Here is a 57,671-nt window from a genome sequence, read left to right on the forward strand (position 1 = left end):
TTATACTATAATTTGACAAAATTAAAACATAATTTTTACAAATTTTTGAAATCGCTTCCAATACTGTTACAACTATATTTTTGGCGTTTTTAAAAAACGTTGATTTTACAACATTTTAGCGTGCTAAAGAGTCAAAATATCCAAATAATTTTTTTGAAAGAAATTATACGTTTTTCAATTTTTCTTCTTCAATTTTGAATAGTTGGTCGCTTTTTTTAATGTTGTCTTACGAATATAAGTCAAAGTAGAAATTAGAATATGATATACTTTTGATAGATTATTTAAGGGAGCATATTTAAATGCAAAAGTTAGTAAAAAAGAGCGCCAAAATATCACTTATTTTTGGAGTGCTATTCTTCCTATTAAATTATTTTAGTGCGCATCATGATACTATTGGCCCATTATCAATTAGATCATTAATAGCTACTGTTGCTTTTTTTATACTTTATATAGTAGTATTTTCAATATTTAATTCTGATGAACGTAAACTTAAATTTGGTATTACGTTGCCCATCGCTTTAGTAGTCTTCTTAATTATTGGTGGATTATTTTTCACTGTGAAAATTAGTTTAATTAGCGGTCTAATCGTAGGTATCATAGCTGGTTTTATTTGGGAATGGATGGAAAAGCGAAATGGAGGTACTAAATAATGACCATTACTATTGGGATTATTTTAATTATCGTGTTATTATTTCTAAGTTTAATTCCAAACTATAGCGCTATGAAACAAAATAAAGCGCAAGGGCAAAAGGCTACTCGATATACAGTCATGGTTGGTATCGATTTAATTCTTATCGTATTATTAGTCGTAACAGTTATTTTAAAAATAATTATATAGAAAATGAGAATGGGAGATAATTCCCAAGATAATAGCGTAGAGGTGATTCATGATTGAATCATCTCTACGCTTTTTAAAATTCAAATATTCTATTCATGTTTTAAATTCTTCCTTGTAATAGTAGGAAGTATCCTATCATTGCCAAAATTAAATAAATAATGGTTCCAACTACAAATGAGCGTACTTGAACTCTAAAGGGAATGTGCTTTTTAAAAATGGGTCCGAGTACTAAATTACCAATACCTATAATAATTGGCCCAGCTAGAAAGAATATAATAATTTGCCAAGACATCTATACTACTCCTTATCTTTTTCAAAGAAACACGTAATAATTTCATTAAAGCTCATATCTCTACCAATATAAGAAATATTTGAAAAGTCTTGTTCTACAGTCATTTCATTCGTATTAACAATGACGTCTAATCCAGCATTCATTGCTGCTGTAGCCCCATTAACAGAATCTTCTATAGCTAAACAATGCGCTGGGGAATAATTCAAGCGTTGTACGGCTGTTAAATATAATTCTGGGTTAGGTTTAACCGCTTCTACATCCTCTCGCCCTACTATCACATCTATAAACTCATCTAGTCTAAGTGCGTTAAATGTAGGTAAAATTTCTTCTCGATAACTACTTGTTGCTATTGCCATTGGAATATGATGCTGTTTTAAATATTTCATCAGTGTATAGACTGTATCAATAATATCTAATTCATGACTCGTATTATTATGTTCATCATATATATTTTGTTTATTTTCAAGACCAAGTGCTTCTTCAAGATAATTATGTAAACCACGAGCATGTCCACCAATGTGGCTACGATAAAATTCTAAAGAAATAGGCGCTAATTGATGGTGCGTTAAATGTTTATTGATGATTTCGAATAGGTGTTTTTCTGTATCAATAATGGTACCATCGAAATCAAATACAACTGCTTTATACATTTGCTTACTCCTTTAATTTCTACAATTACAATTAAGTTTAACATATGTCATTAATGCTTTTCATGTTCATTTTCAAACATTAGTGTTTAGACCAGTACTTAGCTAAAATAGGACCAGAAACATTATGGACGAAGCTAAATATTGCTCCTGGCACGGCTGCTAACGGGCTGAAATGTACTGTAGCAAATTGACTAAACTTATTTAACATTTTTTCTGCCCCTTTTAAAAGAAATAATAATCAAAGATTATCATAGGTAAAATTATTCTCAATAACTTATCTGAAAATTTAAAATAATTAATATATAATTAATTCTCGAGTTTAAAATGAGTTAAGATTATATTACAAAATAATTAAATTAAAGCTCGTTCAAAAGTCCTAGTGATAATATTAAAAAAGAGTGATACAATCAGTGTGTATAAAAGAACGGTGCACGATTTTATGGGACAACATAGCTTATGCTGTAGATACGTTTAAAAAATAGGAGGTCATTGCATGTTGTTAGATAAATTTGAAACTTACATTTTAAATATTGTAGGTTTAAAATCCAGATCTACAAGAAAACATTTACTCAAAGTTTGCAAAGACGTTAAATTTTGCGACTCATTTCAATATTCAATAACAAAACACGATAATATTCCAGTCTTAGAAGTAAGCTTACCTAAACAACAGTTACCATACTTAATTAGCTTTCTAAGTTTTTATCAATTCTCGATTTATCAAATTCTTTCTCCAAAACGTTTAAATACTTTATTAGATACAGAACAATCATATCAATCTTCTAAGCGCTTTGACTTAGCGATTGATGGCCTCCAAGATGCTTTCATTAAAGATAAAGTGATTGATATTATGACATATTTCTCTAACCATTACGATATTAAATATACATTAAACAACAATTGTGCAAGCGTGTGCTGTGCACCTGCGGTATTTACACAATTACTACAAACAATCGCATGTCGTAATATTGATATCCTATCTGCATCATATAAAACACGTGTCATTCATAAAGCTCATATATCTTAATAAAATAACGATAATAATAAAAAACGGATAATCGAATAGTATTAATATATAAGGAGACGTAAAAGTGAATTTAATCAGAAATCACTTTTACGTCTCCTATAATTTTGGAATTTATTTATTAATCTTTACTATATTTGCTATTATGCTTTATCGTTCTCATCGTATACTAAATGTTCGAACGCTTCACGTACTTGAGGCACTGTCATACCTACAACTACTTGAACATTTTTACCACTTTTAACTAAACCGTGAGACATTTGCTCATGTGTAAAGTAACCACTGTCTTCTACTTTAGATTCATCATTGACCGTCAAACGTAAACGTGTTGTACAGTTTGTAACATCTTTGATATTCTCTTTTCCACCTAAACCTTCTAAGTAATATTGTGCTTTCGCTTCATATTCATTACTTGGTTTAAAGTCTGAAGCAGGTGTACCGTCTTCGCCTTTTTTCGCTTTGTAATCTTTTTTAGAGAATAGTTTCACTTCTTCTTCAGCACGACGTCCAGGTAAAGGAATATCGAATTTTAAAATCAAGTATCTAAATACTACAAAATAAATACCAGAGAAGATTAAACCAATCACTACTTGGGCAACATAAGTCAACCAGTGATTTTGACCTAATGGAATCCAGTTTGTCGCGATAAAGTCTAGTAAGCCACCGCCCATGTTACCTACTACGCCGAAACCATACATAATTGTATCCATTGTCGCTGCTAATAATGCATGTATAACGAATAAATACGGCGCTATAAATAAGAACGTAAATTCTAATGGTTCAGTAATACCAACAACAACTGCTGTTAATGTAGCTGGTACAAGTAACGCTGCTACTTTTTTACGATTTGCTTTTGGTGTAGTTGTATACATCGCTAAAGCGATACCAATTGCACCGAAGACTTTACCGTTTCCTTGTAACATGAATCCATAATGGAATTGATCTTTTAATGGTTTGCTACTTTCAGCAAATTGAGTTAAATGCTTGAACCATTCTGCTTTTAGACCGTCTTTTGCTACAACTGGTCCGACTTCGATTGGCGCATAAATAAAGTGATGTAAACCTGTTGGAATTAATACACGTTCTAAGAAATGATATAACCAAACTCCAATATAACCTGAAGCTATAATAAAGTGTTGCATTGATTCGATACCATTTTGAATTGTTGGCCATACCACACAAGTAATTGCGGCAATTGGTAACATTACGAAGAATGAAATAGTTACTACGAATGTTAATCCTTGGAACACACCTAACATTTCAGGTAATTTTTTACTGTAAAATCTATTATGTATCCAAGTCACTATAGCTGAAATAATGATACCGCCTAAAATATTAGTATCTAATGTTTCAATACCAGCAATGGCTTTTAAACCTGTAACATTTTCAACGCCTTTTTCTAAATTGGCGCCAAACGTATGTGGCCATTGCGTTAAGATAGCATTGATAAATGTGTTAAACATTAAGTAACCCATTAATGCAGCTAATGCAGCATGTCCGGGTGCTTTTTTAGCCAGGGATAATGGTAATCCTACTACAAAGACAATTTCCATATGATTAAAGATTACCCAACCACCTGATTCAATTACTGACCAGAACTTAAACCAAAACGTATGATCATCTGCTAGTCCGCCCATAATCGTTGGATTTTTAAATAATGTTGCAAATCCCAATACAATCCCAAAGAATGCAAACATTAATACAGGGACAATCATCGCACTCCCAAACCGTTTAATAGCGTTCATATATTTACCCCCATATTCTCTTTTCTATATTATTTAACAATGATTAATATATGAATTAATAATCGTTTAACTCTTTATATTTATTATAGTAAACGCTTTCATATATACAATGCCATTGACTGATTTTGAAATATTTTTGTATAATCGGTTTATGTTTTCTGTAAGTGAAAATTTTTTCAAGAAAAAAATATGAGGTGTTTTTGTGTTATTAGATGAACGAGTAAATGCCAACTTCAATAAATTAAACGATAACGATCTTCAAATAGCTCATTTCGTTAATACGAATGTAAGTAAATGTAAGACTTTAAAAATACATGAGCTTTCTGCTTATACCCACGCATCAAATGCTACAATTCATCGTTTCACTCGTAAGCTTGGTTTTGATGGGTATAGTGATTTCAAATCTTATCTCAAATTTGAAAGTGAAAATCTAAGTCAACTTCCTACTGACTCTATGGATGCTTTTAAACAAGAAATAGAAACAACATTTACATATTTAGACCGTATTGACTATAACTTAGTCACAGATAAAATTAATAATGCTTCTACTGTATATTTATATGGTACTGGACGCGCACAGAAAAATGTAGCTGAAGAAGCACAACGTATCTTACTTACGATGCATAAGAATATTATTGTGCTACATGATGTTCACGAACTTAAAATGGTACTTAATCGTTCGGTAGATGAGGATTTATTCTTCATCATTTCATTATCAGGTGAAACGTATCAACTTACAGAAGTAACCAATCTATTGCAGTTACGCCAAAAGTACTTTATTTCTGTGACAACTATGAAAGATAATACATTAGCTCAAAAAGCAAACTACAACATTTATGTCTCAAGTAATACTTTTTATCTCTACGACGGCACAGATTATTCAAGTTTCATTAATTATCATATTTTCTTTGAAACACTATTAAGAAAATACAATGAACGTAAAGAAAAAGGCGAACTATGCTAAACTAATATTTTTTAATTAAGTGAGTTATTCTACATGCTAACTTTTAAATTATAAAAGAAAAGCAACGTAGTATTGTAGGCGAGGCTCCTGAGGGAATAAGATGAGCGTCAAGACCGCGGCTCGACCTGGCAGTAGTTGTCTGAAATAAAGAGACGTTCGAACCTCACTTTCTTCATTCCTAGTCAACCTTGCCGGGGCGGGACGACGAAATCTTGGAAATTACATTAGATTTCTGTCGCCGCTCCCTAGATTTCTGTCGCCGCTCCCTAGGAAAGCAAGCCATCAATACGGAGTTTAAAAAAGGAGCGAAACAGAGACCTAATACATTAGATTTCTGTTCTCGCTCCTTATTTAATACATTATTTTAACAAATCATTATCTTCTACATATTGTTCTAATACTTGGTGCATTTTATCAAACATTAACTCTAAACCATGCACTGTAGAATCATGATACTCTTTTTTCTTTTGTTTATATTCTAATGTTGTTAAGCGTCGTTCTCTTTCAACTAATGATTGATAAAAGAAAAACATTTGTGTACCACCAGTCTCACGCTCTTCAAACTCAACTTCTATCACATCTTCATGGTTACTCAATTCAGGCATACCAATCGTCATCTTTATATACTCATTATCAACTAACTCTTCATAAGTTCCTTGAATGATATTTTGTTTACCATTTCGTGAGTCAACAATACGATAAACACCACCTTCATGCATGTCTACATCGAAGGTTTGATTGGTACGTTGCGACGTCATAAACCATTGTTTTAATAAATCAGCATCCGTCCACGCTTTATACACGAGTTCTGGTGAATATTTTAATAAACGCTCGATATGAATTTCTACATGTTCATTTTCCACATTATACTTTGCCACTTGTTTCACCTACTTTCGCTCTTACTTCTATTTTAACGCATTTATAAATAGTGCCAAACTTTCAACTATTAAAATCTTTAAATTATTTTTCTATTTTCAAAAATTAAGCTATTTTACCTATGCGTTGGTACTTTCTTTTGTAGTATTTTTAGGTTTTGCACGTGGGAAGCGGAAGACAATAGCTAAAATACCACATACACCTAATAATATTGAATAAATACAGTATGGCATAACACTAAATGGTGAAATACTAGCTACACCTGCTGCCGCAATCACTTGAGGACTATAAGGCAACAATCCTTGGAAACAACCAGCAAAAATATCTAATAGACTGGCTGACTTACGTGGATCTACATCATATTCATCTGCAATATTCTTAGCTAATGGTCCAGCCATAATAATCGATATAGTGTTATTCGCTGTCGAAATATCTGCTGCACTTACTAAACTAGCAATACCAAACTCAGCACCACGTTTAGATTTCACCCTTGCCCTCACAAAATTAAGTAACCATTCAATACCACCATTGTGCTGGATAATCCCGACTAGTCCGCCGATAAGTAATGCAATAATAGCGATATCTTCCATGCCAATAATACCTTCTGATATAGCTTTCAATAAACCTTTCCAATTAAATGAATGGTCGAATAAACCTATCATTCCAGAAAGAAATGTTCCACCAATTAATACAATAATAACATTTACGCCTATAAGCGCTAAAATTAATACTAATACATAAGGGATAACTTTAATTAAGTTATAGTCGTAACTTTTCGAATGATCAATGGTCACACCATTAGTTAGAAAGAATAGCACAATAATTGTTAAAATCGCACCTGGTAACACAATCCAAAAATTGACTTTAAACTTATCGCTCATTTTAGTTTTTTGAGTACGTACTGCTGCAATTGTAGTATCTGAAATCATAGATAAATTATCGCCAAACATAGCGCCACCTACTACAGTACCCATAGCTAAAGCTGCCGAGATATCCGTAGCTTGTGCGAAACCAAATCCTACAGGTGCGATAGCTGCTACGGTCCCAACCGATGTCCCCATAGAAATAGAGACAAACATACATATAATAAATAACCCTACAATAATTAAATTTTGAGGGATTAATGATAAACCAAGGTTTACAGTGGATTCTACTCCACCCATCTTCTCAGTAGTCGTTGAAAAGGCACCTGCTAAAATAAAAATAAATACCATTAAGATGATATTAGAATGCCCGGCCCCTTTCGTAAATACTTCAACTTTATCGGCAAATCTTTCTTTTCTATTCATCAATAAAGCTACAATAACGGTAACCGTAATTGCCACATTGAGGGGCATATTTGTGAAATCACCTGTAACTGCGCCGACGCCTAAAAATAGTGCAATAAATAACACTAAAGGAAGTAACGCCCAAGCATTGCCTTTCCTCTTTTCTTCCATACTTTACCTACTTTCCTAAAAAGTGAATTTATAATTAAAGTTACAAGATTCTTATATTGACGTCAACTAAATTATATGAAAACTACATTTATCTATGTTGAGCCATCTTTATATTCTACGATTCAGGACGTTGAATTGTAAATGTTTCTCCTAACTTAGCATAGTCATTCCCAGCCAAACGCGCGACAGGTTTAAGTTCATTTGGATTAATTTTACTATCTTCAAAGTAAGTTTCATCTTCGATATGATACATCACCACTTCACCTATTATTAAATCAGCACCGTTTTCTTCAGAACCTAATACGACAATTTGATTTAACTTACATTCAAAGCGAACTTTTGCTTCTCTTATAGCTGGAGTATCAACAATTTCAGAATTAATAAGGGTTAAAGCCGTGTGGTCTAATTCATTATCTCCCGCTTCAAGTGGTGCTGCTGTCTTATTAATTTCTTCCACATTCATTTCATCCGTGATATGTACTACAAATTCTTTCGTTTGTTCAATATTGACCGCTGTATCTTTTCGTTCTCCATCAGCACGTTGTGCAGCAATAGCAATCATTGGTGGCGCATTATTGACGACATTAAAGAAACTAAATGGTGCTGCATTTAATGTACCTTCATGGTCTTTAGACGTTACAAATGCAATAGGTCTTGGAATGACCGATCCACTTAATAATTTATAATTTTGAATATCTGATAACTGTTCTGGATTAAATTGTTTCATCTCATGCATCCTCCTTAATTAATGTAAAAACGCGAGAGCTTTTATCTTACCCTCGCGTTGGTTTAACTATTCAATTAATCAATTTGTGTACCGCCAGTGATACCGTATACTTGACCAGTTATATAGCTTGCATCTTCTGAAGCTAATAGTACATATGTGCCAGCTACTTCTACTGGTTGGCCTGCTCTACCTAATGGGGTATTTTGACCGAATTTTGGGAGTGCAGACTGTGGTTGTCCTCCAATAATTTGTAATGGTGCCCAGAATGGTCCTGGAGCTACACAATTTACTCGAATTCCTCTTTCACCGAGTTGTTCCGAGAAACTTTTCGTAAGTGAAATAATCGCTGCTTTTGAAGCTGCATAATCATGAAGAAGCGCATTTGGATTATAACCTTGTACAGATGAAGTCGTAGTAATAGACGCTCCTGGTTGTAAGTATTCTAATGCTTTTTGAACAGTCCAAAATACTGGATAAACGTTTGTTTCAAACGTTGTTTTAAAGGATTCAGTATCAAATTCTTCTAATTTCTCATGATATTGTTGATGACCTGCGACTAAAGTAACATTATCTAAGCCACCTAAATCACGGTAAGCTTGTTCAACTAAATCATAGTTAAATTGTTCATCTTTTACATCACCAGGAATTAATACTGCTTTGCGTCCTGCTTTCTCAATTACCGCTTTTACTTCCTGAGCATCTTGTTCTTCACTAGGAAGATAATTAAGTGCAACGTCCGCGCCTTCTTTCGCATAAGCAATTGCCGCTGCACGTCCAATTGCCGAATCGCCTCCAGTAACTAATATCTTATAATCTAGCAAGCGATTATGCCCTATATATGATTCTTCACCGCAATCAGGTTCGGGTGACATTTCTGATTGTAACCCTGGAAAAGCTTGTTCTTGTTTTTCAAAATCTGAAGTTTTAAATTTTGTTCTAGGATCTTGTGCGCCCATGTTAAATCATCTCCTAAAAATAATCTCTTCTAGTTTACCCATTTAGTAAAGTAGTTTAATCATTTTATGAAAATGCAGACCCTTATTTTAAATATTTAAGTAGTATAAAGTGTATAAAAGACAGACATCATGAATACTCATCAAGTAATTGTTGAATCAACGTAATAAAATACTCTGGGACCTTTTCCAAAATACGCTCATCAGGGTCATATTTAGGATGATGTAAATCATAAGCACTATTAGAACCTATAAATGCAAAGACACCAGGATGTTCCTCCAATAATCCAGAGAAATCTTCACCTATTGTTAATGGATTATCTAGCTCTATAACATTATAGCCTACTGTTTCGGCTGCTTGTTTCGCTTGTTGCGTTAAATAATCGTCATTTATCACAACACCTGGAAGATGTGTGTAAATCATTTCAATTTCTACATTGAATAATTGCTCAAGCCCTTTCGCAGTATCTCGTAAACGTTGTTCAATATAGGCTTGAACTTCTGGCTTAAACGAGCGAACTGTACCTTGGACATAAGCATTGTCTGCAATTACATTCCACGTGTTTCCAGAAGACACCTCTCCAATTGTCACTACCGCACTATCAAACGCTGAAATATTACGACTTACAATCGTTTGTAAACTAGTAATAAGTTGTCCTAAAACTATTACCGGGTCGTTACCTTGTTCTGGTTTAGCTGCATGTGCACCTTTACCATGAATTTTAAATTCAAAACGGTCTACTGCTGAGGTAATAGCCCCTGATTTAATTGCAAACTCTCCTATATTTAATATTGGATAATTATGAAATCCTAAGATGGCTTTCACATCATCAAGCACACCAGTATTAGCCATCGCTTTAGCACCACAACCTATCTCTTCGGCAGGTTGAAATAAAAACTTTACACGTCCATTTAATTTGTCTTCTTGTTCTTTTAACGTCGTCGCTACAGCTAAAATACTAGCCATATGAATATCGTGTCCACATGCATGCATCACGCCGGTATTCGTAGACGTAAATTCATGTTCTACTTGTTCACGAATAGGCAAAGCATCGATATCTGTACGGACTGCAATACATGTTTCACCATGGCCAATTTCGGCTACAAAGCCAGTTTCTAAAGGAATATCAATAATTTTAATCTGATACGCTTCTAATATGCGTTTTAAACGCTTTGTTGTTTCGAATTCGTTATTTGATACTTCAGGATATTGATGGAAAGTACGTCTCCAGTTGACGTAGTCGGTATAATTTGTCATACATTCTCATCCCCTTTTTCAATAAACAAAATATATTTCTTAAACTAAGAAATGATGGATTAAATTAGCAGCTAATTTAGATGTGTGATTATCAATATCGTAATGCGGATTAGTTTCTGCAATACTGATTGACGACACTTTTTCACTTAAAATAACGCGTTTACTAATATCAAACACATCGTGCGGATATAAACCTAATACACTTGGCGCGCTAACGCCTGGTGCAAAAGCACTATCAATAACGTCCATACATATCGTGAACATAATTGTGTCATGATCATGAATAAAACGTTCTACTTTGTCTTTAATCTTAGGAGAGACTTGTTGTAATAGCTCATCTGCATACACATAGATGATGCCCTTTTCATTTGCATAGTCATATAGTGAACGCGTATTTCCACCTTGTGCTAAGCCTAATACTAAATAATTGGTATTGTCATCATGGTCTAAAATTTGTCTAAACATTGTACCCGAAGTTGGTTTTGAATCTGGGCGGGTATCGAAATGCGCATCAATATTAATAATGCCAATCGAAGCATCTGGATAAACATGTCTTGTAGCTAAATATTGAGCATATGCAATATCATGTCCGCCTCCAATTGAAAACGTTTGATTATGTTGTTTAATCACTTGCGCTGACAATTTGGCCATTTCTTCTTGCGTACTACTCAGTTCGCCATCAGTATGTTCAACATTACCGTAATCAATTAACGATTCACATTCGCTTAAATCTGGAAGTTTAGCAAATTCTTGCTTAATAGCATCTGGCCCATTTTTAGCACCTATTCTCCCTTTATTTAATTCAATCCCTTTATCTACGGCGTAACCCAACATTCCCACACCTGTTTTATCACCGCTAACTTTCATTTTTTCTAAATTAGCAAACTCTACAGTTTGAAAATGCTTAAATTGTTTTGGATCTGTTTCACTATCTATTCTGCCAGTCCATAGTTTTGGATTACCTTGTGTATACATATCGTTGCCCCCTACTTCATATTAGTTGCAAACAGTCTCTTTATTCTTTAGGTTTACCTCTACACCTTAATCATACTACACATTAAAAGTTATTTTCGAAATATTCTTGTTATTCTTTTGATACCCTTTACGAATTAATTAAGACATTAAAAATTGTTTTCAATTACATGAAAATAATTCAAGACTATTACATTTTAATGATATTTAAAATGGACAATTTATTTATCCCCTTGTAATATGTATAATATTAAAGAAAGAGTTTTTACGGTCACCCTAATGGAGGTTACATAAATGAAGACTAATCGTATTTCAGGATTCCAATGGGCGCTAACAATATTTGTATTCTTTGTTGTTACAATGGCGTTATCATTAATCTTACGAGATTTTCAAGCTTCAGTCGGTATTAAAAGATTTGTATTTAATCTTACCAATTTAGCACCTTTTATTGCAGCAATTATTTGCATTGTTGCTTTTAAAGATAAACGTGCACAATTAGCTGGTTTAAAATTTTCAATCTCTATAAGAGTTATTGAACGTATGCTACTTGCATTAATTTTACCTTTACTTATTTTTATTGTAGGTATGTTTAGTTTTAATGCATTTGCTGATAGTTTTATTTTATTACAGGCTACTGACTTATCAGTATCAGTGCCAGCAATTATTCTTGGTCATATCTTAATGGCATTCTTTGCGGAATTTGGTTTCCGTTCATATTTGCAAAATATTGTTGAAAATAAAGTGAATGTATTCTTTGCTTCTATTATCGTTGGTTTAATCTATTCGATTTGGACAATTAATACAACATATGGCATGGAATATGCTGGATATCATTTCCTTTATACATTCATGTTCTCAATTGTTGTTGGTGAATTAATTCGAGCTACTAATGGTCGTACTATCTATATTGCAGTTATCTTCCATGCAGCTATGTCGTTCGCTCAAGTTTTCTTATTTAGTGAAGAAGTTGGCGATGTATTCTCTATGAAAGTAATTGCCTTAAGTACAACGATTATTGGTATTATCTACATCATTCTAAGCTTAATTATTCGCTTTATTATTTATAAAACAACTAATCGTTCCTTAGATGAAGTTGAACCTAATAATTACTTAGATCACATCAATGATGACGAAGATGAAAGTAGCGTTAATTCTCACGATAAAAATACTGAAGATACTAATCAACATCATACGCAAAATGATAAGAAGGCACCTTCAACCGAAGACCTTAAGCAAAATACTCCATATGAGAATGATAGACATTCTTCAGTAGTAGAGAATGTTAAAGATGAAATTAACGATGTAAGCAATGCATCTAATACAAAAAGCGATAAATAATTTAAATTAGGAACCACGGTATAAAACTTATCATATTAAGATTTATGCCCTGTCCTTATAGAAATATCCCAAAATGACGCGTTAAAGGTCTCGTCATTTTGGGATATTTATTTTAACCTTATTTATCGATTGTTCTAACACCTTGTTGTGTTCCAATAATAGCTTGTTTAGTAATATCTAAGAAATAGCCTGTTTCTAAAACTCCAGTAAGATGTATTAGAAATTCATGAAGGTTATAAGGGTCTAGTTGTTCATGTAACTTACAATCTAAAATATAATTTCCATTATCCGTAATAAATGGTACATCATCATTCATTCTACGTTCTGTTGAAATATTGAAGTTTGATTCAATATTTTTAGCGATATGTAGCCAATTAAATTTATCTACTTCCACTGGTAATTTAAAATTTTGTCCTAAATAGTCCACAAGTTTACTTTCATCAGCTAAAACAACAAATCGTGTGGCCATTTCATCGATGACTTTTTCTCTAAATAGAGCGCCGCCGCCACCTTTTATAAGATTTAGGTTAGGATCTACTTCATCCGCTCCATCTATTGCTAAATCTACATGGTCGACATCATTGATATCTACAACATGTATTTTTAACTGTTTAGCAATATAAGCACTTTTATTAGATGTACATACACCCGTAATATTTAAATCTTCAAGCTGAATACGTTCAGCAATTTTAGGAATAAGCAGTTCAATCGTACTTCCTGTGCCGATACCTATCACCATGTTGTTCTCTATTTGAGCAACAGCGTCATCTACTGTCATAAGTTTAAGTTCTTTCGAATCTTTCATGTTTACTGCGACCCCTTTTTATTTATACTTATCTCTTATTTTACATGACGAAAGTTAAAATACCTAGTTTCTATATGAATTTTATTTAATTATGTAGTAAACTTTTAATACTATAATATTAGGAGGTTAAACAATGATACCTATATATGCTATTTCTACGGGGAAGATTGAAAAATTAGACTATGGGCAAAAGCGCGAGATGCTTTCTGCCTTAAATAAAGTTCCTTTTTCAGGAAAAATGTGGTTATCAAACACGGGCTTTGTAGAAGATGAACAAGCATATAAAGATCATGGCGGCCTTCATAAAGCGCTGTGTAGTTTCAGTAAAGCGAACTATACTATGTATCAAGAAGATTTAGCTCATTTACCAGAGTATGCGATGTTTGGGGAAAATTTAACATTAGAAGACTTAGATGAATCTAGTGTTTATTATGGTAACCAATATCAGTTAGGCGAGGCAATAATTGAGGTTTCAGAAATGCGTGAACCGTGTTGGAAGATACAAACAAAATATGGTATTCCTGACTTAGTCAAGCGAATGAGCCGTTCAGGCAAGACAGGATTTTATTTTAGAGTCTTACAAGAAGGATATGTCAGCGCTAATGATAATCTCGAACTAATTCAAGAAGCTGAAGCCTCTACACGTCTGTCTGTTCAAGAATCAAACGATATTTACTATAATGATCGTAAGAACATCGAACGTTTAAATTATGCACTAAAAAATCCTTACTTATCTGAAAAACGTGTCGATAAGCTCCAAAAACTTAAAACTAATGCGTTAAAATTTTAAGTGACAGTATAAGTTGAGTCATGTTATAAATTACATTAGATTTCTGTTATGCCCCCTAGGTAAGGCGAGCCAAACAATACGAGGCATGGATAAAAAGAGAAGCGTAAAGATGATTAGCACTGCATCATCTCTACGCTATTATTTTAGGATTTATACGCTATTCTCGCGTTAGTATATAAATTGTTTAACTTTGGAAGTGTGGCTATGATGTCTTTAATATAACGTTAGATATCATTCTCACTTTCCTTTTCAGATATTTGATAAGTTGTTTTTGAATAAAATTCTTCATCAGCTTTTAAGATAGATCGTGCTTTATTATTATAAATATTAATATCATTCGGTAAACATTGCGTTTCCAAAGTTACGCCTGAATGCGCCTTATAAATATTAAAATCACTTTGCCACTTTGTCGTATCATTAAAAGTAAATATAACGACGTTAGGCATTGTCGTTTCTAAATGTAAGGCAAATTCGTTATTCTCCATCGTTAGCTCTTGATTCCCTATGTCAAATGGGTGATCTAAACCATTTAACGGTTCAATTTGTTGTTTAAGTTGCTCATTATCAGAATTAAAAATATCTTTAAAACATACGCTATCGCTATTCAATGTTTTCAATAAATCAATAGGTTGAGCATTGGCCACAAGATGTGTTTCATCTATTGGGTACATATTGAGCTTAGTACTCGTAATCTTATGGTTATCAATGACATTATTATCGCGATTTAAATTAAAGTACACATGATTCGTTGGGTTAAATACTGTGTCTTCAGTTGATTGTGCTTTATATTCAACTGTCCAACGATGTTCTACATCATATGTATGGATAACTTTTATCATCATGTCTCCCGGATAGCCATCCTCTTCAGACTTTAATTGAATGGTAAATGTAAGTTTGATGTTTGTAATATTATCTTGGATGTCATACTCAAACAATCTATTATCCAAACCATGACTGCCACCATGAAGCTGATGAGGGGTATCATTCGCTTCTAGTTTATAATCATGACCATTTAATTTAAATGTAGCATTCCCAATGCGTCCTGCGTAGCGACCGATTGTTGCACCAAAATGATATGGGTTAGAAGGATAAAATTCATCCGCTTCTACTTTATTTCCCAATATGATGTTATTATCATGATATTTCCATGATACAATTCGAGCGCCATAATTCGTGAATACAATATTTGTGTCGTTGTTGTCAATTTTAATTAAGTCAATACCATGTCTTTGCTTTTCTACTTCAACTATCATTACTTACGTCTCCCTCTTAACACGCTTAATCAGGTTCTGTTCGGTAAGATCATGACTAATACACCAATAATACAGATAAGTGCACCTAAGAGATCATACTTATCAGGTGCTTGTTTATCGACGACGTACGCCCATAATATACTCATGACTATAAAGACTCCGCCATATGCTGCGTAGACTCGACCGAATGTCGGAAATGACTGAAATGTTGCGATGATGCCATACATAATTAATACAGCCCCACCGATAAATCCTAACCAACTTGATTGTCCTTCCCTTAACCACAACCAAATTAGATAGCCACCACCAATCTCACAGAGACCTGCTAATAAAAAGATAAAGATTGAATAAAGCATTAAGATATCCTCCAACTTTTAGTTAAGTTAGCATTATTGTAACAACTCATAACTACCTTTATCTAATTAATTTTTTAAGCACTGACTTTTTCACATACATATTGTTACACTTTTTTTATTAATATTCCATAGATTTTATATAAATTAAAAAATGAAAACGCTATCTCTTAAAATTTTTAAAAGATAGCGTTTAATAATGCTCAATATTCTTTTAGTAAGGTCTTTAACTTCTTCGCGTTAGCCACATATATAACTAAAGTAATAACTAAAAAAGCCAATGTAATCATGCCGCCAATTGGTAATTGTTGCATCACTAATTCAACCACTAAATCTACAATAGTGATTATACTCAAACCGGCCATAATCCATTTAAAAACTGAAGCATAAGCTTTAGTAATCACCATCTTTTGTTGTTCATCGGCGTATCTGTAATTAGGGATTAGATTAACTATCCCTTTAGGATTGGCATCTCGCTCTTCAATACTTGGAAGAGGTGCGTCACTATATTTAATCCGTTTATCTTTAATAAAGATTAAGATAATGGCAAAAGCTGGAATGAAAATCATTGATGTAGGAGTAACCACCCACTCAAATTGGCCATGTTGATAGATCATAGGTGTAACAATATTTGTGATTACAATGATGTAGGTCATCCATATAAAGAAAAATATTATTCGTTTGATAATTGAGCGCCGATTAAGCGTTCTTTTATCCTTTTCATTATCAACATAAATAAATATGTTATCTGCTGTTTCAGAGCGAATCGTCAATTTACAAGCAATTATTATAATTAGTACGACACTCCCAATAAATAATGGCGATAAGAATTCATTTTGTATGTCGCTAAACATAGCAAAAAAAGTCATTGCACATAAAAAATTCAAACTTATAATTCCTAGTTCTGCTTTTAAAGTTTGAAACTGTTTATACAATAGCTCATCAGTCATTGATTTCGTGCCCCCTACTTTACTTTTGCAATTCAAAGTTGTGTATATGAAACTCAATTGATTAAACAAGTTTCTTAGGTTTATATGTTTAATAGTAGTTATCCGTCATCTTCCCAAAATAGATCATCTAGTGTTACGCCTAATGTTTTAGCAATGTTAATACATAATTTTAACGAAGGGTTATACTTATTATTTTCAATCATATTAATTGTCTGACGTGATACGCCAATTGCACGTGCAAGTTCTAGTTGCGAAATTTTCTTGACGCCACGATAAAATTTAACTCTGTTCACTTTCCCTCACTTCTCCCGTTTATTTAATTTTACAACTAAATCATAATATGAGTCAAATATATATGACATAGGCTTAAATAAAGTTCCTTATTTTATTTCTTCTTTAAATTCAACTATAATTGTTATAATAATATATTTTAATCATCACGCTCTAGTCATAACTACTTGATTTAGAGCGCTTTTTTATTTTCCAAGAAAGAAGGCAAAGAATGAATTTCATTTCACAACCAACTATTGAAACTGCTAAAGCATTACTCGGCGTGAAAGTTATCTATAAAGATGAATTTGAAACCTATACTGGATATATCGTTGAAACAGAAGCATATTTAGGCTTTAATGATCAAGCTGCCCATGGTTTTGGTGGCAAACAAACACCTAAGGTAACCTCCTTATATAAAAATGGTGGGACTATTTATGGTCATGTTATGCATACACACTTACTAATCAATTTCGTTACGCGTAGCGAGGGAGTGCCTGAAGGTGTACTAATACGTGCAATAGAACCCGAAGATGGTATTAACGCGATGCAACGCAATCGTAATAAGACAGGTTTCGAGATAACCAATGGACCTGGTAAATGGACGAAAGCCTTTAATATCCCTAGAGCAATTGATGGCTCGACGCTTAACGACTGTCGACTTTCTATTGATGAAAAAAATAGAAAATATCCTATCGAGATAGTTGAAAGTACACGAATTGGCATACCAAATAAGGGTGAATGGACAGCTAAACCATTACGCTATACTGTTAAAGGCAATCCTTATGTATCTCACATGCGTAAATCTGATTGCGTCCAACCCGGTGATACTTGGAAGTAACACTCTATCTCAAAAATTTAATATCTAAGAAAAGGTTTGAATCCTTATCTCTTAATGTTTAATCTAATCACAATTTAAGTTCCCATAAATTAATAATTTTTCGAATTAATAGTAAATGTGAAACTATCTAAATTCTTCTTTAGATTCCAAAAATATAATTGGCATAATAGAAATATATATTTTTTGTATGTATAATGTTATTTATGGAGTTTTATAGCGCTTTCAAAAAGTGATATAAAATCTAAGAAATTACGCGTAAATAAAGGGGGAATTAAAATTGGAATTGGATGCAGTGACCACACTATGTCTCGCTTGTCTTTTGTTTCTATTAGGCGAATTCATAGTCAATCATGTTTCATTCTTACAAAGAATATGTATCCCGCCTCCAGTTATCGGTGGTTTACTATTTGCTATATTAGTCGCGGTGTTAGATACATTTAATATTATTCAAATCAAACTAGATGCAAGTTTCATACAAGATTTTTTCATGATGGTCTTCTTTACAACAATTGGCTTAGGTGCTTCATTTAAATTATTTAAAATTGGCGGTAAAGTCTTAATGCTATATTTTATATGTTGTGCTGTTTTAGCTATTTGCCAAAATTTCATCGGAGTATCATTAGCTAAACTATTACATATCAAACCATTATTAGGTTTAACAGCGGGTTCAATGTCAATGGAAGGTGGCCATGGTAATGCTGCCGCTTATGGTAAAACACTTGAACAAAGTTTCAATATTGATTCAGCTATCACAGCTGCTCTAGCTGCAGCAACTTTAGGTCTAGTGTTTGGCGGATTAATTGGTGGTCCATTAGTTAAAGTATTAATTAAACGCTATAATCTCAAACCAGAAAATAGTGATGATTCATTTAAAGACTATAGTAAGGTAGAAGAAAATAAAGCTTTATATCAAAAATATAAACCAACTAAAGTCTTCTTTATTCAGTTAACAATCATAGCTTTCTGTATGGCCGTGGGGACCTTTATAGGTGATCAATTCTCAAATTTAACAGGCCAAAGTTTACCAATGTATGTTGGTTCAATGTTTGTAGCCGTAGCAATACGTAATATATCAGAGTATGCAAATTGGCAAATTATCGATTTGAAACTTAATGATCAAATTGGCGATGTGGCTTTAGGTCTCTTCTTATCCTTAGCCCTGATGAGTATTCAACTTACGCAAGTCTATTCACTTGCCTTACCATTAGTTGCGATTGTCTTAGTACAAGTTATCTTTATCTCACTATTCGCGTTCTTTATTTTATTTAGAGTGCTTGGTAAGGATTATGATGCTGCCGTAATGGCCGGCGGTTTCATTGGTCATGGATTAGGCGCTACACCAAATGCTATGGCTAATTTAGATGTCATTACAAGCAAATATGGAAGTTCACCTAAAGCGTATTTAGTCGTCCCTATCGTCGGTGCTTTCTTAATTGACTTAGCAGGGGTCCCAATTGTTATGGGCTTTATGAACATCTTTGGTATGTAATGACATACTCGCTAATATAAGTATAAAAAAGACTGGGAGCGGTCCAAACTGCTCTCAGTCTTTCATTTATGGCTAGTTAATCTTAGCAAGATAAAATAATAAAGCCTTTAAATCTACGTAAAACTTCGTATTATTCTACACTAACCTCTATGGATATCTAACCCTCGTTGCTCAATCCATGATAATAATTTATGGTCAAATACAAGTTTACTTTGTTTTAGTTCATTAATGTCTTTCGCATCTACCATAGTCATAATTGATTTTATATGTTCAATAAAGTCTTCTACATATTCGATTGTTTTAGTAATGCCACCATTTTCAACTTGGTTTAAAAATGGACGTGACATACCTACTGCTTTTGCACCTAGGGCTAAGCTTTTCACTACATCTAATGGAGTGCGTACACCACCACTTGCTAAAACATTCAGCGAATCTTGGTAAGCCGTGCTTTCGAGTAATGATTCTACAGTAGACTGACCCCAATTAGCTAAATAATCCATATCTTTATTGGAGCGACGTTCATTTTCGATCGTAACGAAATTCGTACCGCCTCTTCCGCTCACGTCTACGTATGTAACACCTACATCGATTAAATCTTTATAAAGTTCTTTACTCATGCCAAAGCCAACTTCTTTAATAATCACAGGAACGTCTACACGCTGAACAATAGCTGCTACATTATCTAACCATGTAGAGAACTCACGGTTACCTTCAGGCATAACGAGTTCTTGTGGCGCATTAACATGAATTTGTAACGCTTGAGCATCTAATAAACTCACCGCTTCAATCGCTTTATCTACTGGAACATCCGCCCCTACATTACTAAAGATTATACCTTCTGGGTTCGTTTCACGAGCAATACTAAACGATTCAGCCATTTTAGGATTTCTAAGCGCAGCATGTGTTGAACCTACTGCCATCGCTAAACCTGTTTCGCGTGCTACTACTGCAAGCTTCTCATTAATTTGCTTAGTCCACTCACTACCACCTGTCATGGCATTAATATATAATGGATACTTCATGTCGAAATTTGTAGTGTTACTTGTTAAGTCAACTTGGTCAACATTTATATTAGGAATAGAATGATGCACAAACCTTACACGGTCAAAATCGGATTGAGGGGCATCATGTTGTGCCATAGCTATTTCAACATGTTCATTTTTCCTCTGTTCTCTTTGAAAATCACTCATACACGTACCTACCTTTGCTTAGTTTAAATTCATAACTATTTATATTAAAACCATTTTTTTCGTTTGAAAAAGATAATCAAAGCAATCGCAATCACTAACATTATTAGCATACATATTGGATAACTATATTGCCACTTTAATTCTGGCGTATATTCAAAGTTCATACCATATACTCCGGCAATAAATGTTAATGGCGAGAAAATAACGGATACAAGCGTGAGTACTTGCATAATACTATTCATTCTAAAGGAAGAATAAGATTCGAAATTCTCTCTAATCTCATTAGCCATTCTTGAGATGTACGAATAATATTGTTTTGCTTAATCAAATGGTCATCAATATGTTGAATATACATGGAATGTTTACTATCGACAATTAAATTATCTTCAGTTTTAATGGTATTTACTAATTCTTGCATAGGGAATAATACCCTTTTGATTTTAATTAAATCTGAACGTATTTGGAAAACATTGTCCATTACCTTTTTACTCTGCGTATCATCGACATGAGCTGCCTCAAAATTATAGGTCTTTTCTTCAATGGTATAGACAAAATCGAAGTATTTATCCACCATCATATCTAAAATATGAATCACAATATCGGCACAATCTAAATCAGGATCGTGATGTTTTGAATTCATCTTCGCTACTTCATTTAAAGATTCGAAATGATTTTGATGATATGTAACAAGAACTTTTTCATTCACAAAGACATTTAACGCGATAGGCGAAAAATCATCTTTATACATACTATGAAAGACAAGATATTGATAAGTTTTGTAAGCTTTATATTTAACTCGTGGAACACCAGTAATGGCATCTTCTAACTCTAAGTAATTGAAATTAAAATTATTAGTTAAATAGTTATTTTCTTCTTCAGACACATCTTCAAAATCAAACCATACGATAGTGGCATCGTCAGGTATGTTTTTTACTGTATCAACTTGAGTTAGTGATTGACTAGTAGTTTGATATCGAATTGTCATTGTCATTTCTAAGGTTACCTCCTGCATCACTATACGTCTTACATTCTATCATGAATTAAATATTGTGTAAGCGATATTTTTATTTAGTAAAATAAACATATAACGATTATTAAGCGAGGTAATTATTATGAATCATGTATTTACTATTAATAAAAGAGTTGAAGCATCCCAAATTGATCATAATCACCATATGCATGATGCTAAATACAATGATGTATTTAGTGAAGCGATTAGCGATTTCAACTACAATCACGGACTATCGCTAGAAGAAAGAGAACGATATAATTATACAACCTTTTCATTAGAAGAACATACTACTTACTTATCCGAGCTATCTTTAAATACACCCTATCGCATTGAAGTTAGAATTTACGATTATGATGAGAAACGTGTCCATTTCTTTTTAATGCTTTACAAGGACAATGATATGCTAGCTGCCACAAATGAAGTTATGATGATGGGAATAGATACAGGCAGTCGCCGTGCAGCCCCTTTTCCTAAAAAGTATAAAGAGCAAATAGAAAGTTATTATAAAGCACAAGGCGATGTAGAGTGGCCTAAACAATTAGGTCATCAAATAGGTATTCCGACAAAGGAGAATAAATAGCTATGTCATATACACTAAAAGACGAGATATTGAATAAGATATATGATTTAAATGATGAATTAAAAGTAAATCTAATTGAAATAAATTCTACGAAACAATTATATATAAATGGTCCAAGCCAGGAATTATTAAAAAGAGCGTTTAATATTAGTTATTATCAGGGACAAAAGCAGGCCATTGAAGCGGTACAAAAGATGGTAGAAGAAACGAATGAGGAATCAACCCTTATAAACGAACTAAAAGTGTATTATACAAATTTAAGTGATAGCCAATTAAATTTAATGGGCGTATTAAAACATTTAAATAACGTACAATTCAACATCGAGAAATCATTAGATGAGTATTATCATTATTTAGGACAAGAAAATATTATTACTCAAATTAATCATGTAGCCACAGATTTTAAAAGCTGAATATAAGTGAAGATCCAATTGAAGTGTTTAATTTTCAATTGGATCTTTATAATTAAAACTCACGCACTTTTATTCATTATCAATCGTCTTTGTAATTTGTTTAATTACTTTATGAGACTCATGTATAGGAAACAACGCGAAGTCATGGAACATTTTAGGGTATTCGAAAAATTGAACTGGTTGATTTACTTCTTCAAGTAAATACGCTAAACGTTGCATATCAGGATAGTAAATTTCTTTTCCAGCACCAAACATAACTATCGGTGGTAATCCATTTAACGAACCATAAATTGGCGAGATAAGCGGGTTTGCTAGCGCATCTCCCTCACTCCATTGATTTAAAATACGTTGTAGGCCTTCAATATTTACGAAACGATCTTTATTGACTAAGTCTTCAGTAATTTGATGGTTCGTCATCGTCGCATCTAACATTGGAGAAATGAGATATACTCTATTAGGAAGTGCTCGTTCTTGTTCTAAAAGACGTTGCACGTAACTAAGTGCTAACGCTCCTCCCGTGCCGTCACCCATAATAACAATATGTTTGGGGTCAACCTCTTCTAAAAGTGACTCATACACGTCATCGATAGCTTTAAACGTATCATTAATATGATATTCAGGCGTCTTAGGATAAATAGGTAAGACCACTTCATATAGTGTATTTAGCGCAAGTTTATCCATAAATCTCCAGTGAAATGGAGAAGGTTGTAAGGTATTATAACCACCGTGAATATACAATATTTTCTTCTTCGTTTCATGTCGGAAGTTAAATCGAAATACTTGCATATCACCTAAAGATAATTTATCTAAGTTTGCTTTTACATTTAGAGTTGAGGGTTGTTTATGTTTCGCTCTATTAATATCCTTACGTTTACTCATAAATGCGTCAAAATCATCTTGATTTTTAAACAAAATTGAGCGATTATGCAGTAAATATTTATTTATGATTCTATTTACCATACGTGATCTCATATATTATCTAACCTACCTTATACTTATTATTGATAAATGTTTAAAACGTCATTACATGGTGTTTAAAAAGCGATATAATAAAGAAGATGTGCTTTAAGTTAGGGATTGAGATACTCATCATTGATGTGACATGAAATCAGTTGATATATTCTCAATCTCAACATATTAAATCTAGTATAAATTAGTCAATCTTAGAAAACAAATGAATGATGACAAAGGAGTTACAAAATGCCAGATATTAAAAAAAATCATTACGATGAGAAGAGTGATATTTACAACAACCATTTCATTCGTTCTCAACGTAAAGTGAAGAAAAAAAGATCATGGATTAGTTTGATAATTCAATTTATTGTTTTAATACTCATAGGTATTACGGGCTATAGTATGTATAAACAACCTATATTTAATCTTGTATTTGCCGACCAACCGGTTAACTATGAACAAATAAAAACACTTCAAGATACAGTCACTCAAATTGGTGCGTTAAATATTAATTTAAGCCAATTAGCTAATTTTGAAGATATTACTAATCGCCTTGTTCTAATTTTTAATGTTTACTTTATGCTTGTCATTTTAAGTATGATTATCGCAATCATCACGATTATATTTAACCGTACATTACTAAAGATACTCAACTTTATTGTGATTACTATACTACTTGTAATGTCACTTTACTTTAGCTATGCTATTCAGATGATTGGGCAACGAATTGCCGATAAATTACAAAGCTATGCTTTAAATATTAATGCTAATCAAATTATTGTGGAAGCAGATGCCATTCATAATGCTTTGATTTTATTAGTGAGTAGCCTCGCTTTATTAATTATTAGTCTTTTCTTTAGAAACCGTTATCCACGCTTACGTTAAATATATTGAAATGGGAACTTGTCTACAAAATCTTTAGTAATTCTAAGATTTTGTTGATAAGTTCTCTTTTTAATAAAAAAAGTATCGATAACCCTCCAACAGGTGTACCGATACTTTAAAAATCATGTCCCCACAACACAATTTTATTTAAATTTACTTCCTTCAGCGTGCATCATTCTATCATGCTCAGCGTCAGCGCCTTTTTTACCTTTTAAGAATAAACTTAAAATTAACGCTAATACAGCTAAACCAGTTGCAATCCAGAACGCATCATTAATACCTTGAATTGTTGCTAATTGATTAACATATTTCATGATAACTTGTAACGCTCCAGATTGACCACCGTATTCTGCTGCCATCTGACGTACACTATCTTGAATAACTGGATTCGTTTTATCTAAATCACTCGCGAATGCAGCGACATGGTTAGTTGTTTGTGTAGTCATAACAGTAACAAGAATAGCTGTACCAATTGAACCAGCTAATTGTCTCATCGTATTTAAGAATGCATTACCATGAGAAATTAAGCGTGGTGGTAAAGCATTGATAGCTGCTGTCATTAAAGGCATCATTACGAATGCCATACCGAATGAACGAACTACGTAAATTCCCATAATATGGAAATAAGGTGTATCCATATTTAATTTCGTAAGTTCCCAAGTTCCGTAAGCCATTATTGCTATACCAAATAAAGCTAATGGTTTCAAACCGATTGTATCTAGTAATTTACCAGTAATTGGGCCTAGAACACCCATCACTAATGAACCAGGTAATAATAGTAAACCTGAATCAAGAGCAGAGAAACCTCGTAGGTTTTGTAAGTAGATTGGTAGTAAAATCATACCACCAAATAAACTCATCATTACAACCATGTTAATAATCGTTGTAAGCGTGAATGTTGAAGATTTTAATACTTCAAGATTCAACATTGGAGCTCTCATCGTCAATTCACGAATAACGAATGCTGCAATGAATACTACCCCAATAATAAACATTGTAACAATTTCAAATGAGCCCCAACCTTTATTACCAGCTTCACTGAAGCCGTATAATAAAGCACCGAAGCCGATTGTACTATAAACAATACCTTGATAATCGGCTTTAGGGTTTGTAGTTTTTTGGTAAAGTCTGAACCAGAAATTACCAAAGATAATTGCTACTACACCTAATGCGAACATACCATAGAACATAACGTTCCAGTGGTAGTTTTGAACAATGTAACCTGAAAGTGTAGGGCCAATCGCTGGTGCTAGGATCATGGCGATACCCATTGTACCCATAGCTACCCCACGTTTTTCAGGTGGGAAAATAGTAACGATTACATTAGAACCTAATGGCATTAACACACCGGCACCAATTGCTTGTAGTACACGTCCGCCCATCATCATAGGGAAGTTAGTTGAAATCGCACATACAAGTGAACCGATTGTGAATAATACCAACGCTATAATAAATAATCTACGATAAGAATATTTATTGAATAAGAAAGCACTAATTGGAATCAAGATACCATTCACTAACATGAATCCTGTCATCAACCATTGTCCAGTTGATGCAGAGATATTAAACTCGGTATTAATCTTAGGTAATGCTACGTTAAGTAATGTTTGGTTTAAGATGGCAATAAACATACCAAACAGCATCGCCGTTAAAATTTTACCTCTTGTAATATTTTTGCCGAATACGAAATCTGATTCTTGCTTTTTGATACGTTCATTTACGCGTCCTTCTTGAGAATCAGGATTAATCGGTTCATAAATTGAATTTTTAGGGAGATGTTGGTTATTAACATCTCTGTCATCCTTATTATCTTCACTTGCATCATCTGTATGATATAAAGGCTGTGATGCTTGTTTTTGTTCAGGATGCATATTTTCTATTGAACTGGCTTGTTGATCTTGTTCACTTTCAAAACGATTTTTTCTTTTATCATTATCAAAGCGATGTGCATTATCTTCATCATCTAAGTGACGAGAGGCTTCTTCGTCACGATGAGAAGAAGTTCTTTCATTCGAGATATTTTCTCGTTCTAAGTCACTTATTTTAAATTTAGATGGATTACTTTGACTTTTAGATTCTTCATTTACATGTTGTCCCTTAGTTTGGTTCTTAGACGACTTCTTGCGAGATTTCAATACAAGAAGGTTAATTAAACCAACTAAAATGACCGCTACAACTATATATCCAATAATGAAGGTCGTTGTCATACTATGACCTCCTTAATCTTTATGAATTTTAACTTCAGCGTTCATTCCAGGAACAACGTTTTTAGATGGTGTAGAATCTAAAGAAATTTTAACAGGTACTACTTGAGATACTTTAGTATAGTTACCGTCAGTGTTAGATGAAGGCATTAATGAGAAGCTTGCTGCAGTAGCTTGGCCTACTTCTTCAACTTTACCATCAACGTCAGAATCTTGACCGTCGATTGATACATCAACTTTGTCGCCTTTTTCTACACTGCTAACATCTTTTTCATCAATATTTGCTGTAATATATAAATCATCTAAATTGTAAGCATAAGCAATTGGTGAGCCAGCTTGAGCAACTGAACCTTCCATACCGTCAGTTTTAACGATTGTACCGTTTTGAGGCATTTTGATTTCCATATCTTGTGATTCACCGCTTTGGCTTTGACCACTTACCTCAGCAACTTTGTCGCCTTTTTTCATTTTGTCGCCTTGTTTAGCGTCAAAAGATTTAATTTGCCCTGATGCAGGACTTGAAATTTTAATTTGATTACCATCAACTTTTGCGTTATCAGTTGTTATATAGCTTGTCGCATTATGATATAACATAAAGCCTACAATACCAACAACAACTAAAAAGATAATTGTTATGATATTAATTAACACCATTTTCTTCATTGAACATTTCCTCCTATTTGCTTTTCAAAATCACTTTTAATATTATAGACGTATGCGATTAAAAAAAATACCAACAATTAATATAAAATTGTTGGCAAATTGAAGATACGAATAAAATAGGTGACGTTATGAAACAAAAAGCAAAATACAGAATCATTAAAAGCTTAATTGATTTATTAGAAGAATATCCATTTGAAAGTATCTCTATTAAAATGATTTGTGCAAATAGTAATGTAAATCGGTCAACCTTTTATGACAATTATCAAGATAAATATGATTTATTGGCTAAACTACAAAATTACCATCTAACTAAGTATGAGAACTTACTTAAGGCTTTTTCATGGAATTTCGAGAGTATTAAGAAAAATCCAGACAAAGTTTATCAATTCTTTAGAATTATATTAAAATATATTTATCGGAAACAAGCCTTTTATCACGCAATCTTTATCACTCACCCTAATAAAGATCTTGTACATGAATATTTAAATATCACGAGAAGTTATTATAATAAGGTCTTAGGAGAGAATAAAACTACAATTAACAATACATCTTTTTTCATTACCTATACAATGAGTGGACAAGTTGGCGTTATTCTAACTTGGTTAAGAGATGGTTGTAAAGAAAGTCCGGAAGAAGTGGCTAATATATTATTAGCGAACACTATCAAAGTACAAAGATAATAGAAGAGATTATAGTAAAAAGCGAGGCTGTGCCATTAATATAATAATGGTCCAGCCTCTAGTTTTTTACCCCGCTCCCTAGATTTCTGTCACGCTCTCTTTTTTGTTTTAAATACACTAATATTTAAAATTTGTAAGATGATTAATAAGATAGCCGTGATACTAATTATAATGATATAAGGCGAACTATCATATTCCCCTTTTAAATTAACGAGAGGAGTCACCACGCCTCCTAGAAGAGATTGTAATAGACCTAATAAACTTGATGCACTACCACTTCCAGTCGTACGTTCCTCCATAGCAATCGAGAATCCCAATGTAGCTACACCCGTAACCGGAGCCACTAAAATAATAAAACCAATTACTAAGAAAGCAAAATGCCAGTGATTTAGTAAAGTTAACGCAACTACAATTACACCTACAATTTGAACCATCGTTAAAGCGCGTAATAATAATTGCGGATGATAATAATCAACCAATTTTCCAGTCAGTTGACTTGAAATGATGAGCGTAATGCCAATTCCAGCAAACATCCAACTAAAGTGGAGTGGAGACACACCGTAAATTTTCTGAACTAAGAATGGTGAAGCTGAAATATAACTAAATAGCATTATAAAAGTGACACCCTGAATTAACATCGGTAAGACAAAGCGTGGTGTTGTTAATAAACTTTTAAAGTTTTTGAAAATGACTCCTATACCACTAGAGTCACGCTGTTCAACCGCAAGTGATTCTGGTACTTTAAATAACGAACCAACTACCATTAATACACCGAAAATGGTCAAGATAATAAAGACCATTCGCCATACACTGACACTCAATATGAGACCACCTAATGCCGGTGCGATAACAGGAGCTACCCCATTTACAAGCATGAGTAATGCTAAAAACTTAGTCAATTCATTGCCATGATACATATCGCTAGCAACCGCTCTTGAAATAACAGCTGCCGCGCCGCCAGTAAATCCTTGTACAAATCTTAAAAAGACCATCAACCAAATATGATGTACGAAGACGATGCCTAAACTGGCTAATGTAAAAATAACTAACGCAATAATCAGTGGTCTCTTACGTCCTACACTATCTGAAATAGGACCTACGAATAAATTTCCTAAACCAAGACCAATCATAAATAGCGATAAAGTTAATTGTGCATTTGCCGTCGTTGTGCTGAAATCATTTTTAATTTCAGGTAGACCTGGTAAAAACATATCTATAGACAATGCACCTATAGCGGTTAATGCACCTAAGATTACAACAAATAATAACGAGTTTTTATTATTTTTCTGCTCTATATTCATTTAAATTTCACCCTTTTATCTATATAAAAGAGTGGGAGGGGCCCACGTTAGAGCCACTTCTCCCACTCCTAATTTGAATTAACTAATTGAAGTTCTCCGTTATCACTATCTTCCGTCAATTCATAGGTAGTATTTTCTAGTTGACCATATTCATTCGTTTCTTGTACTTCAGCCTTAATTTTATCTCCTTTTTGAGAAGCGTTTAGGATTTGAGGATTAGATAATTCCTTAGAATAGTTTAATTCATTTTTGAGTCCTTTATAAATCTTTGAATCTTCTTTTAAGAATGTATTCACTAAACTGAAGTTGCCTTGAGTAATAGCTGAGTTTAACGATAAAGCATAGTTACTAAAAAAGTTACTCAACTTAGTTTTTAGACTATTCTCTTCTTTTTCTTTCTCAATAATATAATCATTAATTGCTTCATCATCAAATTCTAAGATAGCGCTATTAATATTACCCAAATCTCTTGCTTTCATAGTTTTACTTTCAGATTTAAATGTTTTACCTTTTACTTTTCCTGTAGCAGAAACCGTTATATCTTTATTTTGAGGATATGGACCATACTCTCTTGAAGTTGAATAATCCATTTCTTTATCATTTATTTTAACTTTGAGCGAATCTTCATCTAGATCGCTTTTACCTTTTAATTTCACTGTCAATAATGCTTCATTAAAGTTCTCATTAACTTCAACGGTATCACTTTTCCCATATCTAAAATCAAATTTCAATTGGCCAGTAAATTGACCATATTCTGTTTCTTTTCTAGCATCAATAGAATAAATACCTGGGATAAATTTACCAATAGACGTTGTTTTATTTCCTTCTGCACCAACTGTTTTATCTTTTCCGCCATCTCTAAATTCATATTTAGTATCTAGTTTAGGTTTTACAATCGCTTCTTTAGTTGGCGCAGTATAATTCATATTATCGAAAATGAATAATCGAGTGCCATTTTTACTTACTCTTAAGTAATTGTTACCCGCCCGCGTTTTTAAATATGTAGCTTCCTTAGCTTCACTTTTATTAAGCTTTTCAACTGTTTGTCGAATGTCACGTACAAACTTCTTCATTCCTACTTCACTCTTAATATAATTTATGTACACATTCGCCTCTTCCGAATCGATATGTGTCGCTTTAGTACTCATGAGTGTAGCTACTTTTTGTGAGTCATTATTATCTATCGCATTGACGAGAATTTTTGTTTGCGCTTCTGGAGAATTGTAATTTCTTACTAGTACAAAGACTATAACCAATAAAATAATAATAAAACCAACAATAGCCCAAGGAATAAACTTTCTGATTTTTATATTAGATTGATTTGTTTGAGGGGGAGTATGTTGTTTCATTTGAACATTTTTAGCTTTAAAGCTTTTCCCACAATCTGAACATTTATTTGCCTTATCGTCGTCAGTTTTTTCTCCGCAATTTGGACAGAACTTCATTGAATCACCAACTTCCCCTACCTGAGGTTTAAATTATCTATTCTCGAACTAATAGATTCCAATTTTTAATATGTATTCTATTATATAATATTCATTCCTTATAGTTCTATTAATTTAAATAATTTTATGTTTATTTCTGGTTTTAATTATACTCTATTCTTGGAAAATGGTTTTATATATCAATGATTTTATATATTAATTTTTAAATATTTGCATTAAATTTCTTTACTCTCTCATCTATAATGTAGAGAATACTTAAAGCTTGCTCAATATCTTTAGTCGATAAATCACCGACAATATCGCTAACGATAGAACTCACTATTTCTTTATTTTCTTCTGTATACTGGCGTCCTTTATCTGTTAAGGTCACGTACCTCAAACGTTGATCGATGTCGTTACCAGATTTGTATAATTCCACAAAACCTCCATCAATCAATTTTTTAATTCGACGGCTCACTGCTGCTTTATTAACGCCTTGTTTCTCGGTGATTTCAGTTATCGATAGCGTATGATGATTGCTTAACAGACGCAAGACATTCGACTGTTCCATCGAGATACCATATTTACTCTGTTGATCTTTAAGTAATTTAGCGGTTAAAGTATTTGTATCATCGATAAAACGTTTCATAAATTCAATATGATTTTTTGAAATTCTACTCATTACGTAACTCCTCGGCTCTTTTCACTAAAATATCTTTCTTATATTCTGTTAAATAATAACAATAAACCTTCCTATTGAAAACCATTATATAGAGTTAATAGTTGCTAAAATGTGACGCTTTCCATTACATTTAAAGATATCAATAAACAAGAGGTTTTGACTATGTTCATAACGATACTTTCTATAATTGTAGTATTAACCTTAGTTGCCGTTTTATTTAACATATCTTGGTTACTCTCTCTACCACCATTTATTATTACGATTATATCGTGTTTTATCATTACTATTTCTGATTTATTAACAAGAACCTTACCCATCAATTTAATTATTATTGCTACCGTGTCACTTATTGGTTTGATAGTTAAACATTATCATCTCTTTACCTTTGAAAAGGGGCTTCACTTCCTAAGAAACATAATTAAACATATACTGCATGTAATTCTATTTCTTATCATTTGTCTCTATATTAGTACCGCCCCGCTTCCAATTGTGAATGGTATTTTTTTATGGTTAGCTTTAATCACTTTTAGTGCTTGTTATAGTTTTCTCATTTACATGGTTTGGTCATCTGCATTTGGACGTACTACTAGTAAAAGAAAATACGATTTAATCATAGTACTAGGTGCTGGTATCTTTACAGAACAAGTAACTCCTATGTTAGCTGACAGACTTAATAAAGCACTTGCCGTCTTTAACAAACAATCGTCAACATGCAAAATTTTAGTGAGCGGAGGTCAAGGACTTGATGAACCTATCTCTGAAGCCTTAGCAATGCAACGCTATCTAATCACTCATGGTGTTCCTAAATCTTCAATTATTATGGAATCACAGTCTACAAGTACTTATGAAAACTTTTCATTTTCTAAAGAGATTATTTCATCTCGTTTTAATAAATCTACCAAGATGTTATGTATTACGAGTCAATTTCATATATTGAGAGCTTTGCGATTCGCACAAAAAATTAAATTAAGAACTGATGGCATTGGAAGCCATACGCCTTATCATTTCTTTGATATCGCATTAATTCGTGACTTCTTAGCACTGATGTATCAATATAAATTATTACTCACAGTCTATTTTGCAGTTCTATTCTTTTCTGCACTTTATATATTACTCTAATTAACTTATAGAGCAGTTAACTCAACAATATAGAAGCATATAAAATAACGGCGACGTCTACCCTCATCGATAGACATCGCCGTTTTTTTGATTTAATTCGTTATTTTACCATCTTCCAGTTTAATCATACGATCTGCATATTCAAATAAGCGTTTGTCATGCGTTATCATTATACCTACCATATTATTATCTTTAATACGTTGTTTAATCATTTTTACTACGCTTGTAGCACGCTCTGCATCTAAACTTGCTGTCGGTTCATCTGCAAGGATGATTTTAGGATTATTCATAAACGCACGCATAATTGCGACACGTTGCTTTTCCCCACCAGATAACATGTGAGGGTATGCATCAAAGCGATGTTGTAAACCAATGTCTGTAAGTAATTCCTCTGCATGTTTAAGTGCTACTTTAGACTTTTGACCTGCTTCTTTCGCTACACTACTTAGTTGTTCTTTAACTGGTAAATATGGAACCAGATGTGAAGATTGAAAGATAAAACCAATGTCGTTTAGTCGAAGTAACGTATTATTTTTTTCTTTTGAAAATAAAGGCTGTTGGTCATATAAAACATCACCTTCTGTAGGAGTTAACAAGCCACCTAAGATATTTAATAACGTAGATTTTCCTGAACCTGAAGCGCCATTTAAAATAACAAATTCTCCACGTTCAACTTCCAAGTTTACATCCTTTAATACTGAAGTCTTAGCTTCACCTTTACCAAAACTTTTTGTAATATGTTTAAGTTGTAATGTCATTATTCTCCTCCTCCAATCGCTTCAATTGGATCAACTTTTACCACTTTAATGAATGATAATAATACGCCAATAAAGCCTACAACTAGAAACATCACTACCATTAAAATGACGTTGCTGTTACTTAAATAGAATGGCATTGATACTGGCATTACTAAATTTAAGAGTAAAATGATAGCAAGTGCGATAATTACACCGATCATAGTAGTAAAAATAATTTGAAGTATAAGTGATAATAATAAGTGTTTTGTTTTAATTCCAATTGCTTTTAATATGCCAATTTGTGGTATTTTTTGAATAGTCATAACGTAGAAAAACGCACTTAGTACAATCGCCGTTATAACGAATAAACTAATAATCATTAGATTTAATGGCATTTGTTCAGCTTGGTAGCTTGGAATATTATTTGTTAGCGTCTCTTCATTTACTACTTTCACACCATCTATTGAATTTAATTTTTGTTCATCTTTATCGCTCAGTTGTTTTACAGGATAAAATGTTGAGGCTTTTTTATTCATATTGTTAAAACCTTTAGATGACATTAAGACCATTGAACTATGTGAATACATTGAATCGTCAATAATACCACTAACTTGATAACGTTCATTATGCCCTTTGAACGTTACATAATCTCCCTCTTTAATATCTTCGCTTGTCAATTTATTATTAATTGCAATTTGATTATCTTTAGTTGGATATGAACCACTTTTTAGTGAAGGGTATAATTTTTTTGGCGTACTTAACGTTGTAATATCTTCCTCTTGGTTTTTAATCTTTATTGTTTGTGCGCCAATCTTAGTCGGTTGTTGTTTAACATGACCTTCAATTTTAGATTGTTGTTTATCACTGAGTTGCGAGCTTTCCAACTTAGGTTCTTTTGTATCTTGCATAACATATTTTTGCGCAGGCATATTACTTAAGAAAGATACATTTTCTCTAGCTAGCCCTTGAGCTAGACCGCTAATAAATAACACCATGATACCTAATAAAAAGATAATTAACATGATTAAGATATAACGGAATTTATAAAATTTCATTTCCTTCCATGCTAAGTTCATTTTTTAATTCCTCCCCATTACTATTTCAATTTGTAGTTTAGTAGTAGAATATGAACTGAATATGAACTTTAGAAATATTTGTATTTTAAAAATGGTTACGTATAATAATTTTAAAAAAAGGAGTAAGAGAAGCATGGTAAAGTGTTTAATTGTAGATGACGATCCTAAACTATTACATTACGTTTCACATCATCTCGAAGCCGATCGTATTCGTACGATTACACAGTCTAGCGGGGAAGCTGCCCTTGATTATTTAAGTCATAATCAAGTTGATATAGCAGTCGTAGATATCATGATGGGTGGCATGGATGGTTTTGCTTTATGCCAAGAATTAAAAGAAAGTTATGAATTACCAGTGATTATGTTGACTGCTAGAGATGCTTTAACAGATAAAGAACGTGCATTTATAAGCGGTACAGATGATTATGTAACCAAACCATTTGAAGTGAAAGAATTGCTCTTCCGTATTCGTGCTGTACTTCGTCGCTATAAAATTAATGCTCAAAGTGAAATTAATATAGGAAACGTCTCACTCAATGAAGAATATATGGAAGTCAGTGTAGCGTCTAAAAAGATGAATTTACCTACTAAAGAATTTCAATTGCTCTATTTACTAAGCAGTAATCCAAAACAGATTTTCACGAGAAATACGTTAATTGAAAAGATTTGGGGGTTTGATTATGAAGGAGATGAGCGGACTATTGATGTGCATATTAAACGATTACGTCAAAGATTGTCTAAACTACAAGCTAATATTGAAATACAAACCGTACGTGGACAAGGATATAAGGTAGATTATCATGTTTAAATCATTATATACACGTATCGCAATTTATACGATTACTGTTATTTTATTTAGCGCATTGGTCAGTTTCTTATTTGCAAACGTTTATTATCACTTTAATTTAAAAGAGCAAAATGATGCTAAAATAATGCGCACACTTAAAGATGCGCGTGCTTATAACGACTCACTAACTTCAAATGACTTTCATGTATATTTCAATCATTTAGGCCATATGAATTATCAAATCATGATAGTTGATAAGCATCATGATACGATGTTTTACGGTGAACCTTTTCGACAAAATAATATTTCAAAATCAGCTATTGACCGAGTATTAAAAGGCGAAGAGTACCACGGGATAAAAGACAAACCGTTTGAATTATTCGTAACAGGCTTTTTCGATAATGAAACTGACAATACAGTTGGCTTGAGATTTGAACATAATAATAAGCCAATTGCAGTCTTTATGCGTCCAGATATTGGTGAGACGTTTAGTGAGTTCCGTACCTTTTTAGTTGTTATATTAGTATGCTTACTCATTATTTCAATTTCTTTAGTTATTGCTTCAACCTATTCAATCATTAAACCAGTTAAAATATTGAAAGCTGCTACCGAACGTTTAATGCACGGTGACTTTGAAACATCAATTAAACAAACACGTCAAGACGAAATTGGCACGCTACAATTCCGTTTCGATACTATGCGCCAATCACTAAAACAGCTGGATGATATGCGACAACACTTCGTTCAAAATGTTTCACATGAAATTAAAACGCCTTTAACCCATATTCAACGGTTACTTACTGACTTAGAACAAACGTCCTCTTATAAAAAGCGTGAAAATTATATCAATGAAATTCACAACGAAGTTACACGTCTTAGTAATTTGACGAAAGAATTGTTGCTCTTATCAGAACTTGATAACGCTAACCATATTCAATTTAACGATTCTATTCATTTAACTTCAATGATTACAGATATCATTCGCCATGAACAATACGCCATTGACGATAAAGATTTAATGCTATTATCTAATTTAGATGAAGTTTATTTCCAAGGAAATATGCGTTTATTACATCAAGCATTTTCAAATTTAATTCAGAATGCAATTAAATATTCTACAGTTGGAAGTGCAATCGAAGTCACACTTTTAGTTGAAAAAGATACCATTCAATTTACTGTAAATAATGAAGGTCATAAGATTCCAAGCGAAGCACGAGCACACCTATTCGAACGATTTTATAAGTTGAACGCACAAGATAATAGTAACGGATTAGGATTAGCTATTACCCAATCAATTATTTCATTACATGATGGTACCATCTCAGTAACAAGTACAGAAAAGGATGGCACAACATTTATGATTGAATTAAATAACGATAAATCATTTGATTAAAATAGTTTAATATTAAAAGTGGAACAGAAATCTTGTTGTATTTCAATGATTTCACTGTTCCACTTTTTATTTTATCTTCATTATTCTTCCACTTGCTTCTTAATTACTACCGTTTACTCATTTTCATAAAAAAGCAATAATATTAATGATTTAATAATATTGAGGAGGAGGTAACCTAATGAAACTTAAACTGTTTATAGCTCCAGAGGAAAAAGAAAAATACTTAGCAATCCACGCGCCTCAATTTGATGAGGAAGTTCAACAGATTGTTTCACAAGTTGAAAACTTAGATAAACTTACACAGATTTACGGTAAATTAGATAATGAAATTTATGTATTAGAGGTTAAAACGATAACTAGCTTTCGTACTCATAAAAACCAAGTCATTGCACTTAAAGATGGGCAACAATTTAAACTAAAAGATCGCTTATATGAATTAGAAGCGAAATTACCTACATCATTTATTAGAATTTCGAAATCTGAAATCGTTAATATTGAGATGATTGAGAAATTACTTCTTGAGCCTAATGGACTTATTAGAATGTATTTGAAGAATGAAGATTATACCTACTCCTATAGACGATTCTTAAAATCAATAAAGGAGAGATTAGCGTTATGATGAAATTTTATAAGTTTACTAGTATTCCATTATTAATAGGATTAGTCTTGTCTATTCTATTTAGTTATTTATTCGCAGGTAATCAATATTATCCTCTGTCTCCTAATTCAGCAATGGGACAATTTTATTATCAACATTTAAGTGAACCTATAGTTATGGTTATCGCAATAGTATTATGGATATCGATTGGCATATTGTTTTATTTCACAAGCTTAATTTTCACTCAAACTGATTGGAGCATTACTCGTGCAACCCTACTACATTTTTTATGTAGTTATATTGGTCTATTAGCTATAGGAATTTTAGCTGGTTGGTTCTCACCGAATTTATCTAATATATTATCTTTCACTGTAGAATTTATTGTTATTTATTTGTTTATTTGGGTTTTTAATTATTACAAAAATAAGAAATACGTGGCGGAAATTAATAAACAACTTGCAAATAAGAAGCATTGAAAAAGCAAATAAAGATAGGACATGTGTCATATAACTGTCCTATCTTTATCTGCTTTATATTTATTTTACATTTAAATATTTTTGAATTTCTTTATTAACTGCGCGGTACACATCTTCATGTTCTGTTAATTTCAGACCAAATGATGGTACCATTTCTTTAATTTTTGGAATCCAATTTTTAAATTCAGACTCATAACAACGTTGTAATAAGTCCAGCATAATATCTACTGCAGTTGACGCTCCTGGTGACGCACCTAATAAGGCAGCAAGAGAACCGTCATCTGATGTGATAACTTCTGTACCGAATTGTAAGTTACCTTTAGAATCTTCAGTGTCTTTAATGACTTGTACACGTTGACCGGCAACCACAACTTCCCATTCATCATCTTTCGCATTAGGGACAAAGACACGTAAGTCATTCATACGGTCTTCATGAGACAACATTAATTGTGATACTAAATATTTAGTTAGTTTCATTTCTTTCACGCCTGCTGAAAGCATCGTTAATAAATTATTAGGTTTTACAGAACGAATTAAATCTAAATTTGAACCTGTTTTTAAGAATTTAGGTGAAAATCCAGCAAATGGTCCAAATAATAATGAACGTTCTCCATTTACAAAGCGTGTATCAAGATGTGGCACCGACATAGGTGGCGCACCGACATTGGCTTTACCGTATACTTTTGCATGATGTTTCTCTATTACATCAGGATTTGTACAACGTAAGAATAAACCACTAACTGGGAAACCGCCTACATGTTTAGATTGTTTAATGCCTGTTTTTTGGAGAAGTGGTAAGCTTGCGCCCCCTGCACCAATGAAGACAAATTCTGAATCATATACGTGTTTATCGCCAGTTTTTAAATCTTTCACAGTAACACGCCAATTGCCATTATCTAATCTTTTAATATCTTCTACTTCTTGTTTATAAGATACTTCTACGTTGCGTTCTTTTAAGTTAGAGATTAATTTTTTTGTAAGTGCCCCGAAGTTAACATCTGTTCCTGTTTCATCACGAGATAAAGCTATAGGCACATTTGATGTTCTACCTTCTACCATTAGTGGAACCCACTCGGCGATTTTATCTCGATCTTCAGTAATATCCATATGTTCGAATAAAATATTTTCTTTTAATGCTTGTACTCGATTTTTAAGAAACTTAACATTAAAAATACCTTTAACAAAGCTCATATGTGGGACAGATTGAATAAAGTTACTTGGATTTTCTAATTGGCCAGTTCGTACTAAGTGCGCCCAAAATTGTTTTGATACTTGGAATTGTTCATTAATTTTGATTGCCTTTTCAATATCTACGCTGCCATCTTTACCTTCTTTAGTGTAGTTCAATTCACATAATGCAGAGTGTCCTGTTCCTGCATTATTCCATACATTTGAACTTTCTTCCCCAGATTGTTCTAATTTTTCAAAAATTTTAATTTCTTTATCTGGTGATAATTCTTTAAGTAGTGTGCCTAATGTTGCGCTCATAATTCCGCCACCAATTAAGATGACATCTGTTTTGCTATGTTGTATAGTCATAACAATACAGTCCCCCTTTTTTATAATCACATCTTTAATCAATAAGTATAAACTTTTGGCATAGTAAAATAAAACGCTTTCTTTAGCTTGTAAAAATTTTTAACATAGTTTTTAAAGGACTTAACCGATTTTTAATAACTAACTTAATTATATACATAATTTCTTTACGAAAAAAGTGTTTATACGAATTCTTGCATAAATTAAAAACTTAGTACATTTTAATGTCACAATATCATTTACTTACTCGTTTATGATCACGCATTTCTATTAGTTGTGGTTGATTACATGCTATAATTTTATATTATGACTAATTTGGAGTGTAACTATGAAATCATTTACTTTTTTAATACATAATATCTATGCAATGGGCGGTACCGTTAAGGCTGTTACAGAACTTGCTAATACCCTTTCCAATAAAGGACATAAGGTCAACATCATCTCAGTTTTTCAAGCGCAAGATAAACCCTATTTCGAGGTTAATGATGCTATACATATTAAAACTTTAATTGACTATCGTGTGAAACCTCAAAATATTATCTCAATTATGATGAATCGTTTGAACACGTACACACCATTCTTAAAACCTAAACAATTGTCGCAATATGAACCCGGGTTGAATCAATTTTCAAAATATGTAGAACATAAAATGATAAAAGCAATCCAACATGTCGATACCGATGTATTAGTCGGAACAAGAGCTAGTTTTAACATCTTAATCTCAAAATATCATCATACGCGTGTACTCACTATAGGCATGGAACATATGAATTTAGACGCACATCCTAAAGCTTACCAAGAAGAAATCTTAAAAGCTTATAACGATTTAGATATCATAACAACTTTAACTTCAACCGATCGACAACACTATGAACAATTGATTGATACACCGGTTTATACAGTACCTAATATAATTAATGTTGAAAAGCTTAATTTACCTAAGTCGAATAACATTATTAGTGCTGGCAGACTTGAATATGAAAAGGGATTTGATATCTTAATTGAAGCTATCCGACGTATTCAAGACAATTTACGTCAAGCCCATTTTAAAGTAGATATCTATGGTGATGGACAGCAACGTCAGAATCTTGAACAATTAATTCAACATAGTAAGATTAATGATTTAATTACTATTCATCCAGCAACGCCTCAATTGAATAGGAAGTTAGCTCAAAGTAAAGTTACCGTGGTACCTTCTAGGAATGAAGGTTTCGGTATGGTAGTTTTAGAAGCGTTAGCTCAAGATAACGTGGTAATTAGTTTCAAAGATACCCTTGGCCCCGCTAGTATCCTATCACACGGAGAAAATGGTTATTTAGCTAATTATAGCGATCCCGGCTCTCTAGCTAAATATATTGATATTGCCATAAACCATATTGATGAGATGCAAGAGATGATTCAACAAGGTCATGACACCGTAGCCAATTATTCTTCAGATGCGATTTATACCAAATTCATTAATGCAATTAATAGAAATTAAATAGATATTCTAAAATAAAAGCGTAGAGGGGATTCAATGATGAATCCCCTCTACGCTTTGGTATATACGCCATGTTAATTGATAGAGCTTTTATTATAATATTAGTGAAAGGATAAATGTCCAGATACAAATGAAGACTAATAATCCAATACTATAACGTAATGTCATTTTAAGTAATTCTGATTCTTTACCTACTTCTTTAACTGCTGCAGTAGCGATTGCGATTGATTGTGGTGAAATCAATTTCGCAGCTACCCCACCTACTGTGTTAGAAGCTACAAGTAATGAACCACTTGTACCAATTTGTTGAGCAACTGAGGCTTGAATTGGTGCGAATAATGAGTTGTTGTTAACAACTGAGCCTGTCATAAATACGCCAATCCAACCTAAAATTGGTGATAAGATTGGGAATACATTACCAGCTTTCGCAATACCTTGACCCATAGCATCACTTAAGCCACCGTAAGTTGTTACTTTTGAAATAGCAAGGATGAAGCAAATTGTTAAGACTGGTAACCATAATTCTTTGAAAGTTACTCCGAATAGACGACCAGCATCTCCAAAGCTAACTTTCTTAGCCATTAATACTGTAATAATAATCGTTAATAGAATTGCTGTCCCAGTTTGTCCGATAAAGTTAAGACTTAACGTAATTGGTTTATGTGCTACTTCACTAAATGTACCTGGCAAGTTAAAGCTAAACACTAATGAAGCTAATTTGCCATTTGGTAAGAATAAGTTTTTAAAGAATGTAGCACTCCAAATCATAACGATAACAGTTAAGATAACGAATGGGCTCCATGCATAGACAATTTCTTTAGCGCTATGATGTTTGACTGGTTCAGGTTTGGCATCTTTTTGAACCCTGAAAATATTTTTCGGTTGGAACTTTCTTGAGAATAAAGCTAATGCACCCATTGTAGCTAATGGTGGGATAATATCAGCTAATTCTGGACCGCTAAATACTGTAAGTAAACCTTGTAATACTGTATATGTTACTGATACAACTAAAATAGCAGGTAATGTTTCTTTAATACCTTTAAATCCGTCAATAATAAAGATTAATAAGAATGGAATTAAAAAGTTAATAATTGCTAAAGTTAATGTAGATGTTTGTGATACACCCATTGCATGAACATCGCCTGGTAAGTGGAGTGTATCTACTACTCCTACTGGAATACCGATAGCACCAAATGCACCAGAAGCTGCGTTAGCTACTAAACATAACATTGCGGCTTGCAAAGGTCTAAAGCCTAATTGAGCTAATAATAGTGCACATATTGCAATTGGTACACCAAAGCCAGCTGCACCTTCTAAGAACGCATTGAACGCGAACCCAATTAATAACAATTGAATACGTTGGTCTTGAGAAATACTAGTAATACTGTCTTGGATAGTACTAAATTGACCAGATTCTTGAGTGATTTTATAAAGTAAAACAGCCATCATTACGATATAACCAATCGGAATAATACCTTGATAGAATCCTTCAACAACTGCACCAGAAGCTATACCAACTGGTAATTTAAAGAATGGAACTGCAATAATTAATGTAACAACTAATGTTGTGATGGCAGCATAGATACCTTTCATTTTAAAAACGGTTAAACATAGTAAAAACAAGATAATTGGTACTGCTGCTATCAAACTGGATAACACTAAATTATCAAAAGGGTTAAATGTTTGAACTAACATAATTTTGACTCTTCTTTCTATAGTTTTTATTAATGAATATTCTAGCTAGTTTAGTTATCCCTTAGTAGTTTAGATAACTGGCAAAAAATTAACAATTGTCGACAAGTTAATCATGCTAGATTTCACAATTTCTCTTCTTGTGAACATTTTCACAAGGAAAATATAACACCTTTTTACTTAAATGACAATAGTATATAGTACTTTTAGTTAAAAAATTGTGATTTTTTTAACAAAATTATTTTTTCATAAATAATCATATACTTTTATCATATAAATTAAAATCAAATTTAGAGTCAAAACTTCGTTATTATGATTTTTTTAAATGCGCATGGTAAAATGTACATAAGAAATTTACGAGCAAAAGGATAATGTATGATGATTAAACAAATAAATATTTCTAATATGTCACATCTTGAATTACAACTTAATAAAGCCAAATCAGCAGGATTCTCACATTTTATTCCGTATTCTAATGAAATTAAAATTAATCAAGACATGCTTGAGGCAGTTGAATTAACAAGTCATTCTATTGCCGTTGACTATACGATTAATGCATTATATTTAAATGATTGTCGCTATTTCGGCGATGACAAATTAACTTTCTTATCTTGGATGAAAAATATTAATCATTATCCAAACTTAATTTACAATATTGACACTGCACTCTTTCATTTATCAAAATACGATATCCACTCTATTATGGATTTAGCAGTCATTACAGTGCTAAAAGACGAAATAGATATTGATGGGCATGTATTATTTGATTTTGTAAGTGACTTACCAACGAGTAAAGCATTTTGGAAATCGCTCGATATTCATGATATTAAAAAGGTAAATCATTTCGATTTAAATAAATTAGCATACATACACGGCCATACTGTTCCGTACTCAAAGTTTAAATATCCTTATAAAGAAGAGGAAATGCGATTTGCGGAAAGCTGGTTAGTAACGACTAAATTTAAATTGCCTAAATGGATTTATAACAAAATGCATAATCATGCTTTAAAGAAACACCGTAATTTAAGTTATGTTTACGAAAAAGACCCATCACAACTTAAAAATCACGTCGTATTTTTAGGGTTCGATTATGGATATAGAGGAAATTCAAAATATTTATTTAATTATTTTGTGAAAAGAAATCCTACTACTGAAGCATATTTTATTACTAACGATCGCCGTGGCCCTTATTTCTTACCTACCGACGCAGAAGGCAATAAGGAATTAATTGAAACAGCTAAGATTGTAGTGTTAGAAAGTTATATCCCAGATGAATTCAAACCTAACGGCACTGTAATTCAATTATGGCACGGAACACCAATTAAAAAGTTATTCTTAGACAGCAAAGAACCATATCAAAATAAAAACATTTATAATTATAGAGCACGTAAATATAATAAATGGTTGCAACAAGATTATTTTTTAACTGATTCACCTGCTGCTGAAGGCTTGTTTGAAACAGCTTTTCCAAATCATAATACACAATTTGTTCCGTACGGCTATCCAAGAGTAAATTACTTATTACATTATCAACACGACAAAAATCATCATAAGAAAGTGAAAGACTCGTTAAATGTTGATCGTACGAAACCAATCTTGTTATATGCACCAACATGGCACACATCAAATGAAAGTGCGGAGAATTTAATTATTACGCCTGAAATATTAGAAGAATATCATGTTATTTATAAAGGCCATGTTGAGAGTAAAGATACCATTCCTGAGAATGTTATCGAAGCACCAAAAAATATCGAGACACAAGATTTATTAATGGTGGCCGATGTAGTAGTCACTGACTATTCTTCAATTATTTTCGATGCGTTAACAATTGGAAAAAAAGTTTGTTTATTTACACCAAATCATGAGGCTTATAAAGATGAGCGTGGCGTTTATGGAGACGTAATGCAAAGTTTATCTAAAGTTTGGTATACTGACGCCACTCTATTAACAGACAATTTAGTCAATCACACGTTATTAGATATTAATCAACATCCGCTAATTAATGAGAAAAATAATTCACTAAAAAGATTAACACAGTTAATGCGCAATATTTTAAATGAAGAGCACTAACATAAATATTAAAATCATAGGCATGAAGACGGGTCCTAAGTGTTGCGAATCGTCTTCATGCCTATTTTATATCGTTTATAATATTTATTCTGTTATACGTTTCTTTCCATGATAAGATCGGTGTCAACCACTTCGCCAGTAATAAATTCATGATGGCCAGTAACTTTAAATCCTTTGTTCTTATAAAATCTTAGTGCTTGTTCATTATATTCCCATACACCTAACCATATTTTAGACTTATTAAGTTCACGTGCTTTGTCTAAAGCCAATTCAATAAATTTATTTCCTCTGCCTTTGCCTTGAAATTGCTTATAAAAATAGATACGTTGAATTTCTAAATAGTCTTCCCCTTTGTCTTCTGTTTGCGCTTCTCCTATATTAAGTTTCAAATATCCAGCAATTTCATTATCAATTTTATAAAAATAATGGAAGGATTGTGGGTTATCTAACTCTTCTAATAATAGCGTTTCGTTGTAACTTTTTGTGAAAAACGTTTGAAAATCTTCGCGCTATATTCACCTTCAAAGGTATCGTGAAATGTAGTTTCTGAAATTGTTCTAAGCGCTTCTACTTCTTCTTTTTGAATTACTTCTATATGTTCAGTCATAGCTAGCTCCCCCTTAGGCAGATATAAAAATTAATAATTTATTCCTTATTATATTACTTTCAAACATTTAAATATATTTAATTTGTGAATAAGCAATTTTCTATTGATAATATTTATCAATGAGTATAAAGTAAAGATGATATTAGTATAAAATAGAGTGAGGTTTTTCCTATGTTCCAAGATATGTTTGTATTAGGCATTACAGGGCCTACCAGTTTAGTCATTATTAGTATAATTGCATTGATTATTTTCGGGCCTAAAAAGTTACCGCAATTCGGCAAAGCAATTGGAAGTACGTTAAAAGAATTTAAATCTGCCGCTGAGGATCTAGATTCAGATAATGTGCATGATACTCCCAGTAAAGAGTCTAAACAACAACGAGATCAGTCAAAATAGCTCGACCTTATTAGAGCACTTTGATGAATTACGTTCGAGAATTGTCAAAGTGTTCATTGCTTTTATTATTTCTGTCATTATCGTATATATTTCTTCTTATTGGTGGATGAAACCATTTATCCATTATATAAAACGCGCTCACGTTACACTACATGCTTTTTCGTTTACTGAAATGATACAGATTTACGTAATGATTATTTTCTTTGTAGCTTTATGTTTAATTATCCCGATTATTTTTTATCAATTATGGGCTTTTGTTGCGCCAGGGCTTCATCCTCATGAACGAGGATTTATTTATAAATATAGTATCTGGTGTGCATTATTATTTATTATTGGTGTTGTTTTCGCATTTTTCATAGGTTTCCCATTAATTATTAATTTTTCAATAAATCTATCAGCTATTTTAGACATTCAACCTGTTATTGGTTTTAAAGCTTATTTACATGAACTGATACGTTGGTTGCTTGTTTTCGGCTTATTGTTCCAACTACCGACCTTATTTATGGGTTTAGCTAAATTTGATTTAATTGATATCAAAGAGCTTAAAAAGTATCGTAAGTATATCTATTTTGGATGCTTTGTAGTTGCAAGCATTATAGCGCCACCAGATTTGACGTTAAATTTATTACTTACATTACCTTTAATCATACTGTTTGAATTCAGTATGTTAATTGCTAAAATTACACATCGCACATAATTTCAAATATTAAATTATCCATATTAAATAGCCTCGAGTGAGTGTCATTCTAGAACTCATTCGAGGCTTTAGTTAGTCAACTTTTATTTAACGGGTGTTTCTTTTTTATCTTTACGATTCTTCAAAACAAAGAAAATAATTAATATAATATAAATCAATTGTGCTACAATCGTTTCAACACTTGGATAGAAACCAATAATGCTTATTGTAGGTAAGCCCTCAATACTATGTTGCGGAACAGTGCCTAATAATTGCAATTTTTGAATACTTACACCAAGCATCTTGAATGCCATTACAAAGATTAATATTGATAGTACTCTAAAGATGTAATAAATAGGAATAAGTTTCACTATAAATCTGAATAGGAATGCAAAGATAATTAGGATGACTATGGCTAAAGCGATACCAAGTACGAAATCCCATGTCGTAATGCTACCAATCATACCCATATAGAAAATAATTACCTCTACACCTTCACGTAAAACTGAAATTAATCCAATTGTACCTAAAAGCAATAGATTTCCATTACTAATCGCACTTTGATACATATTTTGAATCATTTCATTCCATCGTTGTGCACTTGAACGGCGATGCATCCAGATACCAACGACATACATCAATACGACGGCTATAATACCAAGTACCGCTTCCATACCTTCGCGTAATAAACCGTTATTACCTAGTGTTTGAATAAAGACAATGGCTAGCGTAATACTTAGAATTAATCCTAAAATACCACCACCAATAACACTAGCAGTACCTTTAGTATCTTTGACGTTCCGTGTCATAGTTGTTAATGTCATGATTATTAATAATACTTCTAAACCTTCACGTAGGAAGATAATCATAACATCTACAAATGAGTAACTGTCTTGGCCTACTGTATCTTTAATATCTGAATTAATTTCTTGTAAGCCTTTTTTAACTCTATCTTTATTACTATTATCTAAAATACTTTGATAATATGGAATTTTATCCTCAATCGTTGTATACAATGAACCATTCTTAGTTTGAATTTTACCTTCAACGTATGGCCATACTTGTACAAATTTAGACAAAGCATCATCAGTTTGAGTTAAATTATTATCTTCAATACCTTTAATAGCTTTATCTAATTCATCATTTAATTGTGTAACTTTGTATTTACCAGATTCTTCATTTGATTGCTTTTGATCAACTGTATCAATACTCGATTTGAATGTTGTCCATGCGTTATCTGCCTTTTTAGCATTAAATGGTTCTTTTTGAACCGCTACACGGAATTGCATCAAGTTAACTTCGATTTGACCATATTTACCTTCATCATAGTTACGAATAGATGTTTCATGGCTCGTCCAAATCTGATTTAAACTGTTGTTGATAGATTGTAATTCAGATGTATTTTTACTTTTAATTGCATCCTTTACTTTGTTATCTTTTGAATCAACTTGTTGTTTTAAAGTTTTTATTTCACCAGAGACATCTTTAGTCGACACAGCATTTTCATATGCAATAAGTGATTTCGTCAGTTCTGATAAGTTATTGTCCTGTTTATTTAGCGAAGATGTGTGATCAAGATCTTTTAGTTTTGATTTAACATCTTTACCTTCTTTATTATTTTTAATATCTAAAGCATTTACCTTTGCTTTAATATCTTCAACGGCTTTTTTCTTTTCTTTATCGCTTTTATCTTTATCTTCTATGGTAGATTTAGCATCAGTAATGGCAACATACACATCGCTTATATTGCTATCTTCAGCTGCATGAACTTGTGTAAGTGAAGGTGTAATTCTCATTACTGTGGAGATAAGTGCTATAGCGATTAATAGTTTAACTAAATAAGGTTTCACCGAGATAGCCTCCTTTTTTTACACCTGGCAAGACAATAAAGGATGCAGAACCTCGATGTGTAATATATTCATTTAATTTATCTTTATGGCCTAAATTATTTTGAATATCAATAAACTGTTGGGTAGACTTTTGGAAACAAATAAACATTAGTCCTGTTTCCAAAGCACCTGTTTTAGCATTTGTACCATCCGTATAATTATAAGCACGACGTTTAATTGATGTCTTAACTTCACGTGCTAAACGCGCATGTGCATTAGGATCAATAACATAATTACCACTACTATCTTTAGCATCTAAATCTAGATTTTCAAATTCTTTTTTTCCGGTTAAAGGCGCGCCAGAAGCTCGTTTACGTCCGAAAGTCGCCTCTTGCTCATCTAGAGAGGTACGATCCCAAGTTTCAATATGAATTTGGATACGTCTAATAATGCAATAGGTACCATTTTTAGCCCAACCATCATTAATAAAGACATAATCTTTTAGTTCATCATTCTTTCGTGGATTAACCGTGCCATCTTTAAAAGCCATAAGATTTCTCGGTGTTTCTTCTAACTTTCCTGATACGAATCCATTTTGAGACCATTTCATTTTAACAATATCTCTAAAAGGACGAATTAAATTATGAATCGCATGAAATGAAACCTGTGGGTCGTTAGAACAAGCTTGAATCATTATATCCCCATCACTATATTCATCATCTAATTGATCATTTGGAAAATGTGGTAAGTCTTTAAAGCCTGATGGGATTTTAGACGACAAGCCTACTTTCTTCAAAAAAGATTTACTAACACCATACGTTAACGTTAACTTGCTAGCACCTAGTCCAATTGATTCGCCTGTATCTACTGGCGGTAACAATTCATTTTGACTATCTTTTTCAGCAGGTTCACCATCAGTCATATTAACTGACATTTGCGTCCATTTTTTAAACATATCTTTAATTGCACTTTTATCTTTAGTCTTTAAGTCTAAAGCTACGAAATTACAGTTTTTCTGTGTAGGCGTCGTTATACCTGCTTGTACACGCCCATAAAATTCAAAGGCATCTTTATCTTCGTTCTCAGGTGTATCAAACATTGACTTAAAAGAGAAAATGCTACCTGCACCACTAGCGCCGATAACTACACCGGCGCCACCTATACCTAGCATTTTTAAAAAAGAACGACGTGAAACGTTTGAATTTTGTTGTTCGTCTATCTTACTCATTCTGTAACCACAGCCATTTTACTTAGCGGTTCACCAAGAGAGTTTACAGCGTCAGATAAAGCTTTTCTATCTTCTTTTGTTACTGCGCTATAATCTTTATAACCGTCACCATCTTTATACTTATCTAACAAGCTATTTACTTTATCAAAGTTCTTTTGAATATCTTTACTTAAGTTTTTATCTTTTTTCTCTAATTCAGGTTTAAATAATTCGTAAATTTTTTGTGCACCTTCAATGTTGGCTTTGAAATCGTACAAGTCAGTATGAGAATAGATTTCTTCCTCACCTGTAATCTTAGATGTAGATACTTCGTTTAATAAGTCAACTGATCCTTGTAACATTAATTTAGGTGTAATATCTAACGTATCTACTTTAGCATCTAGTTCTTTAGCATCTTTCAATAATTGATCTGCATCTTTTTTAGTCGTTTCATCTATTTTGTTATCTTGGTAAAGAGACTTTTCAATTTTATGGTAGCCAGTCCATTTATCTGCTTTATTTTCTTCTTTCATATCTGCTAAACGTGCATCAATTTTAGGATCTAAATCACCGAATGCTTCCGCAACAGGTTCAGAACGTTCATAATACATACGTACTTTAGGATATAATTCTTTAGCTTTTTCCATATTATTATCTTTGACTGCTGATACAAATTGCTCTGTACCATCTAAGAATTTATCAAGTTGATTATCTGTGTACTTTTTATACTCTTTTGTAGCTTTATCTAACGCTTTATTATTTTCACTCTTACTACTTGAGTTTTGTGATGAGCTATCTTTGTTACTACTATCATCATTGTGGTCGTTCGTTCCACATGCTGCTAAAAGTAATGATGACGCTAATAAAATAGTTGGTAATTTTTTCATAATTTTTTCACCTCAGTTAAGTTTCAGTGATTATCTATCGACGCTGAATCTTTTAATTGAGAACGCTATAGCCATCTTGAAATTATTTAAAAAACCTATTCTATGCTAGCTCATTCAGAATGTTAGCCTACTCCCAATTTTACCCTTAGAAAACCCTTCAATTTCAATTGATAATCATTATCAGATTAATTATAAGTTTGTCTCTATTTTATGTCAATAACAATTCTATCTTAATTTTAATCAACAAAATTTTTATATTTTGATGAAACTTTAGTTTTAATATTTTTAGCTAACCTGATAACTCTTAAGAATGCATAAAATGCAATAAGGGTATATAATTTAAAGTTGGAATTTTATTTTTTTAAAAGGAGTCATAACATATGAGCACACAATTCAAAGCATTTTTAGTGGATCAAAATGAAAAAGGCCAAATTAATAGTGATTATAAACAAATGACTACTGATGATCTATCTGAAGGTAATGTACTAATTAAAGTACACTATTCAGGTATTAACTATAAAGATGCCTTAGCAATAACTGACAATAATAATATCGTTAAATCATACCCAATGGTTCCTGGTATCGATTTAGCAGGCGTCGTAGTAGAATCTGATGACCCTACTATTGAAAAGGGTGAAGAAGTAATTGCGACAAGTTATGCCTTAGGTGTTAGTCATTATGGTGGATTCAGTGAGTATGCTAGAGTGAAATCGGATTGGATTGTTAAACTTCCAGATAACCTCACTTTAGAAGAAGCGATGATTTATGGTACAGCTGGCTATACTGCAGGATTAGCAATTGAAAAATTAGAAAAAGCAGGTTTTATGACACTTGAAGGTGGAGAAGTCCTAGTTCGTGGAGCTTCAGGTGGCGTAGGATCATTAGCAGTTATGATGCTTTCTAACTTAGGTTACAAAGTCATCGCAAGTACAGGTAATAAAGAAGCTACTAATAAATTAGAACAATTAGGGGCTAAAGATATTATCAATCGCATTACTGACAACGACGATAAGCCACTCGGTTCACGTACATGGCAAGCTGCGATTGATCCAATTGGTGGCGAAGGTACACCTTATGTAGCTAAACATATTGATAATAATGGTGGCGTCGCACTCATTGGTTTAACTGGGGGATTGAATTTTAGCACAACAGTTCATCCATTTATTTTAAGAGGTGTTAGCCTTGTAGGTATCGACTCAGTATTTACACCTATGAAATTACGTGAACGCGTGTGGAGACGTTTAGCTACAGATTTAAAATCAGATCAATTACATGATATTAAACGTGTCGTTTCATTTTCTGACTTACCAGACGCTATTGAAACAGTATTAAACCATGAAAATACAGGCCGCATCGTTATCGACTTTAATAAATAAAAGTATATAATATCTTAAGAGAAAAAATACAATTCTAATTTAAGGTTGAATTGAAATATAAAATCATATGCAATTAACGCAGTATTATTGGCGAGACTCCCGAGGGAATTGGATGAGCGTCGAGACCGTGGCTCGACCTGGCAGTAGTTGTCTGAAATGAAGATTCGTTCGAGCCTCACTTCCTTCATTTCTAGTCAACCTTGCCGGGGTGGGACTACGAAATCTTAGAAATTGCATTAGATTTCTGTCCCGCTCCCCCCTATGAAAGCTTCGTCAGATAATACGTAGTTTATAAAACTAAACTATTGTTAAATAAAAATGGCTTGAAAGGAATTCATTTAGAACTCCTTGCAAGCCATTTTAATGCTTTAATAAACGATATACATGCCACCTGATTTAGGTTCTGTCGATTTAAAGCCTAATTTCTCATATAACTTATCTGCAGGATAATCAGCAATTAAACTTACATAAGTTCCTTTCATAGCAATCGATTCAATATAAGTCATTACTTTTTCAAGAATAATTCTACCATAACCTTGACCTTGGTATGCTGGATCCACAGCTATATCAACAATTTGAAAGGCAGTACCTCCGTCACCAATCACCCTACCCATACCAATAAGTACATTATCATCATAAATCGTTATACTATAACAAGCGTTAGGTAGCCCTTTAAGTGCCGCTTCTTCTGATTTCGGACTCATCCCTGCTTTCACTCGTAAATCACAATATGCTCTAGGTTTAGGTGGCTCATTCGAGTAGCGAATCATCATTTTCCCCCTCTTATCTCACTAGCTATAGATATTGATTAATAACCGCTCTATTAGATTCTTTGAAAATGTCGTTATGACTTGAAACGTAGCCTTCTTTGTAGGCATCGGGTTCAATATACGTTTTAGCTAAGTTAGCGGCATTACCCGCATCACTAAAGGCACTCGCAATCAAATGAACTTTCGCCTCATGATGAACAACGTCACCACAAGCAAAGATACCTGGAATGCTCGTAGTAGTATTGCCAAAGCCTTTGACGCGATATTCATCATGTAAATCAAACTTAGAAGTACACTCTTTTAATAATGGGTTTTCATGATCGAAACCATGGCTAATAATTACATCATCGAATGATTGGGTAATGACGTCACCAGTTTCAATATTTTTTAATTGTACTTCTCGAATTCGCTCGCAATCTGTATCACCAATAAGTTTATTAATTTGGGTTTTAGGAAGCAGTTTGACATTTAAATCTTCTAGAACATTAATCATTGCTTCATAACCACGGATTTCTGGTTTTCTATATATTAAAGTGACAGATTGTGCTATTTCAGCTAAATCTCTTGCCCAATCAAGTGCAGTATTCCCTCCACCTGAGATTAAAATATTTTTATCTTTAAACTTGGAGAACGATTGTACTACATAATGCAGATTCGTGAGTTGATAACGTTCAGCATCTTCAATATCAAGTGGTTTAGGATTAATAATCCCACCACCTACAGCAAAAATAACTGCTTTAGATTCATAGATATTGCCTTGGTCAGTCTCTACTTCAAAATGACGTTCTTGTAATTTGCGAATATCTATTACGCGTTCATTTAAATTAACTTCTGGATTAAAATGTAGTCCCTGTTTAATTGTATCTTTAATAATTTCGTAACATGGCTTAGGTGCTACACCTCCAATATCCCAAATAATCTTTTCAGGATAGATTTGCATCTTGCCGCCTAATTTATCTTGAACATCGATAATTCTTACTGACATCCCACGTAATCCGGAGTAAAAACTGGCAAAAAGACCTGCAGGGCCTCCTCCAATTATTGTTACATCTTGCATACGATTTCCTCCCAAGGCTCTCTCTATTTTTAAATGATAACAATTATCATTAATTTTCATTCATTATACTATATGTTGATTTAATATTGAAGAAATGCCGTTTGTCTATCATACATCTTTTCACTAAAAAATTGACGGGAGCAAAATTAGCTCTCAATTTATATTAAATTATGACGTATCTGGCGGGAATCTTGCTTGAGGTACAACGCTTATCAGTTTTGTAAAACGTAAAATGTTAATGTTTTAATCTCAACTCAGTCGACTACTGCTAAAAATAGAGGCTGACCCATTTTATATTAATGACTCAGCCTCTTTAAAAATAATATTTAGGGAATGCTATCCCATTTCTTTTTGTAAATATTTGTATTACATATTAATCTTTTGGTTCTTTTAAAATGGCTTGACGCAATAAGAAGAAGAGTAACAATAACCCAGCTAGCATACCTGTATGACCAATACCTGCAAACCCAGCAAATGCTTCAGGTTGGAAACTTTTACCTATAACTTGGAATGTACCTTTAGTTACCATCATACCTATTGTGACAACTACTCCTAAATTATAAACAATAAAGAACCAATTGAATAAGTAATAACTACTTAGTTTAAATGACTTTTCAAGCGAAAGTAATATTAAGAACATAAACATACCTAAAATAAGGGTATGTGTGTGTACTACTGATAATTGTGTGTCGCCCGTAAAATGATGTGCTTTAGTCAATTCTCTGTAGTAAAAACCACTAAATAATCCAATTATCATATAGACTAAGAAAGCATATAATAATCTGCGCATATGAAAATCCTCCCTCACATTACTATTATAATTGAAAATAAGCATCTTTAAAGTGACAAAATATGTAAGAATATTGCTATATGAAAAAGGAACGAAACTAAAATCAAATTAAACTTCAAAGATTTTATAGTTTCGCTCCGACTAGATTAAATATCTATTTATTTCTTGAATGCTTGAATAAAGCTACTAATGATAAAATAATCGCTATGATTGAGACAATCCATAATGCGATTGAACCACCTGAACTTTGTTGTTCACTAGCCGTATCATTAGATTTTTCTTCTTTAACTGTTGTTGCATTAGCATCTTTTTTAACTTCTAGTGTTGGTGCTGGATGTTCACTGTCTTCTTTACCAGTCCATTTAACTTTATCGCCATTATCATATGATTGAATTGCTTTAAAAGTATATTTACCTTCTTCTTTAGGACTAGCTACTACAAGTGGAAAGTCCATAAATTCATCTGGACCAATACCTTTGTCTTTAGCTTTCCATGTAATTTTAGTGATATTTCCTTTTTTATCTTTGTCTAATTTATATTTGTAGCCTTCTACAGGTTGAATATTGACAACTTGAGCTTCTTTAGGAACTTCTAATTCGATTTTATCTGTATGATCTTTTTGTTCTACCGGAACACGTACATCAACGCGTTCATAAGATTCCGGTTCAACTGCTTTAGGGTTTAACGTAACATGGGCATCTGCGATTTTAAAGAAGCCCATTGTAAAGAAGAGTACTAAACTCGTTGCTAATAATTTTTTTATCATCTTTTTTCTCCTTCTTATGGAATACTAATTTGACTCATAATTACTCCAATAAGTATCAAAATCACACCTATTGTGACTTCAACAATCAATGAAACTTTATTTACTCTATTTCGACGGTTTAATGCACGAGTCGTTTGCATGAAACCTAATCCCATCATAATAAACGTACCTACGACTTTAACAATTAAGAATATAGTCCATGTTTGCATATTTGACCAGATTGAAAGAATTTTAGTTTCATCTATAGACATTAATATACCAGAAAGAATAATAAGCGCTACTGCACTTGCATTAACTTTGAATAGGATTTCACGTAATAAATCCACAGCATCTTTCTTTCTAGTAAATACTGAAACCAAGAGATAGACCAGTGCGCCTAACCATAAACTAATACCATTTAAGTGTATCGTTCTAAGTAGAAGTGACCAAAGTGGCACACTTTGCGACCATGCATGTCCAGACATACTTAACGCTAATATCATCGCAATCGATATAATCCAATACCATGATTTTTCCATATTACGTAATACAAATAAACCACTTAAGATAATTAATGCAATTGAACTTAAAATATAAGGGAATTGAATTAATGTATTAGGGTTAAGCGTGAGTATTGCGTCTAACACGTCTGACGATAAGGTCATTAAATATAAGACGAGAGACATCAAATATCCCATCATCATAATTAATGATACTGCTAAATGTCTTGGAAAAATATCGAATGTAGATAAATTATTACGACGTGCAATACCATTTAACCAATAAAGTCCGACTAATAAAATTGTAGCGCCTTCCGCTATGTATCGTAATAATCCAAACCAAAAGTCTGGCGTTTCATAAAAAGCAGGTGAAGTATCTACGCCATTAGCTGTTTTTTCTCCGACAGAAAATTCAAATCGATCACCAATTTCGTGGCCATCAGCTGAAACGGTATGCCACTCAATTTGATGGGTACCCTCTCCTACTTTATCAGCAGGAAACGTTAATACCTGAGAATGACCTGTTGTCGTCGGGTCAATGTCAGCAATCTTATTACCTTTATCATTATATATAGTAAGGCCTGAATAATCGGCATTAACAGGTTCGTTAAATGTCAGTTCAATAGTATCAGGCTTTTTAGATACTACCCCATTTTGTGAAGGCGTTGTTTTTTCTAAAGTAGCGTGTGCAGATGCAATGTTTTGAACGTTTGGAACTAGAACAAATAAAAGCATCATCATAATTGCTAAAACTACTTTGGAACTTCGCTTAATTTTCACCATTGACGTCCCCCATAAAAATTTACTCATTTATTAATAATAAGATAATACATGCTATTTAACAATAATAATTCTAATTTGTCACTTTTTATCCAAAAAAGAGGGAGCGGGACAGAAAGCTAATGTAATTTCCAAGATTTCGTCGTCCCGCCCCGGCAAGGTTGACTAGAAATGAAGAAAGTGAGATTCGAACGCATCTTCATTTCAGACAACTACTGCCAAATTTCAAAGATTTCGTCGTCCCGCCCCGGCAAGGTTGGCTGGAGATGAAGAAAGTACGATTTTAACGTATTTTCATTTCAGACAACTACTGCCAAATCATATAGCTTAGGAGATAATAATTAGCACCTATTCTTCAACTAAAGCTTGAGTGTCAACAGTAAGACGATTTCTTAATAAATAAACAATAAGCATAGCTAATAACGCACAAATTGTTTCGGCAATCAGTAATGACCAAATCACACCAACTAAGCCAAATAAAGCATTCATTACAAATAATACCGGAATAATAATTGTACCTTGTGCAATGGCCATAATAGTTGCTCCACGGCCTTGTCCAGTTGCTTGTAACATGCCAGTAAACAAGAAGCCAATACCATTTAATAATAATGATGTCATTGTCACTTTAAGAATAAATGTAGCTAATGTAACAATTTGTGAGTCAGTACTAAATAATTGAACGATTGAATGACCAAATAATAAAACTATTGTCATACATATAGCAAAGATAATCGCGATAGTCATAATAACAACTTTAATTGTATCTTTCATACGCGTTTTATTAGAAACAAAATTATAAGCAATTAGCGGTACTACACCTTCAGAAAGTCCCATAATAATTAATTCAGGAAATTGTACAAGTCTAAATGAAATACCATAACTTGCGATGGCATTATTGCCATAGTGTGCTAAGAATAAGTTTAATACTAAACCAGTTACACCCATTAGTACTACCATTAAGAAGGCTGGAATACCAATTTTAAACACTTCTTGCATAAGCGCTTTTGTTGGTTTTGCAAATTTAATATTTAATGATAGTGCATCGCTTTTTCTAGCAAAATAAATAACAAAGAATAATGCAGCTACTACATTTGAAATTGCAGTACCTAACGCCGCACCAATAACATCTAAATGAAAACCAAAAATTAAAATTGGATCTAAAATCATATTTAAAACGACGCTTGAAAGCATACCAACCATTGAAATAATTGGTTTACCAATAGCACGTGCAAATTGTTCAAGTACGAAGAATAAGATAACGAATGGTGTGCTTAG

The 57,671-nt window shown here is 32.7% G+C and carries 56 protein-coding genes and 3 pseudogenes (1 of these 59 running past the window's edge); 22 read left to right on the forward strand and 37 right to left on the reverse strand.

Going from position 1 to position 57,671, the window contains the following annotated elements; all coding sequences use genetic code 11:
- Positions 1-299: 299 nt before the first annotated feature.
- Both CD147_RS01765 and CD147_RS01770 read left to right on the forward strand, forming a co-directional pair.
- On the forward strand, positions 300-650 hold the full coding sequence (locus CD147_RS01765; protein ID WP_103165734.1) for a hypothetical protein: 351 nt from the start codon (positions 300-302) through the stop codon (positions 648-650).
- A complete protein-coding gene (locus tag CD147_RS01770; protein WP_103165735.1) occupies positions 650-838 on the forward strand; it encodes a hypothetical protein in 189 nt (62 codons plus the stop codon). Before CD147_RS01765 ends, CD147_RS01770 begins: the two co-directional genes overlap by 1 nt.
- A gap of 100 nt (positions 839-938) precedes the next feature.
- Here the strand turns inward: CD147_RS01770 and CD147_RS01775 are convergent, their stop codons facing one another.
- The 3 genes and pseudogenes from CD147_RS01775 to CD147_RS01785 form a co-directional block, all read right to left on the reverse strand.
- Positions 939-1,130, reverse strand: coding sequence for a hypothetical protein (locus CD147_RS01775; RefSeq protein WP_103165736.1), 192 nt, complete (start codon positions 1,128-1,130; stop codon positions 939-941).
- Positions 1,131-1,135: 5 nt separating this feature from the next.
- The gene (locus CD147_RS01780) at positions 1,136-1,780 is read right to left on the reverse strand and encodes an HAD family hydrolase (protein ID WP_103165737.1); all 645 of its coding nucleotides are present in this window, start codon (positions 1,778-1,780) and stop codon (positions 1,136-1,138) included.
- 79 nt (positions 1,781-1,859) lie between these two features.
- Positions 1,860-1,964: pseudogene (locus CD147_RS01785) on the reverse strand (bile acid:sodium symporter family protein); the annotation flags it as partial.
- A gap of 309 nt (positions 1,965-2,273) precedes the next feature.
- Here CD147_RS01785 and CD147_RS01790 point away from each other — a divergent pair.
- Positions 2,274-2,804 (forward strand): hypothetical protein, encoded by a 531-nt coding sequence (locus tag CD147_RS01790; RefSeq protein WP_103165738.1) that lies wholly within the window; start codon positions 2,274-2,276, stop codon positions 2,802-2,804.
- A 140-nt stretch (positions 2,805-2,944) separates the two neighbouring features.
- Here CD147_RS01790 and CD147_RS01795 read toward each other — a convergent pair whose 3' ends face one another.
- Positions 2,945-4,546, reverse strand: a complete 1,602-nt coding sequence (locus tag CD147_RS01795; RefSeq protein WP_103165739.1) for an alpha-glucoside-specific PTS transporter subunit IIBC — start codon at positions 4,544-4,546, stop codon at positions 2,945-2,947.
- Between the two features lie 202 nt (positions 4,547-4,748).
- Between CD147_RS01795 and CD147_RS01800 the strand changes: the two genes are divergently transcribed.
- Positions 4,749-5,510, forward strand: a complete 762-nt coding sequence (locus CD147_RS01800; RefSeq protein WP_103165740.1) for a MurR/RpiR family transcriptional regulator — start codon at positions 4,749-4,751, stop codon at positions 5,508-5,510.
- Between the two features lie 359 nt (positions 5,511-5,869).
- Here CD147_RS01800 and CD147_RS01805 read toward each other — a convergent pair whose 3' ends face one another.
- From CD147_RS01805 to hutG, 6 genes are all read right to left on the reverse strand, one after another.
- Positions 5,870-6,388 carry an SRPBCC family protein gene (locus CD147_RS01805; RefSeq protein ID WP_103165793.1) on the reverse strand — a complete coding sequence of 173 codons (519 nt, stop codon included), beginning with the start codon at positions 6,386-6,388 and terminating at the stop codon, positions 5,870-5,872.
- Between the two features lie 117 nt (positions 6,389-6,505).
- Positions 6,506-7,825: a Na+/H+ antiporter NhaC family protein gene (locus CD147_RS01810; RefSeq protein ID WP_103165741.1), complete on the reverse strand. Its 1,320-nt coding sequence runs from the start codon at positions 7,823-7,825 to the stop codon at positions 6,506-6,508.
- A 115-nt stretch (positions 7,826-7,940) separates the two neighbouring features.
- On the reverse strand, positions 7,941-8,552 hold the full coding sequence (locus CD147_RS01815) for a flavin reductase family protein (protein ID WP_103165742.1): 612 nt from the start codon (positions 8,550-8,552) through the stop codon (positions 7,941-7,943).
- 74 nt (positions 8,553-8,626) lie between these two features.
- Entirely contained in the window at positions 8,627-9,508 is an 882-nt protein-coding gene (locus CD147_RS01820; RefSeq protein ID WP_103165743.1) for an SDR family oxidoreductase, read from the reverse strand.
- Between the two features lie 127 nt (positions 9,509-9,635).
- The gene (locus CD147_RS01825) at positions 9,636-10,763 is read right to left on the reverse strand and encodes an amidohydrolase (protein WP_103165744.1); all 1,128 of its coding nucleotides are present in this window, start codon (positions 10,761-10,763) and stop codon (positions 9,636-9,638) included.
- A 39-nt stretch (positions 10,764-10,802) separates the two neighbouring features.
- Positions 10,803-11,738 carry a formimidoylglutamase gene (gene hutG / locus CD147_RS01830; RefSeq protein WP_103165745.1) on the reverse strand — a complete coding sequence of 312 codons (936 nt, stop codon included), beginning with the start codon at positions 11,736-11,738 and terminating at the stop codon, positions 10,803-10,805.
- Between the two features lie 291 nt (positions 11,739-12,029).
- On the opposite strand from hutG, the gene sdpC reads away from it, so the two are divergent.
- Positions 12,030-13,073 (forward strand): peptidoglycan release complex CPBP-like subunit SdpC, encoded by a 1,044-nt coding sequence (sdpC, locus tag CD147_RS01835; RefSeq protein WP_103165746.1) that lies wholly within the window; start codon positions 12,030-12,032, stop codon positions 13,071-13,073.
- Positions 13,074-13,191: 118 nt separating this feature from the next.
- Here the strand turns inward: sdpC and CD147_RS01840 are convergent, their stop codons facing one another.
- Entirely contained in the window at positions 13,192-13,878 is a 687-nt protein-coding gene (locus CD147_RS01840) for a ribose 5-phosphate isomerase A (RefSeq protein WP_103165747.1), read from the reverse strand.
- A 133-nt stretch (positions 13,879-14,011) separates the two neighbouring features.
- Between CD147_RS01840 and CD147_RS01845 the strand changes: the two genes are divergently transcribed.
- Complete coding sequence (locus tag CD147_RS01845; protein WP_103165748.1) at positions 14,012-14,668, forward strand: MOSC domain-containing protein; 657 nt, start codon at positions 14,012-14,014, stop codon at positions 14,666-14,668.
- 224 nt (positions 14,669-14,892) lie between these two features.
- On the opposite strand, the gene CD147_RS01850 is transcribed toward CD147_RS01845, so the two are convergent.
- The 4 genes from CD147_RS01850 to CD147_RS01865 all read right to left on the reverse strand — a co-directional run bounded on the left by CD147_RS01850 (position 14,893) and on the right by CD147_RS01865 (position 17,517).
- Entirely contained in the window at positions 14,893-15,921 is a 1,029-nt protein-coding gene (locus tag CD147_RS01850) for an aldose epimerase family protein (protein WP_103165749.1), read from the reverse strand.
- Positions 15,922-15,950: 29 nt separating this feature from the next.
- Positions 15,951-16,277 carry a YnfA family protein gene (locus CD147_RS01855; protein WP_103165750.1) on the reverse strand — a complete coding sequence of 109 codons (327 nt, stop codon included), beginning with the start codon at positions 16,275-16,277 and terminating at the stop codon, positions 15,951-15,953.
- A gap of 200 nt (positions 16,278-16,477) precedes the next feature.
- The gene (locus CD147_RS01860) at positions 16,478-17,224 is read right to left on the reverse strand and encodes a hypothetical protein (protein WP_103165751.1); all 747 of its coding nucleotides are present in this window, start codon (positions 17,222-17,224) and stop codon (positions 16,478-16,480) included.
- Between the two features lie 98 nt (positions 17,225-17,322).
- Positions 17,323-17,517, reverse strand: coding sequence for a helix-turn-helix transcriptional regulator (locus CD147_RS01865; protein WP_103165752.1), 195 nt, complete (start codon positions 17,515-17,517; stop codon positions 17,323-17,325).
- Positions 17,518-17,726: 209 nt separating this feature from the next.
- Between CD147_RS01865 and CD147_RS01870 the strand changes: the two genes are divergently transcribed.
- Together CD147_RS01870 and gltS are read left to right on the forward strand one after the other, a co-directional pair.
- Positions 17,727-18,335: a DNA-3-methyladenine glycosylase gene (locus CD147_RS01870; protein ID WP_103165753.1), complete on the forward strand. Its 609-nt coding sequence runs from the start codon at positions 17,727-17,729 to the stop codon at positions 18,333-18,335.
- Positions 18,336-18,612: 277 nt separating this feature from the next.
- Positions 18,613-19,824, forward strand: coding sequence for a sodium/glutamate symporter (gltS, locus tag CD147_RS01875; RefSeq protein WP_103165754.1), 1,212 nt, complete (start codon positions 18,613-18,615; stop codon positions 19,822-19,824).
- A gap of 140 nt (positions 19,825-19,964) precedes the next feature.
- Here the strand turns inward: gltS and fni are convergent, their stop codons facing one another.
- Positions 19,965-21,014, reverse strand: a complete 1,050-nt coding sequence (gene fni / locus CD147_RS01880; RefSeq protein WP_103165755.1) for a type 2 isopentenyl-diphosphate Delta-isomerase — start codon at positions 21,012-21,014, stop codon at positions 19,965-19,967.
- Between the two features lie 44 nt (positions 21,015-21,058).
- Positions 21,059-22,026: pseudogene (gene corA / locus CD147_RS01885) on the reverse strand (magnesium/cobalt transporter CorA).
- Between the two features lie 100 nt (positions 22,027-22,126).
- Here corA and CD147_RS01890 point away from each other — a divergent pair.
- Both CD147_RS01890 and CD147_RS01895 read left to right on the forward strand, forming a co-directional pair.
- Positions 22,127-22,606, forward strand: a complete 480-nt coding sequence (locus tag CD147_RS01890) for a thioesterase family protein (protein ID WP_103165756.1) — start codon at positions 22,127-22,129, stop codon at positions 22,604-22,606.
- Positions 22,607-22,608: 2 nt separating this feature from the next.
- Positions 22,609-23,019 carry a hypothetical protein gene (locus CD147_RS01895; RefSeq protein WP_103165757.1) on the forward strand — a complete coding sequence of 137 codons (411 nt, stop codon included), beginning with the start codon at positions 22,609-22,611 and terminating at the stop codon, positions 23,017-23,019.
- 69 nt (positions 23,020-23,088) lie between these two features.
- On the opposite strand, the gene CD147_RS01900 is transcribed toward CD147_RS01895, so the two are convergent.
- On the reverse strand, positions 23,089-23,991 hold the full coding sequence (locus tag CD147_RS01900; protein WP_103165758.1) for an alpha/beta hydrolase fold domain-containing protein: 903 nt from the start codon (positions 23,989-23,991) through the stop codon (positions 23,089-23,091).
- Positions 23,992-24,219: 228 nt separating this feature from the next.
- Between CD147_RS01900 and CD147_RS01905 the strand changes: the two genes are divergently transcribed.
- Positions 24,220-24,858 carry a hypothetical protein gene (locus CD147_RS01905; protein WP_103165759.1) on the forward strand — a complete coding sequence of 213 codons (639 nt, stop codon included), beginning with the start codon at positions 24,220-24,222 and terminating at the stop codon, positions 24,856-24,858.
- 143 nt (positions 24,859-25,001) lie between these two features.
- Here CD147_RS01905 and CD147_RS01910 read toward each other — a convergent pair whose 3' ends face one another.
- Positions 25,002-27,065: a DHA2 family efflux MFS transporter permease subunit gene (locus tag CD147_RS01910; protein ID WP_103165760.1), complete on the reverse strand. Its 2,064-nt coding sequence runs from the start codon at positions 27,063-27,065 to the stop codon at positions 25,002-25,004.
- Positions 27,066-27,077: 12 nt separating this feature from the next.
- A complete protein-coding gene (locus CD147_RS01915; protein ID WP_103165761.1) occupies positions 27,078-27,725 on the reverse strand; it encodes an HlyD family secretion protein in 648 nt (215 codons plus the stop codon).
- Positions 27,726-27,853: 128 nt separating this feature from the next.
- Here CD147_RS01915 and CD147_RS01920 point away from each other — a divergent pair, with 128 nt between their 5' ends.
- Positions 27,854-28,405, forward strand: a complete 552-nt coding sequence (locus tag CD147_RS01920) for a TetR/AcrR family transcriptional regulator (protein WP_103165762.1) — start codon at positions 27,854-27,856, stop codon at positions 28,403-28,405.
- A gap of 89 nt (positions 28,406-28,494) precedes the next feature.
- Here the strand turns inward: CD147_RS01920 and CD147_RS01925 are convergent, their stop codons facing one another.
- The 3 genes from CD147_RS01925 to CD147_RS01935 form a co-directional block, all read right to left on the reverse strand.
- The gene (locus CD147_RS01925) at positions 28,495-29,706 is read right to left on the reverse strand and encodes a putative multidrug effflux MFS transporter TcaB (protein WP_103165763.1); all 1,212 of its coding nucleotides are present in this window, start codon (positions 29,704-29,706) and stop codon (positions 28,495-28,497) included.
- 68 nt (positions 29,707-29,774) lie between these two features.
- Complete coding sequence (locus CD147_RS01930) at positions 29,775-31,151, reverse strand: membrane-associated protein TcaA (protein WP_103165764.1); 1,377 nt, start codon at positions 31,149-31,151, stop codon at positions 29,775-29,777.
- 202 nt (positions 31,152-31,353) lie between these two features.
- Positions 31,354-31,812: a MarR family transcriptional regulator TcaR gene (locus tag CD147_RS01935; RefSeq protein WP_103165765.1), complete on the reverse strand. Its 459-nt coding sequence runs from the start codon at positions 31,810-31,812 to the stop codon at positions 31,354-31,356.
- A gap of 162 nt (positions 31,813-31,974) precedes the next feature.
- On the opposite strand from CD147_RS01935, the gene CD147_RS01940 reads away from it, so the two are divergent.
- On the forward strand, positions 31,975-32,931 hold the full coding sequence (locus CD147_RS01940; RefSeq protein ID WP_103165766.1) for a YdcF family protein: 957 nt from the start codon (positions 31,975-31,977) through the stop codon (positions 32,929-32,931).
- 92 nt (positions 32,932-33,023) lie between these two features.
- Here CD147_RS01940 and CD147_RS01945 read toward each other — a convergent pair whose 3' ends face one another.
- The gene (locus tag CD147_RS01945; RefSeq protein ID WP_103165767.1) at positions 33,024-33,689 is read right to left on the reverse strand and encodes an ABC transporter ATP-binding protein; all 666 of its coding nucleotides are present in this window, start codon (positions 33,687-33,689) and stop codon (positions 33,024-33,026) included.
- Positions 33,689-34,744 carry an ABC transporter permease gene (locus CD147_RS01950; RefSeq protein WP_103165768.1) on the reverse strand — a complete coding sequence of 352 codons (1,056 nt, stop codon included), beginning with the start codon at positions 34,742-34,744 and terminating at the stop codon, positions 33,689-33,691. The genes CD147_RS01945 and CD147_RS01950 overlap by 1 nt, the downstream gene beginning before the upstream one ends.
- Positions 34,745-34,877: 133 nt before the next feature.
- On the opposite strand from CD147_RS01950, the gene CD147_RS01955 reads away from it, so the two are divergent.
- The 4 genes from CD147_RS01955 to CD147_RS01970 all read left to right on the forward strand — a co-directional run bounded on the left by CD147_RS01955 (position 34,878) and on the right by CD147_RS01970 (position 37,998).
- The gene (locus CD147_RS01955; protein ID WP_103165769.1) at positions 34,878-35,552 is read left to right on the forward strand and encodes a response regulator transcription factor; all 675 of its coding nucleotides are present in this window, start codon (positions 34,878-34,880) and stop codon (positions 35,550-35,552) included.
- A complete protein-coding gene (locus tag CD147_RS01960; RefSeq protein ID WP_103165770.1) occupies positions 35,545-36,924 on the forward strand; it encodes a sensor histidine kinase in 1,380 nt (459 codons plus the stop codon). The genes CD147_RS01955 and CD147_RS01960 overlap by 8 nt, the downstream gene beginning before the upstream one ends.
- Before the next feature lie 178 nt (positions 36,925-37,102).
- Complete coding sequence (locus CD147_RS01965; protein ID WP_103165771.1) at positions 37,103-37,543, forward strand: LytTR family DNA-binding domain-containing protein; 441 nt, start codon at positions 37,103-37,105, stop codon at positions 37,541-37,543.
- A complete protein-coding gene (locus CD147_RS01970; protein ID WP_103165772.1) occupies positions 37,540-37,998 on the forward strand; it encodes a DUF3021 domain-containing protein in 459 nt (152 codons plus the stop codon). Before CD147_RS01965 ends, CD147_RS01970 begins: the two co-directional genes overlap by 4 nt.
- Before the next feature lie 60 nt (positions 37,999-38,058).
- Here CD147_RS01970 and mqo read toward each other — a convergent pair whose 3' ends face one another.
- Positions 38,059-39,537 carry a malate dehydrogenase (quinone) gene (gene mqo / locus CD147_RS01975; RefSeq protein ID WP_103165773.1) on the reverse strand — a complete coding sequence of 493 codons (1,479 nt, stop codon included), beginning with the start codon at positions 39,535-39,537 and terminating at the stop codon, positions 38,059-38,061.
- A 325-nt stretch (positions 39,538-39,862) separates the two neighbouring features.
- On the opposite strand from mqo, the gene CD147_RS01980 reads away from it, so the two are divergent.
- The gene (locus CD147_RS01980; protein ID WP_103165774.1) at positions 39,863-41,014 is read left to right on the forward strand and encodes a glycosyltransferase family 4 protein; all 1,152 of its coding nucleotides are present in this window, start codon (positions 39,863-39,865) and stop codon (positions 41,012-41,014) included.
- A gap of 93 nt (positions 41,015-41,107) precedes the next feature.
- Here the strand turns inward: CD147_RS01980 and CD147_RS01985 are convergent, their stop codons facing one another.
- A complete protein-coding gene (locus CD147_RS01985) occupies positions 41,108-42,709 on the reverse strand; it encodes an L-lactate permease (protein ID WP_103165775.1) in 1,602 nt (533 codons plus the stop codon).
- A gap of 375 nt (positions 42,710-43,084) precedes the next feature.
- Between CD147_RS01985 and CD147_RS01990 the strand changes: the two genes are divergently transcribed.
- Entirely contained in the window at positions 43,085-44,776 is a 1,692-nt protein-coding gene (locus CD147_RS01990; protein ID WP_103165776.1) for a CDP-glycerol glycerophosphotransferase family protein, read from the forward strand.
- Positions 44,777-44,868: 92 nt separating this feature from the next.
- Here the strand turns inward: CD147_RS01990 and CD147_RS01995 are convergent.
- Positions 44,869-45,383 (reverse strand): annotated as a pseudogene (locus CD147_RS01995) (GNAT family N-acetyltransferase).
- 171 nt (positions 45,384-45,554) lie between these two features.
- Between CD147_RS01995 and tatA the strand changes: the two are divergent.
- Together tatA and tatC are read left to right on the forward strand one after the other, a co-directional pair.
- Complete coding sequence (tatA, locus tag CD147_RS02000; RefSeq protein ID WP_103165777.1) at positions 45,555-45,779, forward strand: twin-arginine translocase TatA/TatE family subunit; 225 nt, start codon at positions 45,555-45,557, stop codon at positions 45,777-45,779.
- The gene (gene tatC, locus CD147_RS02005) at positions 45,730-46,476 is read left to right on the forward strand and encodes a twin-arginine translocase subunit TatC (RefSeq protein ID WP_103165778.1); all 747 of its coding nucleotides are present in this window, start codon (positions 45,730-45,732) and stop codon (positions 46,474-46,476) included. Before tatA ends, tatC begins: the two co-directional genes overlap by 50 nt.
- 83 nt (positions 46,477-46,559) lie before the next feature.
- Here tatC and CD147_RS02010 read toward each other — a convergent pair whose 3' ends face one another.
- Genes CD147_RS02010 through efeO form a run of 3 tightly spaced genes read right to left on the reverse strand, consistent with a single transcriptional unit; the run spans position 46,560 to position 50,378 of the window.
- The gene (locus tag CD147_RS02010; protein WP_103165779.1) at positions 46,560-48,305 is read right to left on the reverse strand and encodes an FTR1 family iron permease; all 1,746 of its coding nucleotides are present in this window, start codon (positions 48,303-48,305) and stop codon (positions 46,560-46,562) included.
- Positions 48,286-49,512 (reverse strand): iron uptake transporter deferrochelatase/peroxidase subunit, encoded by a 1,227-nt coding sequence (gene efeB, locus CD147_RS02015; protein WP_103165780.1) that lies wholly within the window; start codon positions 49,510-49,512, stop codon positions 48,286-48,288. Before efeB ends, CD147_RS02010 begins: the two co-directional genes overlap by 20 nt.
- Entirely contained in the window at positions 49,509-50,378 is an 870-nt protein-coding gene (efeO, locus tag CD147_RS02020) for an iron uptake system protein EfeO (protein ID WP_103165781.1), read from the reverse strand. Before efeO ends, efeB begins: the two co-directional genes overlap by 4 nt.
- Before the next feature lie 380 nt (positions 50,379-50,758).
- Between efeO and CD147_RS02025 the strand changes: the two genes are divergently transcribed.
- Complete coding sequence (locus CD147_RS02025; protein WP_103165782.1) at positions 50,759-51,754, forward strand: acrylyl-CoA reductase family protein; 996 nt, start codon at positions 50,759-50,761, stop codon at positions 51,752-51,754.
- 368 nt (positions 51,755-52,122) lie between these two features.
- On the opposite strand, the gene CD147_RS02030 is transcribed toward CD147_RS02025, so the two are convergent.
- The 6 genes from CD147_RS02030 to CD147_RS02055 all read right to left on the reverse strand — a co-directional run.
- Positions 52,123-52,524: a GNAT family N-acetyltransferase gene (locus tag CD147_RS02030; protein WP_103165783.1), complete on the reverse strand. Its 402-nt coding sequence runs from the start codon at positions 52,522-52,524 to the stop codon at positions 52,123-52,125.
- 25 nt (positions 52,525-52,549) lie between these two features.
- The gene (locus CD147_RS02035; protein ID WP_103165784.1) at positions 52,550-53,581 is read right to left on the reverse strand and encodes an NAD(P)/FAD-dependent oxidoreductase; all 1,032 of its coding nucleotides are present in this window, start codon (positions 53,579-53,581) and stop codon (positions 52,550-52,552) included.
- A 373-nt stretch (positions 53,582-53,954) separates the two neighbouring features.
- Positions 53,955-54,371, reverse strand: coding sequence for a DUF2871 domain-containing protein (locus tag CD147_RS02040; RefSeq protein ID WP_103165785.1), 417 nt, complete (start codon positions 54,369-54,371; stop codon positions 53,955-53,957).
- Between the two features lie 154 nt (positions 54,372-54,525).
- A complete protein-coding gene (locus CD147_RS02045) occupies positions 54,526-55,137 on the reverse strand; it encodes a YcnI family protein (RefSeq protein WP_103165786.1) in 612 nt (203 codons plus the stop codon).
- A 14-nt stretch (positions 55,138-55,151) separates the two neighbouring features.
- A complete protein-coding gene (locus tag CD147_RS02050) occupies positions 55,152-56,399 on the reverse strand; it encodes a copper resistance CopC/CopD family protein (RefSeq protein WP_103165787.1) in 1,248 nt (415 codons plus the stop codon).
- A 345-nt stretch (positions 56,400-56,744) separates the two neighbouring features.
- Positions 56,745-57,671: the 3' portion of an MATE family efflux transporter gene (locus CD147_RS02055; protein WP_103165788.1), read on the reverse strand. The gene runs 429 nt beyond the window's last position; 927 of the gene's 1,356 nt are visible here — the last part of the coding sequence; the start codon falls outside the window, past its right edge; its stop codon occupies positions 56,745-56,747.

Origin of the sequence: Staphylococcus devriesei (genome assembly GCF_002902625.1) — a bacterium.
GTDB lineage: Bacteria > Bacillota > Bacilli > Staphylococcales > Staphylococcaceae > Staphylococcus > Staphylococcus devriesei.

Bases quoted from the DNA above. Each gene is read 5' to 3' on its own strand.
- CD147_RS01765 (WP_103165734.1), top strand. From the start codon at position 300: ATGCAAAAGTTAGTAAAAAAGAGCGCCAAAATATCACTTATTTTTGGA.
- CD147_RS01770 (WP_103165735.1), top strand. From the start codon at position 650: ATGACCATTACTATTGGGATTATTTTAATTATCGTGTTATTATTTCTA.
- CD147_RS01775 (WP_103165736.1), bottom strand. From the start codon at position 1,130: ATGTCTTGGCAAATTATTATATTCTTTCTAGCTGGGCCAATTATTATA.
- CD147_RS01780 (WP_103165737.1), bottom strand. From the start codon at position 1,780: ATGTATAAAGCAGTTGTATTTGATTTCGATGGTACCATTATTGATACA.
- CD147_RS01790 (WP_103165738.1), top strand. From the start codon at position 2,274: ATGTTGTTAGATAAATTTGAAACTTACATTTTAAATATTGTAGGTTTA.
- CD147_RS01795 (WP_103165739.1), bottom strand. From the start codon at position 4,546: ATGAACGCTATTAAACGGTTTGGGAGTGCGATGATTGTCCCTGTATTA.
- CD147_RS01810 (WP_103165741.1), bottom strand. From the start codon at position 7,825: ATGGAAGAAAAGAGGAAAGGCAATGCTTGGGCGTTACTTCCTTTAGTG.
- CD147_RS01815 (WP_103165742.1), bottom strand. From the start codon at position 8,552: ATGAAACAATTTAATCCAGAACAGTTATCAGATATTCAAAATTATAAA.
- CD147_RS01820 (WP_103165743.1), bottom strand. From the start codon at position 9,508: ATGGGCGCACAAGATCCTAGAACAAAATTTAAAACTTCAGATTTTGAA.
- CD147_RS01825 (WP_103165744.1), bottom strand. From the start codon at position 10,763: ATGACAAATTATACCGACTACGTCAACTGGAGACGTACTTTCCATCAA.
- hutG (WP_103165745.1), bottom strand. From the start codon at position 11,738: ATGTATACACAAGGTAATCCAAAACTATGGACTGGCAGAATAGATAGT.
- sdpC (WP_103165746.1), top strand. From the start codon at position 12,030: ATGAAGACTAATCGTATTTCAGGATTCCAATGGGCGCTAACAATATTT.
- CD147_RS01840 (WP_103165747.1), bottom strand. From the start codon at position 13,878: ATGAAAGATTCGAAAGAACTTAAACTTATGACAGTAGATGACGCTGTT.
- CD147_RS01845 (WP_103165748.1), top strand. From the start codon at position 14,012: ATGATACCTATATATGCTATTTCTACGGGGAAGATTGAAAAATTAGAC.
- CD147_RS01850 (WP_103165749.1), bottom strand. From the start codon at position 15,921: ATGATAGTTGAAGTAGAAAAGCAAAGACATGGTATTGACTTAATTAAA.
- CD147_RS01855 (WP_103165750.1), bottom strand. From the start codon at position 16,277: ATGCTTTATTCAATCTTTATCTTTTTATTAGCAGGTCTCTGTGAGATT.
- CD147_RS01860 (WP_103165751.1), bottom strand. From the start codon at position 17,224: ATGACTGATGAGCTATTGTATAAACAGTTTCAAACTTTAAAAGCAGAA.
- CD147_RS01870 (WP_103165753.1), top strand. From the start codon at position 17,727: ATGAATTTCATTTCACAACCAACTATTGAAACTGCTAAAGCATTACTC.
- fni (WP_103165755.1), bottom strand. From the start codon at position 21,014: ATGAGTGATTTTCAAAGAGAACAGAGGAAAAATGAACATGTTGAAATA.
- CD147_RS01890 (WP_103165756.1), top strand. From the start codon at position 22,127: ATGAATCATGTATTTACTATTAATAAAAGAGTTGAAGCATCCCAAATT.
- CD147_RS01895 (WP_103165757.1), top strand. From the start codon at position 22,609: ATGTCATATACACTAAAAGACGAGATATTGAATAAGATATATGATTTA.
- CD147_RS01900 (WP_103165758.1), bottom strand. From the start codon at position 23,991: ATGAGATCACGTATGGTAAATAGAATCATAAATAAATATTTACTGCAT.
- CD147_RS01905 (WP_103165759.1), top strand. From the start codon at position 24,220: ATGCCAGATATTAAAAAAAATCATTACGATGAGAAGAGTGATATTTAC.
- CD147_RS01910 (WP_103165760.1), bottom strand. From the start codon at position 27,065: ATGACAACGACCTTCATTATTGGATATATAGTTGTAGCGGTCATTTTA.
- CD147_RS01915 (WP_103165761.1), bottom strand. From the start codon at position 27,725: ATGAAGAAAATGGTGTTAATTAATATCATAACAATTATCTTTTTAGTT.
- CD147_RS01920 (WP_103165762.1), top strand. From the start codon at position 27,854: ATGAAACAAAAAGCAAAATACAGAATCATTAAAAGCTTAATTGATTTA.
- CD147_RS01925 (WP_103165763.1), bottom strand. From the start codon at position 29,706: ATGAATATAGAGCAGAAAAATAATAAAAACTCGTTATTATTTGTTGTA.
- CD147_RS01930 (WP_103165764.1), bottom strand. From the start codon at position 31,151: ATGAAGTTCTGTCCAAATTGCGGAGAAAAAACTGACGACGATAAGGCA.
- CD147_RS01935 (WP_103165765.1), bottom strand. From the start codon at position 31,812: ATGAGTAGAATTTCAAAAAATCATATTGAATTTATGAAACGTTTTATC.
- CD147_RS01940 (WP_103165766.1), top strand. From the start codon at position 31,975: ATGTTCATAACGATACTTTCTATAATTGTAGTATTAACCTTAGTTGCC.
- CD147_RS01945 (WP_103165767.1), bottom strand. From the start codon at position 33,689: ATGACATTACAACTTAAACATATTACAAAAAGTTTTGGTAAAGGTGAA.
- CD147_RS01950 (WP_103165768.1), bottom strand. From the start codon at position 34,744: ATGAACTTAGCATGGAAGGAAATGAAATTTTATAAATTCCGTTATATC.
- CD147_RS01955 (WP_103165769.1), top strand. From the start codon at position 34,878: ATGGTAAAGTGTTTAATTGTAGATGACGATCCTAAACTATTACATTAC.
- CD147_RS01960 (WP_103165770.1), top strand. From the start codon at position 35,545: ATGTTTAAATCATTATATACACGTATCGCAATTTATACGATTACTGTT.
- CD147_RS01965 (WP_103165771.1), top strand. From the start codon at position 37,103: ATGAAACTTAAACTGTTTATAGCTCCAGAGGAAAAAGAAAAATACTTA.
- CD147_RS01970 (WP_103165772.1), top strand. From the start codon at position 37,540: ATGATGAAATTTTATAAGTTTACTAGTATTCCATTATTAATAGGATTA.
- mqo (WP_103165773.1), bottom strand. From the start codon at position 39,537: ATGACTATACAACATAGCAAAACAGATGTCATCTTAATTGGTGGCGGA.
- CD147_RS01980 (WP_103165774.1), top strand. From the start codon at position 39,863: ATGAAATCATTTACTTTTTTAATACATAATATCTATGCAATGGGCGGT.
- CD147_RS01985 (WP_103165775.1), bottom strand. From the start codon at position 42,709: ATGTTAGTTCAAACATTTAACCCTTTTGATAATTTAGTGTTATCCAGT.
- CD147_RS01990 (WP_103165776.1), top strand. From the start codon at position 43,085: ATGATTAAACAAATAAATATTTCTAATATGTCACATCTTGAATTACAA.
- tatA (WP_103165777.1), top strand. From the start codon at position 45,555: ATGTTCCAAGATATGTTTGTATTAGGCATTACAGGGCCTACCAGTTTA.
- tatC (WP_103165778.1), top strand. From the start codon at position 45,730: ATGATACTCCCAGTAAAGAGTCTAAACAACAACGAGATCAGTCAAAAT.
- efeB (WP_103165780.1), bottom strand. From the start codon at position 49,512: ATGAGTAAGATAGACGAACAACAAAATTCAAACGTTTCACGTCGTTCT.
- efeO (WP_103165781.1), bottom strand. From the start codon at position 50,378: ATGAAAAAATTACCAACTATTTTATTAGCGTCATCATTACTTTTAGCA.
- CD147_RS02025 (WP_103165782.1), top strand. From the start codon at position 50,759: ATGAGCACACAATTCAAAGCATTTTTAGTGGATCAAAATGAAAAAGGC.
- CD147_RS02030 (WP_103165783.1), bottom strand. From the start codon at position 52,524: ATGATTCGCTACTCGAATGAGCCACCTAAACCTAGAGCATATTGTGAT.
- CD147_RS02035 (WP_103165784.1), bottom strand. From the start codon at position 53,581: ATGCAAGATGTAACAATAATTGGAGGAGGCCCTGCAGGTCTTTTTGCC.
- CD147_RS02040 (WP_103165785.1), bottom strand. From the start codon at position 54,371: ATGCGCAGATTATTATATGCTTTCTTAGTCTATATGATAATTGGATTA.
- CD147_RS02045 (WP_103165786.1), bottom strand. From the start codon at position 55,137: ATGATAAAAAAATTATTAGCAACGAGTTTAGTACTCTTCTTTACAATG.
- CD147_RS02050 (WP_103165787.1), bottom strand. From the start codon at position 56,399: ATGGTGAAAATTAAGCGAAGTTCCAAAGTAGTTTTAGCAATTATGATG.